Origin of the sequence: Halorhodospira sp. 9621, from assembly GCF_022228055.1 — a bacterium.
Taxonomy (GTDB): Bacteria; Pseudomonadota; Gammaproteobacteria; order Nitrococcales; family Halorhodospiraceae; genus Halorhodospira; species Halorhodospira halophila_A.
On record NZ_JAJNRD010000008.1, the window covers coordinates 1 to 55,871 of the forward strand.

Genomic DNA, 55,871 nt, shown 5'->3' on the forward strand with positions numbered 1-55,871 from the left:
GGGGGGGGGCCCGGGCCCCCCGCGCGCGGTAGCCGGGCTCCAGGTGGAAGGTGCCCCAGTCGAGGAACTGGCGGCGGACCCGGGGTCCATCGAGCAGCAGGCGCTGGTGCTCGGTGTTGATCAGCTGCACCGGTAGGCGGGCTGCCAGCGCCGACCGGGTGCTGGCGTCGGCGCCGTTGAGACGCAGCCGGGTATGGCCGGGGGAGCGGGCCACCCCCAGGCGATCCTGGCCGCGGCCGGCGATGACCCGCGCCTCGTCCGCCCCCCAGCGGATCAACCGATCGCTCTGCCGGGTGCGGAAGGAACGAACCCGCGAGAGGAAGTAGATTGCCTCGAGCAGGCTGGTCTTGCCCGCGCCGTTGGGCCCGATCACCACGTTGACGTGAGGGTGGGGCCGCAGCTGGGTCTCATCCAGATTGCGGAAGCCGTGGACCTCCAGGCGTTCCATTTAGCTCAGAGCCGCATCGGCATCACGACGTAGCGGGCGTTGTCCAGGCCCTCCCCGCGGATCAAGCCGCTGCTGCTGGCATCGGTCAGGGTGACCTGCACGCGTTCGGTGTCCAGGGCGCCGAGGGCGTCGAGGAGGTAGTTCGCGTTGAAACCGAGCTCCACGGCGTCACCGCCATAGTCGACGCTGACTTCCTCCTCGGCCTCTTCCTGTTCGGGATTGTGCGAACCGATGCGAAGGGTGTCGCCCTCCACCGCAAAGCGGATGCCCCGGTATTTCTCGTTGGAGAGGATGGCGACGCGGGTCAGGGCCTGACGCAGGTATTGGCGGTCGATCAGCACGTGCTTGTCGCCGTCCTGGGGGATCACCCGATTGTAGTCGGGGAAGACACCATCGATGAGCTTGGAGGTGAAGCGCACCGATTGGAGGGTGACGCGAACGTGGTTGGTGCCGAATTCCAGGGTGGCGGATTCATCAGCGTCATCGAGCAGGCGCAAGAGCTCCTGGACACCTTTGCGCGGCACGATGACCTGCCGAGGTTGGGAGACGCTCACCGGGCTGTCGCTCTCGGCCAGGGCGAGGCGGTGACCGTCGGTGGCCACCGCACGCGCGCCGCTGCCGGTGAGCTCGAGGAGCAGACCGTTGAGGTAGTAGCGGACGTCGTGCTGCGCCATGGAGAAATGGGTGCGCTCGATCAGTTTGCGCAGCTCCGTGCGTGGTATATCGACGGACTCGGTTTGGCCGATGGACTCTACCTCGGGGAATTCGTCGGCCGGCAGGGTGGCGAGGGAAAAACGGCTGCTGGCGGCACGAAGCGTAGCGCGATCCTGGTTCGTTTCGATGCTGATCGAGGCACCTTCCGGAAGATTACGGCAGATATCCAGCCATTTCCGCGCAGGAAGAGTAATGACACCCTCGTCTTGGGTGTGAGCCTCGAGGTAGGCGACGAGTTCCACCTCGAGGTCGGTGGCGGTCAGCTGGAGCTGTTCCGGGCGTGCTTCGACCCGGATATTGCCGAGAACGGGCAGGGTCTGGCGGCGCTCGACGACCCCGACGATGGACTGGAGAGCGGCGAGCAGGGGTTCGCGTTGGACCTCGAAGCGCATGTTCGTCCTCGTTGGCTGTAATGACTGCTTAGGAAAAGAGAAAGCTTGTTGTTGTTATTGGCCCCGCGTCAACCTGTGGAAAGCGTTGATAAGGCACTGTCTGGGAAGGAACAAAGAGTTCACAACAAGTACCGGTGCCAGTGGTGTGCCACGTGTGGAAAACCTGGGGAGGAAAATGAGGCGGGAAAGCCTCCACGGGTTTTCCACAGCTTGCCCCCGGTTAAGTGCTCAGGGTTCTCAACAGGTTGTCGTAGTCCTCGGCGAGGCGTGCATCGTCCTCGATCAGCGATTTGATGTTGCGGCAGGCGTGGAGGACGGTGCTGTGGTCGCGACCGCCGAAGGCGTCGCCGATCTCGGGCAGTGAGTGGGAAGTCAGTTCCTTAGCCAGGACCATGGCCATGTGGCGGGGCCGCGTGATGGACCGGCTGCGACGCTTGGAGAGCAGATCGCCGACGCGGATCTTGTAGTAGGCCGCCACGGTCTTCTGGATGTTGTCGATGGTTACTAGCTTGTCCTGGAGCGCGAGGAGGTCGCGCAGGGCTTCCTTGGCGAAGTCGACATCGATGGCGCGGCCGGTGAACTGCGCATTGGCGGTGATGCGGCGCAGGGCGCCCTCGAGCTCGCGGACGTTCGAGCGCAGGCGTTTGGCCACAAAGAAGGCGACTTCATCGGGGAGGTCGACGCCGTCGCGGATGGCCTTGCTTTTGAGAATGGCGACGCGGGTTTCGAGTTCGGGTGGCTCAATGGCCACCGTGAGCCCCCAGCCGAAACGGGACTTCAGACGCTCTTCGAGGCCGTTGACCTCCTTCGGGTAGCGATCGCAGGTCATGATCACCTGCTGCTCACTTTCGAGCAGGGCGTTGAAGGTGTGGAAGAACTCCTCCTGGGAGCGCTCCTTGCCTGCGAAAAACTGGATGTCGTCGATGAGCAGGGCATCCAGGTTGCGATAATGGCGCTTGAACTCGTTGATCGCATTGTGCTGGAGCGCCTTGACCATCTCGGCGACGAAGCGTTCCGAGTGCAGGTAGAGGACGCGGGCCTCGGGGCGGGCCGTGCGGATGGCGTTGCCGACGGCGTGCATCAGGTGGGTCTTGCCGAGACCGACCCCGCCGTAGAGGAAGAGGGGGTTGTAGGCGCCGCCCGGGTTGTCGGCGACCTGCATGCTGGCAGCACGGGCAAGCTGGTTCGACTTGCCCTCGACGAAGGAATCGAAGGTGAAGCCGGGGTTGAGATTGGAGTCGACGGGTCGCTGTCGCGGTTCGGAGCTGCGCTGCGTGGACGCCTGCGCCGTACCGCCGGTGCTGCCCTGGCGCTGTTCCGGCGTGGGCGGGGAGCCGATCTCAAGCTCCACGCGCAGCGCTTCACCGGGACGGATCTCGGCGAGGAGTTCGCCGATGCGCGCGGAGAAGTTGTCGCGCACCCAATCGAGGACGAAGCGGTTCGGCGCATAGAGGCGCAGGGCGTCGCCCTCGAGCTGCGCCTGCAGGGGTCGAATCCAGGTGTTGAGCTGCTGCTCGGGGATCTCGCGCTCTAGCTGCTGAAGGCACGCGCTCCAGACCGAGTCGTCCATCGTGACGGCTACCTCGTTGTTCCGGGTGGTGGGCCGGGAAGGCCGGGGGTTGTGGACGACACAGTCTAAATGGGGGTCCGGAGGTTATCCACAGGTTTCCCCGGTTTTCCACAGCAACGCGGTGCGTCGCTGTAGCAATTGACAGGCCCTTGATGGCGAAGTAGATTCGCGGCTCACTGGCCGGAGGACGGCCTCCCGATCCCTTTCTATGAACGAGTCGTGAACCATGAAACGCACGTATCAGCCGAGTAATATCAAGCGTAAGCGGACCCACGGGTTCCGCGCCCGCATGGCCACCCGGGGCGGTCGCCTCGTGCTCAAGCGCCGCCGCGCCAAGGGGCGCAAGCGTCTGACCCCGACGGCCTGATCCGGGTCCCTGCTTCCTCTTGTCGGTCGACGAGAGGTTCCCGCGGGCCGCACGGCTGCTCCAGCGTGCGGAGTTCGAGGGAGTGCTCCGAACCCCGGAGTGGCGGGCGTCGAACCGCTACTTCCGCATCAGCGCGCGGCAAAATGGGTGCGGGCGCCCGCGGCTGGGGCTGGCCGTGCCCAAACGGGTACTGCGCCGGGCCACACAACGGCACCGAGTCAAGCGGATCATCCGCGAAAGTTTCCGGGTCCGGCAGGCGGCTCTGCCGGACCGCGATTTTGTGGTTGGGGTGCGCGGTGCCGTCGCCGAGGCGGACAACGCGACCCTTTTCAGCGCGCTGGAGGAACTCTGGGCGCACGCGCGGGGGCGGCCATGCGATGGCTCCTGATCGGGGTGATCCGAACCTATCAGTATGTGGTGAGCCCGTTTCTGGGGCCGCGCTGCCGTTTCCTCCCGACCTGTTCTGAATACGCCGCAGAGGCGATCTCCCGTCACGGTCCGTGGCGCGGAGGTTGGCTGGCGGCGAAGCGTCTGGGCAAATGTCACCCGTGGCATCCGGGCGGGCTCGACCCCGTACCGGAGCGCACCGACCGTACGCGAGAGTAGATCCCCATGGAGAATCAACGCCTCATCCTCCTGATCGCCCTGGCCGGGATCAGCCTGCTGTTGTACTTCGCCTGGGAGCGGGAGCAGATGGAACCCGCGGAAACAGTGGTGGAGGAACAGGAGGTCGAAGTCGACGACGAGGCACCGGATGCACCGTCCCGGGCCGAGGAGCCCGACGCCGGGGACCCGATGGCGGAAGGGGTCGTGGATCCGGACGAGGAGGATGCCAAGCGGGTGCGGGTGAGGACCGATCTGGTTGAGGCGGAGATCAGCACCCGGGGCGGTGACATTCGGCAACTGGATCTGCTCAAGCACCAGAAGGCTTCGGACGACCCGACGCCGTACCGGCTGTTGCGCGATGAGGGTGAACCGTTGTTCGTCGCTCAGGCGGGGCTCGGCGGCGATGGACCTGTACCAGGCCGAGACGCGCGCTACGAGGTGGAACAGGAGGCGTTCGAGCTCGGCGAGGGCGAGGACACCGTCGAGGTTCCGTTGGTCTGGGAGCAAGACGGCGTCAAGGTGCGCAAGGTCTACACCTTCCGGCGGGACAGCTACCTGGTTGATGTCCGCCACGAGGTCGAGAACAACGCCGAGGCGGACTGGAGCGGGTTCCAGTTCATCCAGCTGCGTCGTCGGCCGGATCCGCCGGGCACCACGCCGTGGTACATCCACAGCTTCACCGGGGGATCGCTGTATACGCAGGAGGATCGCTTTAGCCGGATCTCCTTCAGCGACATGGAGGACTCGGACCTGTCGCGGGACGTGCGTGACGGGTGGGCGGCCATGCTCCAGCACTACTTCCTCGGGGTGATGATCCCGGAGCGTGGCGAGACGTACCGTTACTACACGCGGGCACTCCCGCAGGAGACGTACCTGCTCGGCATGTCTTCGCCGTGGCTGCAGCTCGAGTCGGGGGAAAGCGGTCAGAAGACGAACCGGCTGTTCATCGGCCCGAAGGAGCAGGACCGGCTTACGGCGGTGGGGTCGGCGCTGGAGGTCGACGACCTGCGTCTGACCGTGGATTACGGGTTCCTGACCATCCTCGCCAACCCGCTGTTCTGGGCGTTGGATCAGATCGAAAACCTGGTCAAGAACTGGGGCGTGGCGATCCTGATCCTGACGCTGTTGATTAAGATCGCCTTCTATAAGCTCTCTGCGATCAGCTATCGCTCGATGGCGAAGATGCGCAAGGTTCAGCCGAAGATGCAACAGATCCGGGAGCGTTACTCGGATGATCGGCAGCAGATGAACCAAGCGCTGATGGAGCTCTACAAGAAGGAGAAGATCAACCCGCTGGGCGGCTGCCTGCCGATCCTGGTGCAGATCCCGGTGTTTATCGCCCTGTACTGGGTCCTGGTCGAGAGTGTCGAGCTGCGGCACGCGCCGTTCATGCTCTGGATCCAGGATCTGTCCAGCCGCGATCCCTACTTCATCCTGCCGTTGCTGATGGGCGCGAGCATGCTGGTGCAGATGAAGCTGAACCCGCCGCCGATGGATCCGATCCAGAAGCGGGTGATGCAGGTCCTGCCCTTCGTGTTCACCGGCTTCTTCATGCTGTTCCCGGCGGGACTGGTACTCTACTGGCTGACCAACAACATCCTGTCGATCGCACAGCAATGGTACATACTGCGTCAGGTGGAGAAATCCGACACAGCGTAGACGACGGCCGGCAGGCCGACACGATCTGTGCGATGGCGACCCCGTCCGGGCAGGGCGGGGTCGCTGTCGTTCGGGTATCCGGTCGGCGGGCACTGGCGGTCGCGGAAGCGGTGGCCGGTCCGCTGCCGGCGGCGCGGGAGGCGGCACTGCGGCGCTTTCGGGATGCGGCCGGGGAAGTGCTCGATCAAGGGCTGGTTCTGGTTTTCAAGGCGCCGGCGTCGTATACCGGGGAGGACGTGGTGGAGCTGCAGGGCCACGGGAGCCCTGCGGCGGTGGGAGCGATCCTCGGGGCGCTCTGCGCGGCGGGAGCGCGTCCGGCTGGGCCCGGGGAGTTCTCGGAGCGCGCCTTCCTCAATGGTCGGCTGGATCTGACGCAGGCCGAGGCGGTGGCGTCTTTGATCGAGGCGGAGACGGACAGCGCTCGTCGGGCGGCGCTGCGCGCTCTTTCCGGCGCTTTCGGGCAGCGGGTGGATCGGCTCGGGGAGCGCATGCTCGAGCTGCGGGCGCATGTGGAAGCCTTCCTGGATTTCCCGGACGACGAGGACGTGCCGGCCGATCCGCCGGAGCTCGGCAGAGAGGTTCGGGGTTTGCTGGGGGAGCTTGAGGAGATTCGGCGGCGCGCATCGGCAGGGGTCCGACTCGGCGATGGAATGCGGGTGGTGCTCATTGGGCCGCCGAACGCGGGGAAATCGAGCTTGCTGAACGGACTGAGCGGGGAGGAGGCGGCGATTGTCTCGGGTCGCGCGGGCACCACGCGGGATGTGGTGCGGCAGCGGGCGGTGATCGGGGCGAGGCGGGCGGAGCTGCTGGATACGGCCGGATTACGGCGTGCCGAGGAGCAGGACGAAATCGAGGCTGAAGGCGCCCGGCGTGCACGGGCGGCTGCAGCGGAGGCGGATCTGCTTTTAGTGGTTGTGGAGGCCGGTGGGGCGCTCGACGGGGAGCTGCGAGAGCGGCTGGAGGCGCAGGCGCCCGGGCCGGCGGTTGTGGTCTGGAACAAGATCGACGAGACCGGGGAGGCACCCGGGTGGGAAGAGGGTGGCGCACTCGGTGGGCACGTGTCGGTGGCGCGGGTCAGTGCGCGGACCGGGGCTGGCATGGAGGCGTTTCGCGACGGTCTGGAGTCGCTGGTGGCCGGCGAGGCTGGGGACGACGCCTGGGCGGCGCGGCAGCGTCATTTGGATGCGCTGGATCGGGCCGCCGGAGAACTCGAAGAGGCGCTGGGGGCAGCGACGCGGGGCGGTGAGGAAGAGCTGGTCGCGGAGGCCTTGCGTCGGGCGCAGAGCTCGCTGGGCGAGATTACAGGCCGCGTCAGCCACGAAGCACTACTGGATCGGATCTTCTCTGGGTTCTGCATCGGCAAGTAGTTCCACGTGGAACACTCCGGTTTTGGGGAGGGGAGCCCAGTCGGGGGGTGTGCACTGTTCCACGTGGAACATCCCCCTTGAGGGTTCTGCCCCGGCGGCCCAAAATCCCCGCATGAACACCAACCGCTACGATGTCATCGTTATAGGCGGCGGCCATGCCGGCACCGAGGCCGCCGCTGCGGCCGCCCGTCTGGGGCGTTCGACCCTGCTGATCACGCACAATCTTGAGACTATTGGTGCGCTCTCCTGCAACCCCGCCATCGGCGGGATCGGTAAGGGGCACCTGGTGCGTGAGATTGATGCCCTTGGCGGCGTCATGGGGCGCCTTGCCGACGCCTCGGCTATCCACGCGCGCGTGCTGAACCAGCGCAAGGGCCCAGCGGTTCGTGCGACCCGCATCCAAGCGGACCGACCGACGTACGCCCGTGCCGCTCGACAGGCACTCGACGTCCTTCCCAGCCTCGCGCTCTTTCAGGATGCTGCCGACGAGCTGCTGATCGAGGGTGATCGCTGTTGCGGCGTACGGACCGAAAGCGGTGCCCGCTTCCATGCCCCAGCAGTGGTCATCACGGCCGGAACCTTCCTGGCCGGACGGATCCACATCGGGGCCTCCCGCCACAGCGCGGGGCGTGCCGGCGATCCGGCGGCCGATCAGTTGGCGGCATCGTTGCGCGATCTCGGTCTGCCGGTTCAGCGGCTGAAGACCGGCACCCCGCCGCGCATCGACCGCCGCAGCGTCGCGGTTGACCGTTTAGACGCCCAACACGGGGACAACCCGCGCCCACTGTTCTCGCCGTTCTGTCCGCCGGAGCGCCCGCTCCCCGAGGCGGCTTGCCTGATCAGCTGGACGACCCCCGAGACCCACCGCATCATCCGTGATGCGCTCGACGAGTCGCCGATGTACAGCGGTGCCATCCAGTCCTCTGGGCCGCGCTACTGTCCGTCCATCGAGGACAAGGTGGTACGTTTCGCCGATCGCGATCACCATCAGGTGTTCCTCGAGCCCGAGGGGCTCCACGCCACTGAGCTCTACCCCAATGGCGTCTCCACCGGGCTCCCATTTGCCGTTCAGGAGGCCCTGATCCGCAGCATGCCGGGCCTCGAGCAGGCACAAATCACCCGCCCCGGCTACGCCATCGAGTACGACTATCTCGACCCCCGCGGACTGACCCCTTGGCTGGAAAGTGCCACCGTCGGCGGGCTCTATCTGGCTGGGCAGATCAATGGCACCACCGGCTACGAGGAGGCCGCCGCCCAGGGACTGATCGCCGGACTCAACGCAGCCCGTGTACCCGCCGGCGAGGATCCTTGGTTCCCGACGCGGGATGAGGCTTATATCGGCGTGCTGATCGACGATCTGGTCACCACCGGCGTCACCGAGCCGTACCGAATGTTCACCAGCCGTGCCGAGCACCGACTGCGTCTGCGTGATGACAACGCCGAGGACCGCTTGACGCAGATCGGCCGCGGCCTGGGCTCGGTCGGAGAGGCGCAGTGGGCCGGCTTCGCGCGCTACCGGGATGCGCTGGAGAGCGAGCGCCAGCGCCTGCAGGCGACGCGTGTTCAGCCGGGGGGGCTCTCCGCTGCGCAGGAGGAGCGTCTGGGCGCACGTCTTCGGCGCGATCAGAGCCTCTACGACCTCCTGCGCCGCCCCGAACTCTCGTACGACGATGTCCGATTCATCGGCGCCCTGGAGACCGACCGGCCAACCGAGCGTGCCGTGCGGCAGCTGGAGATCGAGGCGCGCTACGACGGCTACGTGGAACGGCAGGACCTGGAAAACCAGCGCCACCAGCGCTATTCGAGCGTCCGTATCCCGGACGCCCTGGACTATGGGGCCATCGATGGCCTCTCGACCGAGGTGCGCGAGCGGCTGACCCGTATGCGCCCAACAACGGTGGGGCAGGCCGCACGCCTGCCCGGCGTGACCCCTGCTGCCATCTCGCTGCTGCTCATTCATCTGCGCCGCCGCGGGTGGCTGCGGGCTGTCAGTGAGGATGAAGATGCCGCGTAACCACCTGAATGCGCGCCTTGAGGAGCTCGATATCGACCTCGATGGCCCTGCCCGGCAGCGCCTCGAGGCGTACCTGTCCCTGCTCATGCGCTGGAATCGCGCGTACAATCTCACCGCTGCGCGGGATACCGGGACGCTCATCGATCGCCACCTGCTCGACAGCCTGGTGGTGCGGCACCATCTCCCGCCCGGCGCCCTGGCGGATGTCGGCAGTGGCGCAGGGTTCCCCGGTCTCGCTCTGGCCCTGGTGGAGCCCGAACGGCCGGTCACCCTGATCGACAGCAACGGCAAGAAGACGCGCTTCCTCCGCCAATGCGCCACCGAACTGGGTCTGAGCCACGTCCAGGTCCGTCAGGCGCGCATGGAATCGTTCGACCAGCGCACCTTTGCGGTTGTCACCGCACGTGCCGTTGCCCCACTGGTCAGACTGATCGAGGGAACACGGTGCCTGCTCGCGCCGGGCGGGGCGTTGCTCGCCCTCAAGGGCGAGCGCAACGAGGAAGAGTTGGCCGAGCTTCCCGGCGAGGTTGCCGCGGAGCTCGAGGTTCACGAGTTGCCGGCCATCGCCGGTCAGGGGCGCGCCCGACTCGTCATCCGCCGCGCGCCCGTTCAACCCTGACCCCGGCCTGGCCGGGAGCCGAAACGCAGGAGAGTGTCATGGGTCGGATCATCGCAATCACCAATCAGAAGGGCGGCGTCGGCAAGACCACCACCTGCGTCAACCTGGCCGCCTCGCTGGCCGCCAACCGCAAGCGCGTCCTGCTCATCGACCTGGATCCGCAGGGCAACGCCACCGTCGGCTCGGGGCTGGATCGCCGCGCGATTGCCCCGACCGCCTACGAGGTCTTGGCCGAGCAGGCGGCTGTCTCCGAGGCGATCCATGCCATCGAGGGCGCCGGCTTTGACGTCCTGCCCGCGAACGGAGACCTGACCGCCGCCGAGGTCGAGTTGCTGGAGGCGGACCGACGTGAACAGCGACTCAGTCGTCAGCTCCGCGCCGTCACCGAGGACTACGACTACATCCTCATCGACTGTCCGCCCTCGCTGAATATCCTCACCCTGAACGCCCTGGTGGCCGCTCACGGGGTTCTGATCCCGATCCAGTGCGAGTACTTCGCCCTCGAGGGATTGACTGCGCTGCTCGATACCGTCCGCGGAGTCCAGGCCAGCGCCAACCCGAGCCTCGCCATCGACGGGCTGCTGCGTACCATGTATGACGCCCGCAATAACCTGGCCAATCAGGTCGGTGAGCAGCTCGCCGCCCACTTCGAGGCGCAGCTCTATCGCACCATGATCCCGCGCAACGTGCGCCTCGCCGAAGCGCCCAGCCACGGATTACCGGCCCTTGCTTACGATCGCGCCTCGCGCGGCGCCCTGGCGTATATGGCCCTGGCCACCGAGATGGAACGCCGCCACCGCAGCGGCCAGGCGGCCACGGCCGCCTCCGCCTGATCGACTCACCGCACGCAACCCGAGGAGAGAGCAGACGTATGTCGAACAAGAAGCGTGGTCTCGGCCGCGGCCTGGATGCCCTGCTCGGTGCCGAGCCCGGTGCCGTCGCCGCCGGCCAGCCGGTGGATGGCGGCGAGCTTCATGACCTGCCCGTGGATCTGCTGGAGCGTGGCCCCCATCAGCCGCGGCGCCACTTTGACGATCAGGCCCTGCAGGAGCTGGCCGACTCCATCCGCGCCCAGGGCGTCGTCCAGCCGCTGGTGGTTCGCCCCACCGAGGCCGGCCGCTATCAGATCGTCGCAGGTGAGCGCCGCTGGCGGGCCGCTCAACGCGCCGGTATCGACCACGTGCCGGCGCTGGTCCGCGACATCCCCGACGAGGCCGCCATTGCCGTCGGTCTGATCGAGAACCTCCAGCGCGAAGACCTCAACCCGCTGGAGGCCGCCGGTGCCCTGCAGCGGCTGATCCACGAGTTCGGCCTCTCCCATCAGAAGACCGCCGAGGCGGTGGGGCGCTCCCGTACCGCGGTAACGAACCTGCTGCGGCTGCTCGAACTGAATGAGGATGTACAGCGATTGGTCAGCGAAGGCCGCCTCGAAGCCGGGCACGCCAAGGCCCTGGCCGGACTGACGGGCACCGCGCAGAGCGAGGCGGCCGCCCGCGTAGCCCGCGATCAGCTGACCGTGCGCCAGACGGAATCCCTGGTCCGCCGCTACCAGAAGGCCGCCGCGGCGCCCTCGGAGAGCGAACAGGAGCAGGGCGTTGATGCCCGGCGCCTCGACCCGGATGTCGAGCGACTGCGCGATACGCTCGCCGATCGGCTGGGGGCGCCGGTGGACATCCAGCACAGCCGCCGCCAGGGCAAGGGTCGGCTGGTCATCCGTTACAGCAGCCTCGAGGAACTCGACGGCATCCTCGGACGTATCCGTTGAGTAAGGGAGCCTGATTTGACCCCCCTGATGCCGCCGTTTAGACTCCGCCACTTATCGATGCCGTAGGGCGTAAAGCGTGGAAGTGAGCGAAGCCCTCAATCAGGATTACGAGCCACAGGGCATGTGGCGCAGCCGCCGCCCGGCGTTACGGGTGGTTATCGCCGTCCTGCTGACCCAAGCCGGCGTTGGCACCATAGCCACTGGCCTCTGGCTCCTGGACGGTGGTTGGTCGGCCATCGCCGCGGCCTGCGGTGCCGCGATCGCCATCGTCCCCTCGGCCTACTACGCGGCCCACGTCTTTTCCAAGGCGCCGGGGACGGCGCCCCGGCAAGTGCTCAGGGCTTTTTACATCGGAGAAGTCGTGAAGTTGATTCTCACGGCGGTGCTCTTTATTATCGCGCTCCGATGGTTAAGCGGGCACTTTCTGCCGCTGATAACAACGTACGCAGCCGCCCTAGGCACCTACTGGTTCTTCTTCTTGGGGGCCCTCCGTACCTAGCGCATCCGCGCGGTACCAAACCGGGGAGCAACGTTTGCCATGAGCGCCGACAGCGAGTTCGACGCGACGGACTACATCCAGCACCACCTCACCAACCTTCGCCTGGACCTGACCGAGGGTACGATCGACTCCGGGGCCACCGGCTTCTGGACGCTCCATATCGATACCCTGATCATGTCGTTCGGTCTCGGCGCGTTGTTCTGCTACGTCTTCTGGCTGGCCGCCCGCCAGGCCACGCCGGGCGTACCGGGTGGGCTGCAGAACTTCGTCGAAGCCATGATCGAGTTCATCGACAAGACGGTGAAGGAGACCTTCCACGCGAAGAGCAAGGTCATCGCGCCGCTGGCGCTGACCATCTTTTGCTGGGTCTTCCTCTCCAACCTGATGGACCTCGTGCCGATCGACATGGTGCCGAGCATCATGATGGCCGTGGGGGTGGACTACTGGAAGATCCTTCCCAGTGTCGACCTGAATTTCACCTTCGGCCTGTCCCTGAGCGTGCTGGCGCTGATCATCATCTACGGCGTGATGGGCCAGGGTGTCGGTGGCTGGCTCAAGAGCTGGGTCACCCATCCCCTGGGCCCGTGGCTGGCTCCGGCCAACCTGATCCTCAACGTCGTGGAGTTCATCGCTAAGCCGGTGTCGCTCTCCCTGCGACTGTTCGGCAACCTCTACGCCGCAGAGCTGGTCTTCATCCTGATCTCTCTGCTCCCGTGGTGGATCCAGTGGGCGCTCGGCACGCCCTGGGCGATCTTCCACATCCTGGTCGTGCCGCTGCAGGCCTTCATCTTCATGATGCTCACCGTGGTCTATCTGGCCATGGCGTATGAAGAACATTAAACTGCCCCACTTTCGATACTGAGAATCCGGGAGGAATCACATGGAACTCGCAGAGCTCATTGCTAACGTCCAGGGGCTGACCGCCCTGACCGTGGGCATCCTGATCGCCGGCGGCGCCATCGGCACCGGTATCGGCTTCGGCCTCCTCGGCGGCAAGTTCCTCGAGGGCGTCGCCCGTCAGCCCGAGATGGCCCCGATGCTGCAGGTTCGCATGTTCCTGGTCGCCGGCCTGCTCGACGCCGTCGCCATGATCGGCGTTGGTATCGCGCTGTTCTTCACCTTCGCCAACCCGTTCCTGGGTGCTGTCGAGGCCGCCGCCGGCGCGTAAACACACGCCGGCGCTTTTAAGCCGCCAGCTCGATCGGAGGTGAAACCGTGAACTTTGGTGCCACGTTCTGGGGGCCGATGATCAGCTTCGCGCTGTTCGTCTGGTTCACCATGAAATTCGTCTGGCCGCCGATCCAACAGGCGCTTGCCGACCGGCAGAAGCAGATTGCCGACGGCCTCGCCGCCGGTGAACGCGGCAAGGAGGAGCTGGAGAAGGCTCAGGCCGAGGTCGACGCCATGCTGCGGGACGCCCGCGAGCAGGCCAGCCAGATCATCAACCAGGCCAACAAGCGTCAGGCCGAGATGATCGAAGAGGCGCGGGCCGAGGCCCGCACCGAGGCCGACCGGATCCTGGCCTCCGCCCGTGAGGAGATCGATCAGGAGATCCAGCGGGCCCGCGAGGACCTGCGCAAGCAGGTCTCAACCATCGCCGTGCAGGCGAGCAGCCAGATCCTGAAGCGCGAGGTGGACGCCAAGGCGCACAAGGATCTGATCGACGATCTGGCGACGCAAATCTAGGGAGGCGCCATGGCCGAGCGCAGCACACTGGCCCGACCTTACGCGCGCGCCGTCTTCGAGCTTGCCGGTGACGACGCGACCGAGCGCGAGGCTTGGTCGCGTCGGCTTGCGGCGGTGGCCGAGGTGGTGCAGGTGCCCCAGCTCGCCTCGCTGCTCACCCACCCGCGGATCAGTGCCGAGGAACTCGCCGGCACAGTCTGCGAGGCGGCAGGCGACATCGGGCAGGCCGGGAAGAATTTCGTCCGGCTGCTGGCGAGCAACCGGCGCCTGCAGTACGCGCCGGAGGTCGCCCGGGTCTACGAGCAGCTGCGTGCCGAGGCCGAGGGCATCGTCGATGTCGAGGTGCTTTCGGCGACCCAGCTCGAGGACGCGCAGCAAGAACGCCTGGCCGAAGCGCTCCGCAAGCGCCTCGGCCGAGAGGTGCGGCTGCAGACGCGGATCGACGAGTCCCTCATCGGGGGGGCGATTATCCGCGCTGGCGACACCACCATAGACGGCTCGGTGAAGGGCAAACTGGCCCGCCTCTCGAGTGCACTGGTTCATTGACGAGGTAGGACGATGCAAGTCAATCCATCGGAGATCAGCGAGCTCATCAAGCGTCGCATTGAGAACTTCGACGCGGCGGCTGAGGCCCGCAACGAAGGCACCGTCGTCAGTGTCGGCGACGGCATCTGCCGCATCCACGGCCTCGCCGACGTCATGTTCGGCGAGATGCTGGAGTTCCCTGACGACACCTTCGGCATGGCCCTGAACCTCGAGCGGGACTCCGTCGGTGCCGTCCTCCTCGGTGACTATCAGCACATCAAGGAGGGGGCCACCGTCAAGTGCACGGGCCGCATCCTCGAGGTGCCGGTCGGTGAGGCTATGCTCGGCCGTGTGGTCGACGCCCTGGGCCGCCCCTGCGACGGCAAGGGCCCGATCAAGACCGAGGCCAGCGAGCCCATCGAGAAGGTCGCTCCCGGCGTTATCACCCGTGAGGGCGTCGATCAGCCGGTGCAAACCGGCCTCAAGGCGATCGACTCCATGGTCCCGATCGGCCGGGGTCAGCGTGAGCTGATCATCGGCGACCGCCAGACCGGCAAGACCGCGGTGGCCGTCGACGCGATCATCAACCAGAAGGACAGCGGCATTAAGTGCATCTACGTCGCGGTCGGGCAGAAGAACTCGACGGTGGCCAACGTGGTGCGCAAGCTCGAGGAGCATGGCGCGATGGACAACACCATCGTCGTCAACGCCGGCGCCTCCGAGTCGGCCGCCATGCAGTACATCGCCCCCTACGCCGGCTGCGCCATGGGCGAGTACTTCCGTGACCGCGGCGAAGATGCGCTGATCATCTACGACGACCTGACTAAGCAGGCCTGGGCCTACCGCCAGGTCTCCCTGCTGCTGCGCCGGCCGCCGGGTCGTGAGGCGTACCCGGGTGACGTCTTCTACCTCCACTCCCGGCTACTCGAGCGCGCCTCGCGCATCAACGCCGAGGAAGTCGAGCGTCGCACCAATGGCGAGGTCAAGGGCCAGACGGGGTCGCTGACCGCGCTGCCCATCATCGAGACCCAAGCCGGCGACGTGTCCGCCTTCGTGCCGACGAACGTGATCTCGATCACCGACGGGCAGATCTACCTCGAGACGGACCTCTTCAACTCGGGCGTGCGGCCCGCGGTGAACGCCGGTCTGTCGGTCTCCCGCGTGGGTGGCTCGGCGCAGACGAAGATCATCAAGAAGCTCGGCGGCGGTGTCCGCCTGGCGCTGGCCCAGTACCGCGAGCTGGCGGCGTTCTCCCAGTTCGCCTCCGATCTGGACGAGACCACGCGCCAGCAGCTCGAGCGCGGCAAGCGCACCATGGAGCTGATGAAGCAGGGGCAGTACGAGCCGCAGTCGGTCGGTGAGATGGCCTTCGTGCTCTTCGCCGCCAACGAGGGTTATGTCGACGACGTCGAGAACGACCAGGTGGTTCGTTTCGAGAAGGCGCTGCTCGACTACCTGCGTGCCGAGCACGCCGAGCTGCTCCAGCGCATCACGGAGACCGGCGATTACAACGACGAGATCCACGCCGAGATGCAGAAGGCGATGGACGCGTTCAAGAAAAATCGCACGTGGTGAGCACGCGCTGCCGGGGAGCTGCACGCTCCCCGGCCGGCCCCTTAACGACACATAGGTGACGGCATGGCCGGGGCGAAAGAAGTAAAGACCAAGATCAAGAGCGTTCAGAACACGCAGAAGATCACAAGCGCGATGGAGATGGTCGCCGCATCGAAGATGCGGCGTGCCCAGGAGCGTATGGAGGCGACGCGGCCGTACGCCGAAAAAATCCGGCAGGTCATCGGCCACCTCGGCCACGCCAATCCGGATTACCGCCATCCGTTTCTGGTCGAGCGCGACGAGGTCAAGCGCGTCGGCTACATCGTCGTCTCCACCGACCGCGGTCTGTGCGGGGGTCTGAACGTCAACCTGTTCAAGGCGGCGATCAACGACCTCAAGGGCTGGCAGGAGCAGGGCGTCGGCGCCCAGGTCGTGCCCATCGGCGCCAAGGGCATCGGCTTCTTCGAGCGCACCGGGGTCGAGATCCCCGCCGAGGTCCGCGACATCGGCGACCGCCCGAAGCTCGAGCAGATGATCGGGCCGATCAAGGTCCTGCTCGACGCCTACGTGGACGGCACCATCGACCGGGTGAACCTGGTGAGCAACCAGTTCGTGAACACCATGACCCAGCGGCCGCAGGTCCAGCGGCTGATCCCGGTCGAGCCGGTTCGCGAGGAGGAAATGCTCGAGAACTGGGACTACATCTATGAGCCGGACGCTGCCTCGCTGCTGGATGATGTGCTGCGCCGCTACGTCGAGTCCCAGGTCTATCAGGGCGTGGTCGAGAACATCGCCTGCGAGATGGCAGCGCGAATGATCGCGATGAAGAGCGCCTCCGACAACGCCGCGGAGATCATCGACGACCTGCAGATCACGTACAACAAGGCCCGCCAGGCGGCGATCACGCAGGAGCTGACCGAGATCGTCTCGGGCGCCGAGGCCGTTTCGGGCTAATACCGATTTCCAATATCAACGGCGGGCCTGCGCGGCCCGCGAGAAGCTATCTGAGGGGATCCGAATGAGCGCTGGAAAGATCGTTCAGGTGATTGGTGCAGTGGTCGACGTGGAATTTCCGCGTGACCAGGTGCCGCAGATCTACGACGCCCTCGTGGTCGACGAGCGGGGCCTGACCCTCGAGGTCCAGCAGCAGCTGGGCGACGGCGTCGTCCGCACGATCGCCATGGGGTCCTCCGACGGCCTGACGCGCTCGGAGAAAGTCTCGAACACCGGCGGCCCGATCTCGGTGCCGGTCGGCCAGGGGACCCTGGGGCGCATCATGGACGTCCTCGGCGAGCCGGTGGACGAGGCCGGCGACGTGAAGACCGAGGAGCGCTGGCCGATCCACCGCAACGCGCCGACCTACGAGGACCAGTCCGGCGGCCAGGAGCTGCTTGAGACCGGGATCAAGGTCATCGACCTGCTGTGCCCGTTCGCCAAGGGTGGCAAGGTCGGCCTGTTTGGCGGCGCCGGCGTCGGCAAGACGGTCAACATGATGGAGCTGATCCGCAACATCGCGGTGGAGCACTCCGGTTACTCCGTCTTTGCTGGTGTCGGCGAGCGCACCCGCGAGGGCAACGACTTCTACCACGAGATGAAGGACTCCAACGTCCTCGACAAGGTCTCGCTGGTCTACGGCCAGATGAACGAGCCGCCGGGTAACCGCCTGCGCGTCGCGCTGACCGGCCTGACCATGGCCGAGTACTTCCGCGACGAGGGGCGTGACGTGCTGATGTTCATCGACAACATCTACCGTTACACCTTGGCCGGCCAGGAGGTCTCCGCGCTGCTCGGCCGCATGCCGTCGGCAGTCGGCTACCAGCCGACGCTGGCCGAGGAGATGGGCAAGCTCCAGGAGCGCATCACCTCCACCAAGACCGGTTCCATCACATCGGTGCAGGCGGTCTATGTTCCGGCCGACGACCTCACCGACCCGGCGCCGGCGACGACCTTTGCTCACCTGGACGCGACCATCGTGCTCTCGCGCCAGATTGCCGAGCTCGGTATCTACCCGGCGGTCGATCCGCTGGACTCCACCTCGCGCCAGCTCGACCCGCTGGTCATCGGCCAGGAGCACTACGACGTCGCCCGCGGGGTCCAGGGTGTCCTGCAGCGTTACAAGGAGCTCAAGGACATCATCGCGATCCTGGGCATGGACGAGCTTTCCGAGGAGGACAAGCTCACCGTCTCCCGGGCGCGGAAGATCCAGCGCTTCCTGTCCCAGCCGTTCTTCGTGGCGGAAGTGTTTACCGGCATGTCCGGTAAGTACGTCCCGCTGAAGGACACCGTCGCGTCCTTCAAGGCGATCATCGACGGCGAGTACGACCACCTGCCCGAGCAGGCGTTCTACATGGTCGGTACCGTCGAAGAGGCCGCCGAGAAGGCCAAGAACCTGTAATCCGGGGGTGCCATGAGCACGCTCCAAGTCGACATCGTAAGTGCTGAAGAGCAGCTGTACGCCGGCCAGGCGAGCATGGTCATTGCGCCGGCGGCCGAGGGTGACGTGGGTATCGCCCCGCGTCACGCCCCGCTGCTGACCCGGCTGCGTCCGGGTGAGCTGCGCATCACCCCGGAGGGCGACGAAGAGGAATTCTTCTTCTACGCTTCCGGGGGCCTGCTCGAGGTCCAGCCGCACAAGGTGACGGTACTCGCCGATACCGCAGTGCGTGCCCGTGACATCGACGAGGCCGCGGCCCTGGAGGCCAAGCGGCGGGCCGAGGAGAAGCTCCGCGAGCAGAAGGACGAGGTGGATTACAGCTCCGTCCAGGCGGAGCTTGCCGAAGCCATGGCGCAGCTGAGAACCCTCGAGAGCCTGCGCAAGCGGGCCAAGCGCTGACGCGAACGGAGGAACCGACCATGCGGGCACCTGTTGCCGTGGTCATACTGGCTGCGGGCAAGGGGACCCGCATGCGTTCGGCCCAGCCTAAGGTGCTGCAGCCGCTGGCTGGGCGCTCCCTGCTCTCCCACGTGCTCGATACGGCCCTCGCCTTGGGGCCGGAGCAGGTGCACGTGGTCTATGGTCACGGCGGCCAGGAGGTCGCCGCGGCGCACGCCGACTATCCGGTGCACTGGGTCGAGCAGCCCGAGCAGCTTGGCACCGGCCACGCGGTCGCCTGCGCCCTACCGCAGATCCCCGATGATCATCGGGTCTTGGTCCTCTACGGCGATGTCCCGCTGGTTACCCCGGCCACCCTCGAGCCGCTGGTGGACGGCCACGGCTTGGAGCTGCTGGCCGCCCGGGTGCCCGATCCCACCGGCTACGGGCGCGTGATCCGCGATGCAGCCGGGGGCGTGGTGGCGATCGTCGAGGAGAAGGACGCCGACCCGGGGCAGCGGGGCGTAGATGAAATCAATACCGGGCTTATGGCGGCTCCGGCCGCCGACCTGCGCCGCTGGATGGCAGCCCTGTCGGCGGACAACGCCCAGGGGGAGTACTACCTGACCGATGCGGTGGCCGCTGCTGTCGCGGACGGCGTCCCGGTGCTCGCCCGGTTCACTGCGGACCCCGGCGAGGCCAGCGGCATCAACGACCTTGTCCAGCTCGCGGAAGTCGAGCAGGCGTACCAGCGCCGCGAGGCCCGGCGGCTGCTGCGCGGAGGCCTGCGTCTGGTGGCCCCCGAGCGTTTCACTCTGCGCGGTCAAGTGCGCTTCGGCACCGACTGCGCCATCGACCCCGACTGTACCCTGGAAGGCGAGGTGGCGCTCGGCGACAACGTGCACATCGCCCAGGGCACCGTGCTCCGGGACTGCGTTGTCGAGGACGGGGCGCACCTCGGACCCTATACTGTCATCGAGCAGGCCCGGATCGGCCCCGGGTGCCGGATCGGCCCCTTCGCCCATCTCCGTCCCGGGACCGTGCTCGAGGAGGGCGCCCGGGTGGGGAATTTCGTCGAGACCAAGGCGGCTCGTCTGGGTCCCGGGGCCAAGGCCAATCACCTCACCTACGTCGGCGATGCTGAGGTCGGGGCCCGGGCCAATCTCGGCGCGGGGACCATCACGTGCAACTACGACGGTGCCCGCAAACACCGCACGCGGATCGGCGACGACGCCTTCATCGGCTCGGGAAGCCAGCTGGTCGCCCCGGTCCAGGTGGGTGACCGGGCGACCATCGGTGCCGGAACAACGTTGACCAGCGACGCGCCGGCCGACGCCCTGACCGTCGCGCGCAGCCGCGCCCGGACCATCCCCGGCTGGCAGCATCCCGGCTTGACGGGCCGTCGCGGACCTCCCGATGATAGCGATGCCACGCCGGCGTCCGACGGTGCCAAGGAAGAGTAAGGAGCGAGCATGTTCGACCACACAGTCGTTGCGGTGCACTTCGAGTCCCCCTACCAGCCCCTGCTCGATGCCATCGGTGAGCTGCACAAGTTCGGGGCGAAGCAGTTTACGCTGGTCGATGTCCTGCGCATCGATGACCCGGACGATCTCAGCGAGAGCCATCGCGCCGAGGCCCGTCGGCGTCTGGCCCAGAAGCAGTCAGACCTCCAGGCGGCCGGCTACCAGGTCGACATCCAGCAGCCGATCGGCTTCCCCGCGCCGGAGCTCGCCAAGATCGGCCGCGGCTACGGCGCGCAGCTGATCCTGCTCGGCTCGCGCGGCGAGGGGCTGCTGCGCGAGTTCTATCACGGCTCCACGGTCCTCGAACTCGCCCGGCAGACCGCGCTGCCGGTGCTCATGGAGCGCATCGCCCCGGACCCGAATACCTTCGGCCACGGCGAGACGTTCCAGCGGCCCATGCTGGCCACCGACTTCTCCAAAAAGGCTGCCGCGGCCCAGGCCCTGGCCCTGGATATCGGCGAGCACACCGGTGCGCTCACCGTGCTGCACGTCACCGACGAGGACACCCGGACCGAGGGCCAGGAGCGCCTGCAGCACTTTGCCGAGCAGGCCGAGGCGCGGGGCATCGAGGTCACGACCCGGCTGGAGACCGGGACCCCGTCGCGGGTGATCCGCAACGTCGCCGAGAAGGAGCGCAGCAGCATGGTCGTGGTGGGCAAGCGCGGTGACGGCCCCGGGCGTGACCTCGCCCTGGGCAGCACGGCGCAGCAGGTCTGCCGCAATTGCCCCTGTTCGGTGCTGCTCGTGCCCAACGAGCAGGGCATCTGGATTCGCTGATATGTGCGGAATCGTCGGTGCCTGCGCGCAGCGAGACGTGGCCCCGGTCCTGCTGGAAGGCCTGAGGCGTCTGGAGTACCGGGGGTACGACTCCGCCGGAATGGCTGTTATCGATCCCGACGGCCGTCTGTCGCGGACCCGGGTCGCCGGGCGGGTCGATGACCTGGCCAGCGCACTCGAGCCCCGGCTGCCGGCCGGCGGCACCGGCATCGCCCACACGCGCTGGGCCACCCACGGTGTCCCCAACGACATCAACGCCCACCCGCACACCGCCGCCGGCGAGGTGGCCCTGGTCCACAACGGCATCATCGAGAATCACGAGCGGCTGCGCGAACAGCTGCTCGCCGCTGGTTACGAGTTTCAGTCGGAGACCGATACCGAGGTCGCGGTCACCCTTTTCGCCGATCGCCACACCCGCGGCGGCGTCGATCTGCTCGAGGCGGTACGGGGCGGGCTGCCGGAGCTCGAGGGCGCCTACGCCTTCGCTGTGGTCTCCGCCCGCGAGCCGGGACGGATGATCGCCTGCCGGCGCGGTAGCCCCCTGGTGATTGGTGTGGGTATCGGCGAGCACTTCGTCGCCTCGGACGTGGCGGCGCTGCTGCCGGTAACCCGTCAGTTCATCTTCCTCGAGGACGGCGATCTCGCCGACCTCTCGCGGGACGGTGTCACCATCTACGACGCCGAGGGGCGACCGGTCGAGCGACCGGTGCGCACCTCCGAGCTCAGTGCCGAGTCGGTGGAGCGGGGCGGCTACCGTCACTTCATGCTCAAGGAGATCCACGAGCAGCCGGCGGCGGTGGCCGAGACCCTGGAAGGCCGCCACGCGGACGGCCGCGTCCTCGAGGCGGCGTTCGGCCCCGGCGCCGAACAGCTCCTCGACCAGGCCGAGCGTCTGCAGATCGTCGCCTGCGGCACCTCGTACCACGCCGGGCTGATCGCCCGGTTCTGGGCCGAGACCTACGCTGGACTGCCCTGCGATGTCGAGGTGGCCAGCGAATTCCGATATCGGGCCCACGCCGTCCCGCCGGGCACGTTGGTGGTGGTGATCTCTCAGTCCGGCGAGACCGCCGACGTACTCGCCGCGCTGCGCGAGTCGCGCCGGCTGGGTTACGGCGGGGTGATGGCCATCTGCAACGTCCCCGAGAGCTCGCTGGTGCGCGAGGCCGACCTGACCCTGCTGACCCGGGCCGGGCCCGAGATCGGCGTCGCCTCGACCAAGGCCTTCACCACCCAGCTGACCGCCCTGTTGCTGCTGGTCGGCGCCTTTGCCCGCCGCCGCGGCCGCCCGCAGGCCGAGCAGGAGCTGGTCCGGGCCGCGGTGCAGCTGCCCGGCGCCCTGGAGCGCGCCGTGGCCATCGAGCCCCAGGTGGCCGAGCTGGCCGAGCAGTTCGTCGACCGTGCCCACGCCCTCTTCCTGGGCCGTGGCGCCCACTACCCGGTGGCGCTGGAGGGCTCGCTCAAGCTCAAGGAGATCTCCTATATCCACGCCGAGGCGTACCCCGCCGGCGAACTCAAGCACGGCCCCCTGGCCCTGGTCGACGACGGCATGCCCGTGGTGGCGGTCGCCCCTCGGGACGATCTGCTCGACAAACTGCACTCGAACCTCCAGGAGGTTCGCGCCCGTGGCGGGCGTCTGTTCGTCTTCGCCGACGACGCCGCCGCCCTGCGCTCCGCGCGTGGTTTCCACGTCCTCCCAGTGCCTGCCGGCCCAGAGGCCATCTCGCCGGTGATCCACACTGTCCCGCTGCAGTTGCTCGCCTACCACGTGGCGGTCCTGCGGGGCACCGACGTGGACAAGCCGCGCAACCTGGCCAAGTCGGTCACCGTCGAATGACAGGACCCGTTGTATGAACCTGCGCGACCTCCGCTATCTGGTCGCCGTGGCCGAGCACCGGCATTTTGGGCGAGCGGCGCGTGCCTGCTACGTCAGCCAGCCGACGCTCTCCACGCAGCTCAAGAAGCTCGAGGAGTACCTGGAAGTCCAGCTGGTCGAGCGCAATCGCCGGCGGGTGCTGCTCACGCCGCTGGGTGAGCGGCTGGCGGAGCGGGCCCGCGGGATCCTCAGCGCCGTCGACGACATGGTCGAGGTGGCCCGTGCCCAGGCCGAGCCGATGACCGGTGATGTCCGCCTGGGGGTGATCCCCACCGTCGGACCGTACCTGCTGCCCCACGTCATCCCGGATCTGGCGCAGACCTTTCCCCGCCTGCGCCTGCACCTGCGCGAGGACCTGACGCAGCGGCTGCTCGATCAGCTGCGTGCCGGCAGCCTCGACGGTGCCATCCTTGCATCGCCGATCGGCGGTGACGACCTGGTCTCGGCGCCACTGTGTCACGAGCCGTTCTACCTGGCCGTTCCCCGTGGCCACGCGCTGGACCATCCGGAACCGGTCCACACCAGCGATCTGCAGCAGACCGAGCTGATGCTCCTGGAGGAGGGGCACTGTCTGCGCGAACAGGCCCTGGAGCTGTGCCGGCGCAACGACGTCGGCGAGGCGGCGGCTTTCCGTGCCACCAGCCTCGAGACCCTGCGCCAGATGGTGGCCGCCGGGGTCGGGGTCACCCTGCTGCCGGCCCTGGCGGCAGGCGCCTCCCGTCACGGGCCGGACCGCGGCGCCATCAGCCTCCGGCCATTCGCTGAGCCTGTACCCAGCCGCGACCTGGCTCTCTACTGGCGGGCCGGGACCGCCCGAGAACCCACTTTCCGGGAGCTGGTCGAACGCATGTGCACCGCCCCTGTCCTTCAGGATCCTACCGAGACCCTGCCTGCTGCCTGATATGCCGATCGATGGCCTGACCACAGACCTCAATGACGCCCAGCGCGAGGCCGTCTGCCTGCCCCCGGGACGAGCCCTGGTGCTCGCCGGCGCCGGCAGCGGCAAGACACGCGTGCTCACCCGGCGCGCCGCCTACCTCGTGCAGGCCGAGGGCGCCTCGCCGTTCTCGATCCTGGCGGTCACGTTCACCAACAAGGCCGCCGGCGAGATGCGCGGCCGCATCGGCGAGCTGCTGGGTATCGCCACCGCCGGCATGTGGGTGGGCACCTTTCACGGCATCGCTCACCGGCTGCTGCGCCAGCACACCCAGCGTGCGGGGTTGCCCGAGGGCTTCCAGATCCTCGACGCCGACGATCAGCTACGGGTGGTCAAACGGGTCCTGCGCGCCCGCGGCACCGACGACTCCCGTTTTCCGCCCCGCCAGGTGCGGGGCTTTATCAGCGGCCGCAAGGAGGAGGGCGAGCGTCCCGCCGACGTGACCGAGTCCGCCGGCGACTATCAGCAAGAGCTGCTGGCGATCTATCACGACTACGAGCAAGCGTGCCGGCGGGGCGGGTTGGTGGACTTCTCCGAGCTGCTACTGCGCGCCTACGAACTGTTGCGCGACGACCCCGAACTGCTCGGTCACTACCAACGTCGTTTCGAGCATATCCTCGTCGATGAGTTCCAGGACACCAACGCCCTGCAATACCGGTGGCTGAAGCTGCTCGCCGGCGCCCGGGCCGAGCTGTTCGTCGTCGGCGATGACGACCAGTCCATCTACGGCTGGCGGGGCGCGCGGGTGGAAAACATCGAGCACTTCCGGCGCGAGATGGGGGATGTTCGGGTCGTGCGTCTGGAGCAGAACTACCGCTCCACCGGCACCATTCTGGACGCGGCCAACCGCCTGATCGAGCACAATGCCGGCCGGCTCGGCAAGCAGTTGTGGACCGACGGGGGCAGCGGCGAGCCTATCACCCTGTACGCCGCCTTCAACGAGATCGACGAGGCGCGTTGGGTGGTGGACCGGATCCGCCAGCTTATCGAAGAGGGCGGTCACGGCCACGCCGACTTCGCCATCCTCTACCGCTCCAACGCCCAGTCCCGCGCCCTGGAGCACGAGCTGCACGCCGCTCGTCTGCCGTTTCGCGTCTACGGTGGGTTGCGCTTTTTCGAGCGCGCTGAGGTCAAGGACGCCCTGGCCTATCTGCGTCTGGTGGCCAATCGCCACGATGACGCCAGCTTCGAGCGTGTGGTGAACACCCCACCCCGGGGCATCGGTGCCAAGACCGTCGACGCTGTCCGCTATGCCGCCCGGGAGGGCGATGTCTCGATGTGGCGCGCCGCCCGCGAGCTGGCGGGCGGGCGGGCCCTGGCGGCCCGGGCGCGCAACGCCCTGTCCGAGTTCCTGGCGTTCATCGATACCCTGGATCAGGAACTCGCCCACCGGCCGGTGCACGAGCAGGTGGAGCAGGCCATCACTCGCGCCGAGCTGCGCCGCTACCACGAACGCGACGAGGCCCGCCTGGAGAACCTCGACGAGCTGGTGACCGCGGCGCGCACCTTCGCCCAGCGCGATGACCAAGAGGAGGACCAGGACCCGCTGGCGGCCTTCCTGAGTCACGCCGCCCTGGAGGCGGGCGAGGGGCAGGCCGACGACTGGGAGCACTCCGTGCAGCTGATGACCCTGCACTCGGCCAAGGGGCTGGAGTTCCCCGTGGTCTTCCTGGTGGGCCTGGAGGAAGGGCTGTTCCCGCACCGCATGTCCGTCGAGGAGCCCGGCCGGCTTGAGGAGGAGCGCCGGCTGTGCTACGTGGGCATGACCCGGGCCCGCCAGCGGTTGATCCTGACCCACGCCGAGAAGCGTCGCCTGCACGGGGTTGACCAGTTGGCCCGGCCGTCGCGCTTTCTCACCGAGCTGCCCGGAGAGGGTCTGGAGGAGGTGCGCCCGCGCATGTCGGTGCGCCGGGGGCCGCCGTCGGCCACCGCCCCAAGCGGACCCTCGCTCCCGGGGGACGAACCGCCGGCGGGGTTGAGCTTGGGCAGCCGGGTGCGTCACCCGCGCTTTGGCGACGGCATCCTGCTCCAGTGCGAGGGCAGTGGCCCGAATGCCCGCCTGCAGGTCCGTTTCGACGAGGCCGGCACCAAGTGGTTGATCGCCGACCGGGCCGGCCTGGAGCCGGCTACCAGCTAAACAGCCGCCACAGCGGCGTGCGCGGTGGCTCGAGCGGGTCGTGCTCACCGCCGCTGCCGTCAAGTACGCCGTCTCCGGTGGTGTCGTAGAGCAGGTAAGGTGGGCCGACCGCCGGTTGGATGCGTACCGCGTAAATCTGCCCCGCGATGCCGTACTCCTCGATGACCGCCCAGTCGCGCTCGACGATGGTCACCGTCGGCTCGAGATCCGGTTCGTCGCGGATCAGCCCCTCGGGTGGGGGAGGCGGGGTCACCGTGATCCGTTCATCGGCCTCGAAGCCGCCGGCGGTGGTGGCCACCAGCATCCCCGCCAGGACCAGCCCCCCGGCACCCCGCGCACCCCGACTGCTGCTCATGGCCACCCTTCCTCTAGAGATCGAGCAGAATCTCCCGCTCCTCGCGGGAGGGCTGGAAGCCGCGGTCTTCGTAGTGGTCGAAGATGGCCGTGACCACCTCCTCCGGTGTATCCACGACCTTGAACAGGTGCATGTCCTCGGCGTCGATGGCCTCCTCGGCCACCAGCCGCTCCTGGAACCACTCCACCAGCTTCTCCCAGAAGGGGCTGTGCACCAGGATGATGGGGATGCGCGGTGTCTTCCCGGTCTGCACCAGGGTGAGGATCTCGGCCAGCTCGTCCAGCGTCCCGAACCCGCCGGGCAACACCACGTAGGCCGAGGCGTACTTGACGAACATCACCTTGCGCGAGAAGAAGTGCCGGAAGTGCAGGGCGATGTCTTGGTACGCATTGGCCTCCTGCTCTTTCGGTAGCTGGATGTTGAGCCCCACACTGGGCGACTTCCCGGCCTGGGCGCCCTTATTGGCCGCCTCCATGATGCCGCCGCCGCCGCCGCTGACCACCGAGAAGCCGGCGTCGGAGACCTCGCGGGCAACACGCTCGGCCAACTGGTAGTAGGGGTGGTCCGGGGCGACGCGGGCCGAGCCGAAGATGCTCACCGAGGGCTTGATCGACGAAAGGCGTTCGAAGCCCTCCACGAACTCGGCCATGATCTGGAAAATCTTCCAGGATTCACGGGTCAGCGTGGCGCCGTTGAGCGGGATGCGCTCCTGGTGCGCGAAGGGGTTCTTGGGGTCCATAAGGCTCCGTGGCTGGGCTGTTGATCGTCTCCGGGACTGCAACCTTTATCATAGCCGCGTAGCCCGCCAACAGTCACAGAGAGCGATTGCATGACACAACCGGACGACCGCCTGGTCCTGGTGGACGGTTCCTCCTACCTCTACCGTGCCTTCCACGCCCTGCCGGCGCTGAGCAACGCCGACGGTGAGCCCACCGGAGCGCTCTACGGCGTGGTCAACATGCTTCACAAGCTGCTCGCCGACGAGCCCCAGGCGCGCTTCGCGGTGGTCTTCGATGCCCCGGGCCGGACCTTCCGCGACGAGCTTTTCGAGCAGTACAAGGCCCACCGGCCGCCCATGCCCGACGAGCTGCGCGCCCAGCGCGAGCCGCTCAAGCAGATCATCGCCGCGCTCGGCGTGCCCGTGCTTGAGGTGGACGGGGTTGAGGCCGACGATGTCATCGGTACGCTGGCGGTGCGTGCCCCGGGGCCGGTGATCATCTCGACCACCGACAAGGACATGGCGCAGCTGGTGGACGAGCGTGTCTCCCTGCTCAACACCATGAGCGGCACCCGGCTGGATCCGGCGGGCGTGCGCGAGAAGTTCGGCGTGCCGCCGGAGGCGATCCGCGACTACCTCGCCCTGGTGGGCGATACCTCCGACAACATCCCCGGTGTCCCCAAGGTCGGACCGAAGACCGCGGCCAAGTGGCTCAATGCCTACGGCAGTCTGGAGGCGCTGCGCGAGCGCGCCGACGAGATCCGCGGCAAGGTCGGCGAGAGCCTGCGCGCCCATCTCGACGAACTGCCGCTCTCGGTGGACCTGGCCACCATCCGTTGCGACCTGGAGCTCGATGTCGCCCCCGAGGACCTTGTCCGTCGGACGCCGGATCGGGAAGCCCTCGCGGCGCTCTACCGGCGCTACGGCATGCGCCGCTTCCTCGCCGAAATCCAGGCCGGCGATGCTGCTGCCGCGGCCGATGGCACGGGCGCCAGCCTCCCTCCGGAGGCCCCGGAAACGGACTATCAGATCGTCCTCGACGACGACGGGTTCGACACCTGGGTCGAGCGCCTGCGCGCCGCCCCGGCGTTCTCCGTCGACCTGGAGACGGACAGCCTGAACTACATGGACGCGGCCATCGTCGGTGTCTCGGTGGCCGTCGAGCCGGGGCAGGCCGCCTACCTGCCGGTTGCCCATTGCGGCCCCGGTGCCCCCGAGCAGCTGGACCGCGACCGGGTGCTTGAGGTGCTGCGGCCCCTGCTTGAGGCCGAGCAGCCCGAGAAGATCGGTCAGAACCTCAAGTACGACATGAGCGTCCTGGCCCGCTACGGCATCGAGCTGCGCGGCGTGGCCTATGACAGCATGCTCGAATCCTACGTCCTGGATTCCACTGCCACCCGTCACGACATGGACTCGCTGGCCAGCAAGTACCTGGGTGTTGAAGTCACCAGCTACGAGGAGCTCTGCGGCAAGGGGGCCCGGCAGGTGCCGTTTGCCGAGATCGACGTCGAGCGTGCCGGCCACTACGCCGCCGAGGACGCCGACATCGCCCTGCGCCTGCACCGGCTGCTCCATCCCCGCCTGCAGGCGGAGCCGGGCCTGCTGCGGGTCTTCAATGAGCTGGAGATGCCCCTGCTGCCCGTGCTCTCGCGCATGGAGCGCCACGGGGTGCGCGTTGACCGCGGGCTGCTCGAGCGCCAAAGCGAGGAGCTGGCCGCGCGCATGGCGGAAGTGGAGCAGCACGCCCACGAAGAGGCCGGCGAGGCGTTCAACCTCGGCTCGCCCAAGCAGATCCAGGAGATCTTCTTCGAGCGCATGGGATTACCGGTAATCCAGCGGACCCCCAAGGGCCAGCCCTCCACCGCCGAGTCGGTGCTCGAGGAGCTCAGCGCCCGAGGCCACGAACTGCCGCGCCTGATCCTGGAGCACCGTGGGCTGTCCAAGCTCAAGTCCACCTACACCGACAAGCTCCCGCAGCTGATCCACCCGCAGACCGGCCGGGTGCACACCTCTTACCACCAGGCCGTGGCCGCCACCGGGCGGCTCTCCTCCTCGGACCCCAATCTGCAGAACATCCCCGTGCGCACGCCCGAGGGGCGGCGCATCCGCAAGGCCTTTGTGGCCAGCCCGGGGCACCGGCTGATCACCGCCGACTACTCCCAGGTGGAGTTGCGCATCATGGCCCACCTCTCCGCCGATACCGGGCTGCGGGGGGCCTTCGAGCAGGGCGAGGACATCCACCGGGCCACCGCTGCCGAGGTCTTCGCCACCGCCGAGGCCAGCGACGAGCAGCGCCGCGCCGCCAAGGCGATCAACTTCGGGCTGATCTACGGCATGTCCGCTTGGGGGCTGGGCCGTCAGCTGGGCATCCCCCGCGATGAGGCGCAGACCTACATCGACCGCTATTTCGAGCGTTACCCGGGGGTGCGCACCTTCATGGACCGCGCCCGTGAGCAGGCGCGCGAGCAGGGCTTCGTCGAGACCGTCTTCGGTCGCCGCCTGCACGTGCCCGAGATTCACAGCCGCAACCGCCAGCGCCGCGAGTACGCCGAGCGCACCGCTATCAACGCCCCCATGCAGGGCACCGCGGCGGATGTCATCAAGCGGGCCATGATCGATGTCGATGCCCTGCTCGCCGAACGCTTCCCCGAGGCCCGGCTGGTCATGCAGGTGCACGACGAGCTGGTGCTGGAGGTGCCGGCCGGGCAGGAGACGACCATCGGCGACGAGGTGCGCCGGCTGATGACGGCGGCCGATGGCGGCATGCTGTCCGTGCCCTTGGAAGTCGAGGTCGGTGTTGGCGATGATTGGGAGCAGGCGCATTGAGGGCCGACCGGCGCCGCTGCATCGGCCCAAGGACGGGTGGTTATTTAGAAATCTTTTAGTTAAGGTTCCGTTGATTCAAGCGCCCAATCGGCGCTGCCGGCACCGCGCGGCGGTGTCGGATACAGCTGTCAGGCAGGAGGTGCCGCAACGATGGAAGCCCTCGACCCGCTGCTCTTATCGCGGATGCAATTCGCCTTCGTGGTTTCGTTCCACGCCTTGTTCCCGGTGTTCACCATCGGCCTCGCGGCCTACATCGCCGTCCTCGAGGCCCTGTGGTATCGCACCGACAGCCCGGTCTACCGACGGCTGTCCGAGTTCTGGATCAAGATCTTCGCCGTGGTCTTCGGCATGGGCGTGGTCTCCGGCGTGGTCATGTCCTTCCAGTTCGGCACCAACTGGAGTGAGTTCTCCTTCGCCACCGCCAACTTCCTCGGGCCGATCCTCTCCTACGAGGTGCTCACCGCCTTCTTCCTCGAGGCCGTCTTCCTCGGCATCCTGCTCTTCGGCCGCGATCGGGTCCCGCGCGGGACGCACCTGTTTGCCGCTTGCATGGTGGCCATCGGCACGTTCATCTCCTCGTTCTGGATCCTCTCGGCCAACTCCTGGATGCAGACCCCGCAGGGCTTCGAGTTCCGGGATGGCATCGTCCACGTCACCTCGTGGGGCGAGGCGATCTTCAATCCCTCGCTGTGGCCGCGCTTCGGCCACGTGGCGCTCGCCTCGCTGCTGACCGGCGGCTTCGTGGTCGCCGGCGTCAGCGCCTATTTCCTGCTGCGCAACCGCGCCGTGGAGATGAACCGCAAGGCGTTGAGCATGACCCTGTGGCTGCTGCTGCTGGTCGCACCGGCGCAGATCTTCATGGGCGACATCCACGGGCTGAACTCCTTTGAGCACCAGCCGACCAAGGTCGCCGCCATGGAGGGGGCCTGGGAGACCCGCGAGGGGGCGCCGCTCTATCTCTTCGCCATCCCCGACTCCACCGCCGAGACCAACCACCTGGCGGTGGGGATCCCCAACCTGGCGAGCCTCATCCTCACTCACCAGTGGGATGGCGAGGTGCCCGGGCTCAAGGAGGTCAGCGCCGAGGAGCGCCCGCCGGTGGGGATCGTCTTCTGGTCGTTCCGCATCATGGTAGGCATCGGTGTGTTGATGCTGCTGGTCGCCCTGTGGGGCGCCTGGCTGCGCATGCGCGGGCGCCTGTTCGAGACCCGGGCGTTTCTCAACACCCTGCAGCTGATGATCCCGCTGCCCTTCGTGGCGGTGCTCACCGGCTGGTTCGTCACTGAGATCGGCCGGCAGCCGTGGCTGATCTACGGCCAGATGACCCTGGCCGAGGGCGTGACCCCGTCGCTGACCGGGTGGATGGCACTGGCCACGCTGATCGGCTACGTGCTGGTCTACGCGGTCATCTTCACCGCCGGGCTCTATTACGTGACGCGCATCGTGCGCACCGGTCCGGAAGGGGTGGGCTCCGTGGAGGAGCCGGCGCACGCCAAGCGGCCCTTCTCGGCAGCCGACGTGCCGTTCGACGACGACCCGGATTTCTCCACCAGCTCGCGGTGAGGTAGCACTATGGATCTGATCGACATCACCATCATCTGGATGGGGATCATCGGCCTCGGGGTGTTCATGTACATCCTGCTCGACGGCTTCGATCTGGGGGTGGGCATCCTCTACCCGTTCACCCCCAGCGAGCAGGTGCGGGATGACCTGATGAACACGGTGGCCCCGGTCTGGGACGGCAACGAGACCTGGCTGATCCTCGGCGGGGCCGGGTTGCTGGCCGCCTTCCCGGCGGTCTACGCCATCTATCTGCCGGCGCTCTACCTGGGTGTGTTCCTGATGCTCGCCGGCCTGATCTTCCGCGGCGTGGCCTTCGAGTTCCGCTTCAAGTCCTCGCGCACGCGCTGGTTCTGGAACGCTGCCTTCGCCGGTGGCTCGATCCTCGCCGCGGCGGCCCAGGGTTTCGTGGTCGGCACCTACATCCAGGGCTTCGAGGTGGAGGGCTTCACCTACGTCGGCGGGCCGTTCGACTGGTTCACGCCGTTCACGGTCTTCACTGCCGTCTCGCTGGTGATCGGCTACGCGCTGCTCGGTGCCGCGTGGGGGGTGCTCAAGACCGAGGGCGCCACCCAGCAGTGGCTCTACCGGGTCACGCCCTGGCTGATCGTACTGCTCGCGATCTGCCTGCTCGGCATCTCGATCTGGACGCCGCTGACCTCGGAGCGGATCCTGGAGCGCTGGCAGGAGGCGTGGACCGTCCTCTGGCCGCTGCCCCTGCTCGGTCTCCTGGCCCTGACGGCGTGCTGGTACGGGATTCGTCGTCGGCTTGAGATGCTGCCCTTCGTGGCCGGCCTGGGCCTGTTCGTCACCGTCTACCTGGGCCTGATCGCCAGCCAATGGCCGTACATGGTCCCGCCGGAGATCACCTTCCGCGATGCGGCCTCGGCCCCCGAGGCGCAGCTTTTCCTGCTGCTGGGGATCCTCTTCCTGCTGCCGATCATCGTCGGCTACACGGTTTGGACCTACTGGATCTTCCGCGGCAAGGTGCGGGCCGGCGGAGGCTATCACTGAGCCGTGACCGCACCGGCCGCTGACGGGGCAATCGACACCCGCCGGGCGGGCGCCTGGCTGCTGGAGCAGGCCCGCCAAGCCCGGGGCGCCATGGCCGCCACCGTCGGTGCCGGTCTGGCCGATGCGCTGCTGGTCGTGGCCCAGGCGGTGCTTATCGCCTGGGTCATCGACCGGGTGGTGATCCACGGCGCGCCCCTGGCCGAGCTTTGGGGGGCGCTGGGACTGCTCGCAGCGGTCTTCCTGGCCCGGGCCGGGGCCACCTGGGCGCGGGCCGCCGCCGGCGCCAGGGCGGCGTGGATCATCACCGCGGCGGTTCGCCGGCGCCTCTACCGCCACCTGGCCGCCCTCGGTCCGGCGCGCCTGCAGGGCCACCAGAGCGGGGCCGTGGCCAGCGCCCTGGTCGAACAGGTCGAGGCGCTGGAGGGCTACTACGCCCACTACCTGCCGCAGATGGTTCTGGCAGTGGCGGTCCCGGTGGTCCTGATCGCCATCGTCGCCGGCGTGGATCCGCTCGCCGGCCTGCTGCTGCTCATCGCCGCGCCGCTGGTCCCGCTGTTCATGGCCCTGGTGGGGATGGGGGCTGCGCGGCTTTCCCGGCGCCAGCAGCAGAGCCTGGCGCGTATCAGCGCTCACTTCCTCGACCGTCTTCGCGGCCTGGCCACGCTGCGCATCTTCCGCGCCACCGACGCCGCCGCCGAGGCGGTGGAGGCCGCCGCAGATGAGTACCGGCGGCGCAGCATGTCGGTCCTGCGCGTGGCCTTTCTCTCCTCGGCGGCGCTGGAGCTGATCGCGGCGATCTCCATCGCCCTGGTGGCCATCTACGTCGGTTTCTCCCTGCTCGGCTACCTGCACTTCGGCCCGGGCCCGGAGCTGGGGCTGTTCGCCGGGCTGTTCATCCTGCTCCTCGCCCCCGAGGTTTTCTTCCCGCTGCGCCGGCTGGCCCAGCACTACCACGACCGGGCCGCCGCCGTGGGGGCGGGGGCGGAGATCCTGCAGCTGCTCGATGAGCCGCTGCCGGCCACAGCGGCGAGCGCGGCCGGGCCGGCGACGGCGCCGGCGCGCCGCGATCCGGAAACCGGCCTGCCGGTCCCGCAGCCGCTGCCGGTCGCCTTCCAGCGGGTCACGGTGACCTTCCCGGGCGGGGAGGCCGCGGCCCTCGACCGGCTCGATTTGACCGTCTCCGCGGGCGAGCGAGTGGTCATCTCCGGACCCAGCGGGGCCGGCAAGTCGACCCTGCTGAACCTGGCCGCCGGTTTCCTCCAGCCCGATAGCGGCGTGGTGACCGTCGGTGAGACGGTTCCCGCGGCCGGGGCGGTGGCCTGGGTGGGCCAGCGGCCCTGGTTGTTCCACGGCAGTGTGCGCGAGAACCTGCAGCTGGCCGATCCGGAAGCGGACGACCGGCGGCTGTGGGCCGCGCTGCGTCACGCCGACCTCGAAGGCGTCATTGCCGCCCTCCCGGAGGGGCTCGACACGCCGCTGGGCGAGGACGCCTACGGGCTCTCCGGGGGCCAGGCCAGCCGGTTGGCCCTGGCCCGGGCGCTGCTCTCCGGGGCACCGTTGCTACTCCTCGACGAACCCACCGCCGGGCTCGACCCGGACAGCCGCGAGCGGGTGCTGGCGGCGGTCGCCCGCCTGGCCGATGGCCGGCGTACGGTGCTGATGGTGGCCCACGACCGCGATACCCACGACTGGGGCGACCGACACCTGGTCATCGAGGCTGGTCGCTGCGTGGAGGATCGCCGTGCGTGAACTCAAGCCCTTCCTGCGCGACCTGCGCCGGGAGCGCGGGCGGCTGGTCCTCGGGACGCTGCTGCTGATCGTAAGCCTCGCGGCTAGCATCGGCCTGATGGGCCTGTCCGGTTGGTTCATCACCGCCACCGCCGTGGCCGGCCTGACCGGCGCCTACCTGGACATCTACCGGCCGAGTGCCGGTATCCGCTTCTTTGCCCTGGCCCGCTCCATCTCCCGCTACTTCGAGCGCCTGGTCCACCACGACGCGGTGCTGCGCACCCTGGCGCGCCTGCGCGGCTGGCTGTTCCGCACCCTGGCGCCGCTACCCCTGGCCCGGGTCGGGCGCCTGCGCCGCAGCGACCTGCTCAACCGCATGACCGCGGACGTCGAGGCCCTGGACAACCTCTACCTGCGCATTGTCGGCCCGAGCCTGGCCGCAGTGGTCACCCTCGCCGCCACGGTTACCGTGCTGGTGCTCCTGGCCGGTCCGGCCGGGTTAGCGGTGGGCGCGGTACTGCTCGCCGGCGGTCTCGTCCTGCCGTTGTGGGCCTGGCGGCGCGGCTCGCCCCACGGTGAGGCGGTGGATCGGCACCTGCCGGCCCTGCGCGGGGCCGGGGTCGACGCGGTCCAGGGCCTGGCCGAGCTGCGCGCCTGCGGTGCGGTGGCACGCCACGAGCAGCGACTGATGGCCGCCGCCGATGGCCTGGCCGCCGCCCGGTCCCGGGCGGCGCGTCTGACCGGTGCCGGCGAGGGCGCGGTGGGGCTGCTGGCCCACGGCGCGCTCCTTGCCGCGCTGGTCGCCGGCATCCCTCTCTATCACGCCGGGACCATCAGTGGTCCGCTGCTGGCGCTGGTGGCGCTGGCCGCGCTCGCGGCTGGAGAAGCGCTCACCACGCTGCCCGGAGCGTGGCAGCACCTGGGGCGGACGCGGGCTGCGGCACGGCGCCTGCTCGAGCACGCCGATGCCGCCCCCGACACGGCGGCGCCGCCGCCAGAGGGTCCGCCGCGCCAGGCCCTGGGGCTGGCGCTGGAGGGGGTTACGTTCCGCCACGAAGCGCACCTGCCGCCGGTCCTGCGGGACTGCTCGCTGGCGCTGGCACCCGGAGAGACCGTGGTGATCCACGGCCCGTCCGGTTGCGGCAAGTCGACGCTGCTCGATCTGGCGGCGGGCCTGACCCGTCCCGAGAGCGGCACGGTCACCCTCGGCGGGGTCCCGGTTGCGCAGCTGCCTGAGGCGGAGCGTTTCGCCCGCATCACCTACCTGACCCAACGCACCGAGCTGTTCGCCGACAGCGTTGCGGGCAACCTGCGCATCGCCGATCCGCACGCCGACGAGGCGCGCATGTGGCGGGCGCTGCACACCGCGGGCCTCGAGGAACGGGTGCGCGCCGCGCCGCGGGGGCTGGACGAGTGGATTGGCGAGGGCGGCGGGCGGCTCTCCGGCGGCGAGGCGCGGCGGCTGGCTCTGGCCCGTTTGGTGCTGGTAGACGCCCCGGTGGTCCTGCTCGACGAACCCTTCCGCGGCCTCGACGATGCCACCGCGACCCAGGTCGCCCGGCGTCTGGCCCCGTGGCTGGCCGAGCGGACGGCGCTGATTATCAGCCACGACCCGGAGAGCGTGCCGGCCCACGACCGGCGCGTGCCATTTCTCGAACTGGTCACACCCGGCGGTGAATAATCCGCTCCGTCGGCTTGGCATTCTGCCCGGCGCGGCGGGATAATACCGGGCTTTTCCTGACCCGAGCGGAGACCCTCCATGAAGCGACACGTGGCCAGTCTCCTGGCGCAGGCCCTGGAGGCCATGCGCGAGGCCGGCGAGCTGCCGGCGGACCTCGAGCTGCCCGAGGTGCAGGTGGAGCGCGCCCGCGACCGCGCCCACGGTGATTATGCCGCCAACACCGCCATGGTGCTGGCCAAGGCCGCGCGGCAGAAGCCGCGGGATCTGGCCGAGACCATCCGCAGCCGCCTGCCGGCCTCTCCGTCGATCGCCGGCGTGGAGGTTGCCGGCCCCGGCTTCCTGAATTTCACGCTCACGGCCGCAGCGCGCCAGGAGAGCGTCCGCGAGGTCCTGCGCCAGGGGGCCGGGTACGGCCGCACCGACGTGGGGGCGGGGCACCGGGTGCACATCGAGTTCGTCTCGGCCAACCCAACCGGCCCGCTGCACGTCGGCCACGGGCGCGGTGCCGCCTTCGGCGACGCCCTGGCCAGCGTCCTCGAGGCTGCTGGCTACGACGTCCACCGCGAGTACTACGTTAACGACGCCGGCCGACAGATGGACATCCTGGCCGCCTCGCTGTGGCTGCGCTACCTGGAGGCCGCCGGCGAGCCCGTACCCTTCCCGGCCAAGGGCTACCAGGGGGCGTACATCGTCGCCCACGCCGGCGAGCTGCTCGAGACCGACGGTCGCGCGCACGTTCGCGGCGCCGACGAGCTGACCGCCGGGTTGCCGGCGGAGGCCGATGACCCGGAGGGCTACCTGGACGCCCTGGTCGCCCGGGCCCGCGAGCTGCTCGGCGAGACGGCGTATCGGCGGGTTCTCGACTTCGCCCTGGAGGCCATCCTCGGGGATATCCGTGCCGATCTGGACGCCTTCGGGGTGCACTACCACCGCTACTTCTCCGAGCGCGAGCTGGTCGAGCAGGGCCGCATCGAGCAGGCCCTGGAGCGGCTCGACGCCGCCGGCTACACCTACCTCGCCGACGGCGCCCTGTGGTTCCAGGCCTCGGCGTTTGGCGACGACAAGGACCGGGTCCTGCGCCGGGACAACGGCCTGACCACCTACTTCGCCGCCGATGTCGCCTACCACCTGGATAAGATCGAGCGCGGTTTCGATACCCTGGTCAACGTCTGGGGGGCCGATCACCACGGCTACGTGCCCCGCGTCCAGGCCGCCCTGAAGGCCCTGGGGGTGGATGCCGAGCGCCTCGACGTGCGCCTGGTGCAGTTCGCCATCCTCTATCGCGGCGGCGAGAAGCTGCCCATGTCCACCCGCTCGGGGGAGTTCGTCACCCTGCGCGAGCTGCGTGATGAGGTGGGCAAGGATGCGGCGCGCTTCTTCTACGTCATGCGCCGCTCGGAGCAGCACATGGACTTCGACCTGGATCTGGCCAAGTCGGAGTCGGCGGACAACCCGGTCTACTACTGCCAGTACGCCCATGCACGCATCTGCAGCGTCTTCCGCCAGCTTGAGGAGCGCGGTCTGGCCTGCCGCGTCGCGCCCGAGCAGGCCGATCTGGAGCGGCTTGAAGTCGAACACGAAGCCATCCTCCTCGATCTCCTCGGGCGCTACCCGGAGGTGATCGAGTCGGCGGCCCTCTCCCGCGAGCCGCACCAAGTGGCGCAGTACCTGCGGGAGCTCGCCGCCGCCTTCCACACCTACTACAACGCGGTGCCGTTCATCATCGACGACGAAGCGCTGCGCGATGCACGCCTGACCCTGGTGAAGGCCACTCGGCAGATCCTGGCCAACGGACTGGGGCTGCTTGGCGTCGACGCCCCGCAGAGCATGTAGCGACGGATTATGGCCCAGCGGAGTACGAAGTCCCGGAGCCCCTCGCGCAGCAAGTCGCGCGCCTCCGCCCGCAGCCGCGGCGGTGGGGCCCAGGCGCGGCGGACCGAGCGGCGCGCCGTGCCCGGCTTCGTTTGGCTGCTGCTCGGGGGAGTGCTTGGGGCGGTCGCGCTGCTGTTCGTGCAGTACCAGCAGGGTCGGGAGGACGCCGCCCCGGTGGACCCGGCTGCCGAGGTCGAGCCCGAGCCGGAGGAGGCGCCCACGGCGGACGAGGACGAGCGCAGCTACGACTTCTACGAGCTGCTGATGCAGGACGAGGTCACCGTCCCCGAGGAGGACCTGGGCCGGGCCGACGAACGTCGCACCGAAGATGAAGAGGAGGAGGCGATCTCCCGGGCCGCGACCTTCGAGGAGGGGCGCAGCTACCTCCTGCAGGCCGGCTCCTTCCGGCGCCACGACGACGCCGAGAGCATGCGTGCCACCCTGGCCCTGGTGGGCCTGCCGGCGCAGATCCACACCGTTGAGCTGGATGAAGGCGAGGAGTGGCATCGGGTCCGGGTCGGCCCGTTCGACGACAGCGACCGGCTTGAAGAGGCGCGCACGCGCATGGAGGACAACGACATCCAGCCGCTGATGCTGCGGCAGGATGGTTAGTTTTCAGGGTTCAGAGTCCAGATTTCAGGGTTGAGCGGTCTGATGCCGGGGCTCTCGGCGGCGGGTCGGGCGCCCCGTTCTTTTTCCGGAGGAGGGATTTCATGATTGTGTTGCGCAGCATCCTGTTGCTCGCCACCGTTGCGTGCCTGGGCTTTCTCGGCTACACGCTCTACACCGCCGATGTGCTCGCCGACCCGGCCGCGGTGGTCACGGAGCTGGAGGCCCTGATCCTCAGCCCCTGGGTGCAGGTGGTGCTGGCCGCCTACTACCTGGGCGTGCTGTGCTTCCTCGCGGCCATCGTGGTCATCGAGAAGCGGGCGGTTCCGCGCATCGCCTGGGCCGTGGTTGGCCTCCTGCTGACCTATCCGGCGCTGGTCTTCTGGCTGCTGCTGCGCGGCCTGCCGGAGATGGGCGAGCGCAGCAGCCGTCGCCTGCGCACGCTCGGCTGAACGCCGGGGTTGTGGCCCCCGGGGGTAAGCCGCCCGGGGGCCGGCGCTCAGTCGGTGCCCAGGTCGCCCCTGCGCAGCCGATAGAGCGCCGAGATGTCCTCGTCCCCGTGCCCCTGCTCGATCAGGCGGTCGTAGTCGGCCAGGGTCCGCTCGATCAGATCCAGCTCGATGCCCTGGGCGGCCAGCACGTCGCGGACGATGCCCAGATCCTTGCGGTGCAGGGCCAGCCGGAAACCCGGCGGGAAACGGTCCTCGACCATGTTCGGCCCGCGCTGCAGCAGCTGCCAGTTGCTGGCCGCCCCGGCGCCGAGCACCTCGATCACCTGCTGCAGATCGAGCCCCTGTCCCTTGCCGTAGGCCAGGGCCGAGGCCACCCCCTGCATGATGCCGGCGACCATGATCTGATTCACCGCCTTGGTCGCCTGCCCGGCCCCGACCGGTCCCATGGCGTGGGCGGCGCTGCAGATCGGCTCGAGCACCGGGTGGATGCGCTCGAGCACCGCCGTGTCGCCGCCGACCATCATCACCATGGTTCCCTGGCGGGCGCCCTCCGGCCCGCCGGAGACCGGGGCGTCGAGGAACGCCGCACCGCTCGGAGCGATGCGCTCGGCGGCGAGTCGTGCCGTATCCGGTGCCACGGTGGAGGTGTCGACCACTACCTTGCCCGGTTCCAGGGCGTCCACCAAAGCGTCCAGGACCTCCAGCAGGTCGGCGTCGGCGTCGACGCTGATAAAGGTCACGTCCGCCGCGGTGGCCACCGTGGCCGGCTCGTCGGCCAGGGCCACGCCGTGCTCGCCGGCGAAGGCCTCGGCCTTCTCGCGGGTACGGTTCCACACCGCCGCCAGCTGTCCGCTTCGGGCCAGATTGGCCGCCAAGCCGCTGCCCATCGCGCCCAGACCGATGACCCCTGCCTTCATGCCGTTGCCTCCTTGTCCGTGCCCCTGCGCCGCGGCGCTCAGGGGCCTTCCAGATAGGTACCGCCGAGCAGCCCGGCCTCCAGATCGGCCAGGCAGGCGCGGCGGGCCGCGTCATCCAGGTCAGCGGCGGCGATGCGGCGCCGGTAGGCGCCGCTGAGCTCGCGCTCATCAAAGCCCACCGAGCGCAGCACGCCGCCGATGCTGTCGCCGCGGCTGGCCGTCACGAACCGGTGGCCATGCTCGTCCACCTCCACGTTCACGGAGTCGGTGGCGCCGAAGAGGTTGTGCCGGTCGCCGAGGATCTCCTGGTAGGCGCCGACCAGGAAGATGCCCAGCCAGAGGGGCTCGCCGGGCTCCGGCTCGGGCAGCGGGAGGGTGCCCTCGACCCCATCGCCATCCACGTAGAGCGAGACCGTGCCGTCGGAGTCGCAGGTCAGATCCTGGACCACACCGCGCCGGCTGGTTGGCCGGTCCAGCCCGGACAGCGGCACGATGGGAAAGATCTGGTCGATGGCCCAGACGTCGGGGATCGACTGGAATACCGAGAAATTGGCGAACAGCTTGTCGGCGAGCCCCTCGTTGAGGGCGTCGAGCACCTCCCGCTGATGCGGGCGGCCCGGGTTGAGTCGGCCGCGCAGGCGCATGCCGATGGCCTGGTAGCAGCGCTCGGCGTACGCTCGCTGGGGCAGGTCGAGGACGCCGTGGAGGTAGAGCCCCCGTGCTTCCTGCAGGTAGTGGCAGGCGTCGTGGTACGCCTCGGTGGCCGGCCGCTGGGCGTGTTCCTCCAGGGTGCGGTAGAGCTCGCGCAGCACCTTGGGGGCGTCCGCCGGGGGTGGCTCCGGGGGGTCGGCCTCGCGGCTGTCGGTATCGATTACCGGCGTGACCAGCACCGCGTGGTGGGCGGTCATGGCGCGGCCGCTCTCGGTGATCAGGGTCGGGTGGGGCAGCCCGGCCTCGTCGCAGGCCGCTTTGAGGGCGGCCACCACGTTGTGGGCGTACTCGGTGATGCTGTAGTTCATCGAGCAGAACGCGCGCGAGCGGGTGCCCTCGTAGTCCACCCCCAGGCCGCCGCCGACATCCACCTTGTTTACCGGTGCCCCCAGGCGGCGCAACTCGGTGTAGAAGCGCGCCCCCTCGGAGAGGCCGGCGCGGATGTCGTGGACATTGGCGATCTGTGAGCCCAGGTGAAAGTGGAGCAACTCCAGGTGCTCAAGGAGCGCGGCCTCGTGCAGCTCCTCCACCACGGCCAGGGCGTCGGCGGCGGTCAGGCCGAACTTGGAGCGCTCGCCGCCGGTGTTCTGCCACTTGCCGGCCCCCATGGAGGCCAAGCGCACGCGCAGACCGAGCCGCGGCGCGACGCCGAGCCGGCGCGCCTCGCGGATGATCAGCCGCGCCTCGGAGCGCTTCTCCAAGACCAGGTGGACCTGCAGGCCCAGCTGCAGTCCGCGCAGCGCCAGGCGGACGTACTCCGGATCCTTGTAGCCGTTGCAGATCACCGTGCCTCCGGCGGGCGCCAGTGCCAGTACCGCCATCAGCTCCGGTTTACTGCCGGCCTCCAGCCCGACGCGCTCGCCGTCGCCAACGATCTCCTCGATCACCGAGCGTTGCTGATTGACCTTGACCGGGTAGACGGGCCGGTACGCGCCCCGGTAGCCGGCCTCGGCCATCGCCTCGCCAAAGGCGGCGCAGAGGGCGTCAACGCGGTCGCGCAGGATCGCCGGGAAGCGGATCAGCACCGGCGGCGATACGCCCTGATCAGGCAGGTCGGCGACGATCCGGCGCAGATCAACGGCCGGACCACGCCCGCGGTGGGGGCGGACCTGCAGCCGCCCCGCCGCCGAGATGTCGAAGTACCCCTCGCTCCAGCGCGGGACGTTGTAGACCTCGCGGCCGGGTCGGTTGCTCCAGTCGTCGCTCATCGGCCCGTCTGCGGCTGTGGCGGAGAGACTGCGGCGCAACGCGCCACACTGCCCCGGGATGGTAACATTCGCGCATCCGCAGCGAGCGGAGCCGAACTACAACCCCACTGGCGGAGGCGCGATGCGCGAGGGATGGTTTACTGAAGCGGTCGAGGACGAGGGCGTGGCCTTCTCCCTGGCCATCGATGACAGGGTCCACGAGGAGCAGAGCGAGTATCAGCACATCGAGGTCTACCGGACCCGGCGTTGGGGGCGGCTGCTGGTCCTCGACGGCTGCGTCATGCTCACCGAGCGCGACGAGTTCCTGTACCACGAGATGATGGCCCACCCGGCGCTCTTCGCCCACCGCGAGCCGCGGCGCGTGGCCATTGTCGGCGGCGGTGACTGCGGCATCCTGCGCGAGGTGCTGCGCCACCCCGGGGTCGAGCACGCCCTGCAGGTGGAGCTCGACGAGCGGGTGACCCGGGTCGCCGAGACCCACTTCCCGGACCTGTGCGTCGCCAACGACGACGAGCGCGCCGAGTTGCGCTTCACCGACGGCCTGCGCTGGATCCGCGAGGCCGAGCCCGAGTCGTTGGATGTGGTCATCGTCGACAGCACCGATCCGGTCGGTCCGGCGGCGGGCCTGTTCACGCGGGAGTTCCTCAGCGACGTGCGCAGCGCCCTGGGGCCCGGGGGGATCGTGGTGCAGCAGAGCGAGTCACCGCTGCTCCACCGCGATTCGGTCATCGCCCCGTTGCACCGCGCCGCCGGCGAGGCCGGCTTCGACGGCGTGCACACGCTGACCTTCCCGGTGCCCAGTTACCCCTCGGGCTGGTGGTCCGCCACGCTGATGGTCAACGGCGGTGACCCGCGCAACTTCCGCGAGGCCGACTCGGAGGAGAAGCCCTTCGAGACTCGCTACTACAATGCCGACATCCACCGGGCCGCCCTGGCGGTGCCGGAACTGCTCAAGTAGGCCCGCCGCCCCTGCGGTAGGCGCCCGGCGGCGGGCGCCTACCGCAGGCGGTCCAGGCGCAAGCGTTCGCGCTCGTCGAACAGCCGCCGGGCGGCGAACCAGACTGCTGCCAGGGTGCCGAAGCCGGTCCCGACGGTGATCAGGAACATGATCAGGATCTGGTACTTCACCGCCTCCATCGGTGGTGCCCCGGCCAGGATCTGACCGGTCATCATGCCGGGCAGGCTGACGATCCCCGCCGCCGCCATGGCGTTGATCATCGGGATCATCCCCGAGCGCATGGCGTCGCGGCGGATCTGTTCCACTGCCACGCCCCACGGCTCCCCGAGCGCGAGCCGGGCCTCGATGACGTCGCGCTGCTGCCAGGCGCCGTCGGTCAGCCGGTCCACCGACAGGGCGATGCCGTTCATGGTGTTGCCCAGCAGCATGCCCAGCAGCGGGATAGCGTACTGCGGCTGATACCAGGGCTGCGGCTGCACCAGGGCGATCAGCGCCAGCACCGCCACGCTGAACGAAGACAGGAACATCGCCGCCGTGCCCAGGCCGAAACCCCAGAAACCGGCGAAGCGCCGCTTCTGCCGGGCCATCACCTCATAGCCGGCGACCAGCAGCATGACCACGCCCATCAGCGCCACCCAGTAGAGCGTGGCGTGGGCGAAGAGCGTCTCCAGGACCAGGCCGACGAGCAGTAGCTGAATCACCGTGCGTGCTGCGGCGATCAGCAGTGAGCGCTCCACCCCCAGGCGCCCGGCCCACGAGAACCCGGCCAGGGCCACCACCAGGACGCCGGCGATGACCAGATCCAGCGGTTCGAGGCGGATCAGTTCCTGGGTCACGGCGCCCCCTCCTCGGCGATCCCGTCGCGGATGGTAAAGCGGTGGGCGTCCAGGCGGCGGACCTGCTCCGGGTCGTGGGTGACCCAGACGATGGCCAGCCCGCGCCGGCGCTGCTCATCGATCACCCGCTCCACGGCCTCGGTGGTGGCCGTATCCAGGTTGGCGGTGGGCTCATCGAGGAGCAGCACCCGTGGCTGCAGGGCCACCGCCCGGGCCAGGCCCAGGCGGCTGCGCTCGCCGGTGGACAGCCGCCGCACCGACCACTGCGCCACGTCGGCATCGAAGCCGAGTTCGGCCAGGGTATCGCTCTCCACGGCGGCCAGGTGCTCGCCCACGGTCTCGGCCCACCAGGCGCAGTCGGCGGCCAGGTAGATGACCCGGCGACGCCACTGATGCCCGGTGTAGGCCTCCCGCGGGCTGCCGTCCAGGTGCACCGCGCCGTCATTGGGGTCGAGGTCGGCGATGGCGCGCAGCAGCCGGCTCTTGCCCGAGCCGGAGGGGCCGGCGAGGGCGGCGCAGCCCCCGGCCGGCACCGCCAGCCGTGGCCAGGCCGCCACCGCGCAGCGCAGATCGCGGACCGTCAGGCGTGGCTCGGCAGCCAAGCCGACGCCCTAGAGCGGCAGGCTGGCGCCGATGCCAAAGGAGACATCGGGGCTGGCGTCGTAGAGCCCCAGACCGACGTAGGGGCGCAGGTGGAGCTGCTCGACCTGCAGCCCGGCGCCGACAATCAGGTCCATATGGTTGGAACCGGTGGGGTTCTCGTCGCCGCGCAGCTCGAAGTTGAGGTTGGTGCCGGTATCCAGGGGGTGGGCGTAGCCAATGCCCCAGCTGGCGTAGGTGCCGCCGACGTCCTCATCCTGGATGGTGTAGCCCAACTCGCCGTAGACCAGCCCCGGACCCAGGTCGCGCTGCATGGGCAGGTTCACGTAGAAGTCCAGGCCGTCGTTGGGGTAGGGGGCCACGTCGTCGGCCCCGCCGGCGCGGGCGCCGAGTTCCAGGGCGAAGTGCCGGTTGAGCTGGAGCTTGGCGAAGCCGGTAATCCCCTCCAGGCCGGAATCGTCCGGGGCGCCGTCGTCGTCGTCGGAGTTGCTGACGAAGCTGAAGTAGGCGCCGTACTCGAAGTCGTCGGTGAGCCCGTAGCGGAAGCCCAGCGGGCCCAGGCGCAGGTTGTCGTAGTCGCCGGTGCCGGTGTCGGCGTTCTGGGCAGTTCCGCCGGAAGCCTCGCGCCCGAACTCATAGGCCGCGTGGCCGAAGAGCTCGGTGTTGTCGGTGCCGATTACCGGGACGCTGGAGAGGGTGATCGGCCGGTGGTCGGCGGCGCTGGCGACCGAGGCGCCGGCCACGGCGGCGACGGCGCAGGTCCACGGGATCCACTTGGAATGCATGGTTTTCTCCTCGGAACGGGGACTTGGATGCTGGCACGCAGCGCACAGGATAGCGGTTCCGTCTACCCCCGTAGCAAAGAAAAGCGGGCGCCGAAGCGCCCGCAAGGTCTCCCGTTCGGGAGAGGAGGAGAGGATCGGTTGCCCTATTTGCGACCGGCGGTGAAGTCCGGGTAGGCCTCCATCCCGCACTCGGTCACGTCCATGCCCTTCTGCTCGTCTTCCTCTTTGGCACGGATGCCCAGGGTGAAGCGCAGGATCAGCCAGACCACCAGGCTGGCCAGGAAGACGAAGGTGAAGATGGACAGGATCCCGGCGATCTGGGCGCCGAAGGTGGCGTCCGGGTTGGAGAGCAGCACCGCCAGGATGCCCCAGATGCCGGCCGTGCCGTGGGCCGAGATCGCGCCCACCGGGTCGTCGATCTTCAGCTTGTCGAGGGCGACGATGGAGAAGACCACCAGGACGCCGCCGACCCCGCCGATGATCGCGGCGAGCAGGGGCGAGGGAGTGTCCGGCCCGGCGGTGATCGAGACCAGACCGGCGATGGCGCCGTTGAGGGCCATGGTCAGGTCGGCCTTGCCAAACAGGGCGCGGGCCAGGAGCAGGGCGGCGACGACACCGCCGGCGGCGGCCAGGTTGGTGTTCATGAAGATCGTCGCCACCGCGTTGGCCGCACCCGCCGACGAGACCGACAGCTCCGAGCCGCCGTTGAACCCGAACCAGCCAAGCCAGAGGATGAAGGTGCCCAGGGTAGCCAGGGGCAGGTTGGCGCCGGGGATGGCCCGCACCTCGCCGCGGGGGCCGTACTTGCCCTTGCGCGCACCCAGGACCAGGACACCGGCCAGGGCTGCCGAGGCACCCGCCATGTGGACGATGGCCGAGCCGGCGAAGTCCGAGAAGCCCATCTGGTCGAGGAAGCCGCCGCCCCAGCTCCACAGCCCCTGGATCGGGTAGATGAAGCCAGTGAGCACCACGGCGAAGATCAGGAAGGACCAGAGCTTCATCCGCTCGGCCACGGCACCCGAGACGATGGACATGGCCGTGGCCACGAAGACCACCTGGAAGAAGAAGTCCGAGAAGTAGGACTCCGTCGCCTCGCCGCTGCGCGCCATCTCGGCGGTGACCGGCTCGCTGGCAGGCAGCAGGAAGCTGAAGGTGGGCAGCAGACTGCCCGAACTCTCGTACATCAGGTTCCAGCCGATGAGCATGTACATGATCACGGCGATGGAGTAGAGCCCGATGTTCTTGGTCAGGATCTCCGTGGTGTTCTTGGCGCGCACCATCCCGGCCTCGAGCATGGTGAACCCGGCGGCCATCCACATGACCAGTGCGCCCGAGAGCAGGAAGTAGAAAGTATCGAGGGCGTAGGCAAGTTCGACTACGTCTTCCATGGTTCAGGTCCTCTGCGTTGAGTGGGGGCGGGCCGGTTACAGCGCGTCCGTGCCGGTATCGCCGGTGCGGATGCGGATGGCCTGCTCGACGTCGAAGACGAAGATCTTGCCGTCGCCGATCTTGCCGCTGTTCGCGGCCTGGCGGATGGCGTCACAGGCGCGGTCCACTAGACTGTCGTCGATGGCGATTTCCAGCTTCATCTTGGGCAGGAAGTCGACCACGTACTCGGCACCGCGGTAGAGCTCGGTGTGTCCCTTCTGACGCCCGAAGCCCTTCACCTCGGTGACCGTGATACCTTGGACCCCGATGGCGGAGAGCGCTTCGCGGACGTCATCGAGCTTGAAAGGCTTGATGATTGCCGTTACCAATTTCATGAGCGTCGTCCTCGTTGTACGCGTTGTACGGAGCCGCAGCGGCGAGTGGATGCGGCTGCGGTCATCAGGGGTGTTGCAGGAGGCGTGCCAGGGCCCCGGGGCGACGGCGAAACCGCGCCACACCGGGGGGAACAGACCGGCGGCCCGGTGACCCCTGCACCAGTCGGGGGCGAGAACGGCGCCGCTGCACGGTTTCGGTGCGTGACCACAGGGTTGGAAAGGCGATGATCGATCAGAAAACCATCGACGAACTGGCGCAGAAGCTCACGGCAAGCCTGCCGGCCGGCGTGCGCGAGTTCCACGACGAGGTGGAGAAGAACGTCCGCGCCTCGCTGCAGGCCGGCTTCTCGCGGCTGGATCTGGTGACCCGCGAGGAGTTCGACGCCCAGGCCAAGGTTCTGGCACGGACCCGGGCCCAGCTCGAGGAACTCAACCGCCGCGTTGCCGAGCTGGAGAAGGCCCAGGGCGGCGGCCCGGGCGGTCCTGCCGGCGGCAGCGACGGCTAACCGGCGGGGCGGTATGCCCCGCTGACCGTCGCGTGTGCCCCACGAACCAGGGAGGGTTCCATGGCACTGGCTGTAACCCGGGCGCGGGCGGCGCTCGGCGTGTCGGCCCCCGAGGTCCGGGTGGAGGTCCACCTGGCGCCGGGGCTGCCTGCGTTCTCACTTGTCGGCCTGCCGCGGGCCGAGGTGCGCGAGGCCCGGGACCGGGTCCGCAGCGCCATCATCAACAGCGGCCTGACGTTTCCGGTCGGCCGCGTCACCGTCAATCTCGCCCCCGCGGACCTGCCCAAGGGCGGGGGCCGGTTCGATCTGGCCATCGCTATCGGCGTCCTGGCCGCCTCGGGGCAGGTCCACGGCGACCTCGATTCGCTGGAGTTCATCGGCGAGCTGGCCCTCGGCGGCGAGCTCCGTGAGGTGGGTGCGACCCTGCCGGCGGCCCGCGCCGCCCGCGACGCCGGCCGGCGGCTGATCATCCCCGCCGGCGACGGCGCCGAGGCCGCCCTGGTCCATCCGCAGGGGGCAATAGCCGCGCAGCGGCTGCTGGCGGTCCTCGACCACCTGGACGGCCGTGATCCACTGCCCCCGGTGGGGCCGGCAGCGGCGGCCGAGCAGCGGCCCCGGGGCCCGGATCTGGCCGAGGTCCGCGGTCAGGCCGGACCGCGCCGGGCGCTGGAGGTGGCCGCCGCCGGCGGCCACAACCTGCTGCTCAGCGGGCCGCCGGGCACCGGCAAGAGCATGCTCGCCGAGCGGTTGCCGGGTTTGCTGCCGCCGCTGCCGGAGGCCGAGGCGCTGGAGGCGGCGGCGGTGCGCTCGGTCAGCGGCGCGGGGGTGGATCCGGCCACCTGGCGGGTGCCGGCCTTTCGCGCTCCGCACCACACCGTCTCCGCCGCCGCCCTGATCGGTGGCGGGCAGCCGCCGCGTCCCGGCGAGGTCTCCCTGGCTCACCGCGGTGTGCTCTTCCTCGACGAATTCCCGGAGCTGCCGCGCAACGCCCTGGAGGCGCTGCGCGAGCCCCTACAGGCCCGCCAGGTGAGCATCGCCCGCAGCAACGCCCGGGTGACCTACCCGGCGGCGTTCCAGCTGGTCGCGGCGATGAACCCCTGCCCCTGCGGCTACCACGGCGATCCGCGCGGGGTGTGTCGCTGTACGCCGGAACAGGTGGCGCGTTATCGCGACCGGATGACCGGCCCCCTGCTGGATCGCTTCGACATCGCCGTGGAGGTGCCGCGGCTCAGTGCCCGGGAACTGACCGCCGCGCCGGCGGCCGAGCCGAGCGGTGTGGTGGCCGAACGGGTGGCTCGGGCCCGTGAGCGGCGGCGGCAGCGCTCCGGGGTGATCGCCGCCGAACTGGCCGGAGAGGCCCTCGAATCGGCCTGCGCACTGGTGCCAGAGGCCGAGGCGACGCTGGAGCGGGCCACCGAGGTTATCGGCCTGTCGCCGCGCGGGCACCACCGCCTGCTGCGGGTGGCGCGGACGCTGGCCGATCTCGACGAGGTCGACCCCATCGAGGGGCGCCACGTGGCCGAGGCGGTCGGGCTGCGGCGGGGGCTGGAGGAGCGTGGCGGGGCGGGGTAACCCGACCGGAGGCGCCGGCCGGCGCCCCCGGGTGCAGGGGGGTGCGGCTAGAAGGAGCGGGACACGGTGAAGGCCACCTGGGTCTCGTCGTCGTCTTCATCCGCCGCGTCGGAGCTGTTGTAGGTGCCCACCAGGCTGAGATCGAGCGTGCCGTACTCGTAACCGACGCCCAGGGCGGCATCGGCGCCGTCCAGGTTGGTGTCGGAGTCGATCACCAGGTAGCCGAGGTGGGCCATGGCGTAGAAGCCGGCGGCCAGCGGCGTCATCCAGTTGGTCTCCAGATAGACGGAGCTCTCGTCTTCGTCAAAATAATCGTCGGAGACGTGGACGTAGAAGTCCGCCTCCACCTCGCCGAAGGCAGTGCCGGCGCCGGCGTAGGCTTCTACCGTGTTGGAGTCGGAGTCGTCCGGATAGGTGTAGAAGGTCAGCCCCACATCACCCCAGATATCCGGGGTCAGGTCGAAGCCGAAGCCGCCGTAGAAATCCAGCTCCAGTGGGCCCCTGGCGTCCTGTGGCTGCAGGCTCGACGCCCAGGTGCCGACGTACGCCCCGGAGGCGTGGTCCAGGTCGAAGCCACCCTGGACGGCCGGCTCCTCGTCGCTCTCGGAGAAGCCGCGAAAGAGGTAGTTGGAGGTGATCGCCACGTTGGAGGAGAGGCTCCAGCCGGCGCCGATCTCCTCGGCCTGGGCGTTGGCGGAGAGGCCGAGGAGCAGGCCGCCGGCGGTGACTAGCGGGAAAGGCTTTTTCATGGTCGGGCACCTTATGCTGTATCCGTGGGTCAGGGGCGGCCACCGCCACGGGCGGCGCGCAGGGTGCTCATGCAGGGGGTGTGCCAGGTCGGGCCGTGCTAGGTGGAACAAGGAGTTAAGCGGGAGGTCGGGTGCCGCGCCCGCGCGCGGCGGCGTGCCTGCACCAGGAGCGGACGGCGCGCGCACCGAAGGGGTGCGCGCGTTGTGCGTGGTTGCAGCCGGGCCCGACCGGCAGGAAGAATAGCCTCTTTTCGAAACGGACGACGCGAGGGGGTAGGAATGCACCAGGTGTTGCTGTCGACGCACGCGCTGGCCGCCGTGGTCAGTCTCGGTCTGTTTATCGCCCGGGGGATCCTGATGTTCCGTGGCTCTGCAGCGCTCGAGAACAAGGTCCTGCGGGTGGCGCCGCAGGTCGCCGACACCGTGCTGCTGCTGACGGCAGTGGTGCTGATGGTGATGATCGCCCAGTACCCCTTCGTCGACGGCTGGCTCACCGTCAAGCTGCTCGGACTGATCGCCTACATCGTCCTCGGGGTGATCGCCCTGCGCCGAGGCCGCACCCGGCAGATCCGCATGGCGGCGTTCATCGGCGGCATCGCCGTCTTCGGCTACCTCTACCTCTACAGCATCACCCGCGAGCCGCTGCTGATCGTCGGCCTGGGCTGATCCGGATGGCCCCGGGCGCTGCTATAGTGTCCGGGGCAGCGAACGGAGCCGGATCATGCGTCTAACCCGACACAGCGACTACGCCCTGCGGGTCCTGCTCGCCCTTGGGGCGGCACAGGGCGAGCTGGTCACCATTGGCGCGATCGCGGAGCGCTTTGACATCTCGCGCAACCACCTGATGAAGGTGGTCAACCGGCTGGCTGCCCACGGCTTCGTGGAGACCGTCCGCGGCAAGCGTGGGGGGATCCGGTTGGCCCGCCCGCCGGAGGCGATCGCCCTGGGTGAGCTGCTGCGGCGCACCGAGGAGGACTTCACCCTGGTGGAGTGCTTCCGGGACGAGGATCAGCGCTGCCGGATCGAGGGCAACTGCGCCGTGCGCGCCGTACTCGACGAGGCGCTGCACGCCTTCCTGGCGGTGCTGGATCGCTACACCCTGGCCGATCTGCTGCACAACCGCGGCGCCCTGGCCGTGGACCTCGATCTGATCGACCGCCGTGCGGCGGAGACCGGCTGAACGCAGCCCGGGGCTGTCGGGTCAAAGACAGGGAAGGGATTGGAGCGGGTGATGGGAATCGAACCCACATCGCCAGCGTGGGAAGCTGGAGCTCTACCATTGAGCTACACCCGCTGCGGACCGGTGAAATCATAGCGCTGCACGGCGCCGAGGACAACCGGTGCCGCAGTGCCGCAACCGCGTTAGACTATCCGCGATGAGTACAGCAACCAGCATACAGATCCAGGTCAACGGCGAGGGCATGACCCTCCCCGCCGGCGCCAGCTGCGCCGATGTTCTGCAGCGGCTCGGCATCAGCGAGCAGCAGCGTCTGGCGGTGGAGGTTAACGAGACCATCGTCCCCCGCAGCCAGCTCGGTGATCACCAGCTGGCTGATGGCGACCGCATGGAGGTCATCCAGGCCATCGGCGGCGGCTGACCCGGTTCCCCTCAAAGCACGGAGTTCAAGACAAAGATGGCGGATCGCGATCCCCTGGTCATCGCCGGGCGCGAGTATCACTCGCGCCTGCTGGTCGGTACCGGCAAGTACCGCGACATGGAGCAGGCCCGTGCGGCCATCGAGGCAAGTGGCGCCGAGATCGTCACCATCGCCCTGCGCCGCAGCAACATCGGCCAGAACCCGGACGAGCCCAACCTGCTCGAGGCCGTGCCGCCGGATCGCTACACCATCCTGCCCAACACCGCCGGCTGCTATACGGTGAAGGACGCGGTGCGCACCTGCCGCCTGGCCCGCGAGCTGCTCGACGGTCACAACCTGGTCAAGCTGGAGGTGATCGGCGACGAGCGCACCCTCTACCCGGACGTCCCCGGAACCCTCGAGGCCGCCGAGCAGCTGGTGGCCGAGGGCTTCGAGGTCATGGCCTACACCAGCGACGACCCGATCACCGCCAAGCGGCTCGAGGAGATCGGCTGCGTCGCCGTGATGCCCCTGGCCGCGCCGATCGGCTCCGGGCTCGGCATCCAGAACCGCTACAACATCCTGGAGATCGTCGACCGCCTGGAGGTTCCGGTCCTGGTGGACGCCGGCGTGGGCACCGCCTCCGACGTGGCCGTCGCCATGGAGCTCGGCTGTGACGCCGTGCTGCTCAACACCGCCATCGCCGGCGCGCGGGATCCGGTGCTCATGGCCTCGGCCATGCGCAAGGGCGTGGAGGCCGGCCGCGAGGCCTACCGCGCCGGCCGTATCCCGAAACGGCGTTACGCTGCCGCGTCGTCGCCTGAGGAAGGGGCCTTCTTCGAGTGAGCCAGCTGCGACTGACCCGCACCTTCGTCCGTCGCGAGGGGCGCCTGACGCAGGGGCAGCAGCGCGCGCTGGAGCAGCTGTGGCCGGGCTTCGGCATCGATGTGCCGGAGCAGGGCGTTCTCGACCTCGACGGGCTCTTCGGCCGCACGGCGCCACGCGTCCTGGATATCGGCTTCGGCGACGGCGAGGCCCTGGTGGAGATGGCTGCCGCCGATCCCGGGCGCGACTATCTGGGCGTCGAGGTCCACCGCCCGGGGGTGGGCCACTGCCTGCTTTGCGCCGAGCAAGCGCAAGTGGAGAACCTGCGCGTGGCCACCGTGGACGCCGTGGAGCTGGTCCGCCACCACCTCCCGCCGCGGAGTCTGGCGGCGGTGCACATCTTCTTCCCCGACCCTTGGCCGAAGAAGCGCCACCACAAGCGGCGGATCGTCCAGCCGGCTTTCCTCGATCTGCTGGCCGAGCGGCTGGTACCCGGCGGTACCCTGCATCTGGCCACTGACTGGGCCGACTACGCCGAGTGGATGCTCGATACCGTCGAGCCCGACGAGCGCTTCGAGAACATCTGCGGCCCGCGGGCTTTCATCCCGCCCCCGCCGCCTCGCCCGCAGACCAAGTTCGAGCGGCGCGGTCTGCGCAAGGGGCACCAGGTCCACGACCTGATCTATCGCCTCCGGCCCGCCGACGCCGGATAGGCGGGGGCGGGCGGCGGATTACCCGCGGGAGGGGGCCGGGTCGTCGCTGAGTCCGCTCTGGCGTAGCAGCGGTTCGATGCTCGGCGGCCGGCCGCGGAAGCCCTGGAACAGCTCCCGGGCCGGGGCCGCACCGCCCATCTCCAGGATGTTCTCGGCCAGCGACTGGCCCACGCTGCGCTCGAGCAGCCCCTCCTCGCGAAAGCGCTCGAAGGCGTCCGCGGAGAGCACCTCCGCCCACTTGTAGCTGTAGTAGCCGGCGGCGTACCCGCCGGCGAAGATGTGCGCGAAGCTGTGCGGGAAGCGCTGCCAGGCCGGCGGGTGGACCACCGCCACGCGCCGGCGGACATCCTCAAGGGTGCTCAGGATGCCGGCCGCCTCCGGGGCGTCCCGGCGCTGGTGGAGTTCCAGATCGAACAGTGAGAACTCCAGTTGGCGGAGCATCTGCAGCCCGGCCTGGAAGTCGCGGGAGGCCCGCAGCCGTTCGAACAGTGGCTGCGGGAGTGGCTCGCCGGTCTGGTGGTGAGCGGCCAGCAGATCCAGCCCCTCGCGTTCCCAGCACCAATTCTCCAGCAGCTGGCTGGGCAGCTCGACCGCATCCCACTCGACCCCGTGGATCCCCGCCACCGGGCGCCAGTCTTGGCGGGTGAGCAGGTGGTGCAGGGTGTGGCCGAACTCGTGGAACAGGGTGACCACCTCGTCGTGGGTCAGCAGCGCTGGCTCACCCTCGGCGGTGGGCATGAAGTTGCAGGTCAGGAAGGCCACCGGGGGCTGAACGCCGTCGCCGCGGCGGCGCCGGCTGCAGCACTCGCCCATCCAGGCGCCGCTGCGCTTGCCCGTGCGTGCGTAGAGGTCGGCGTAGAGGCCGCCGCGCGCGGCCCCGTCGGCATCGAGCAGCTCGTAATAGCGGACATCCGGGTGCCAGCTCTCGACGTCGTTGCGGAGCCGGAAGCGGACCCCGAACAACCGCTCGGCGATCGTGAACAGCCCCTCGACCACGTGCTCGGCCGGGAAGTACGGGCGCAGCGTCTCGTCGGAGAGCTGGAAGCGCTCCTCGCGAAGCCGCTCGCTGTAGTAGGGGACGTCCCAGACCTCCAGGTGATCGATCCCGTCGCGCTCGTAGGCGAAGCGCTGCAGCTCGTCGAACTCGTCCTGGGCGCGTGGGCGGGCGCGCTCGGCCAGATCGGTGAGGAAGCGGTGCACCTCCTCGGGGGAGTCGGCCATGCGCCGTGCCAGGGTCTGGTGGGCGTAGCTGGGGTAGCCAAGCAGATCGGCCTGCTCGGCGCGCAGGCGCAGGATCTCCTCCATCACCGGGGTGTTGTCGTAGTGCCCGGCGTGGGGGCCGGCGTCGGAGGCCCGTGTGGCGTGGGCGGTGTAGACCTCGCGGCGCAGTTCGCGGTCCTCGGCGTGCTGTAGCACGGCCAGCACGCTGGGCATCTGCAGGGTCAGGCGGTAGCCACTGACGCCGGCCTCGGTCGCCGCCTGGCGGGCCATGGAGCGGGCCGAGCCGGGCAATCCGGCCAGTGCCGCCTCGTCCACGTCCAGGTGCCAGGCCTGGGTGGCGTCGAGCACGTTCTCTTGAAAGCGGGCACCGAGCTCGGCCAGGCGCTGTGCGTTGGCCCGGAACCGGCTGCGTGCCGGCTCTTCGAGCCCCACACCGGCGAGTTCCAGATCGCGCAGGGTGTCGGCGATCACCTTGCGCTGCGCTGGATCCAGGCCCAGCGCAGCGGCGCGTTCCGAGAGATCGTGGATCGCCCGGTAGAGCCGCGGATCCTGGCCCTGCTCGGCGTAGTGCGCGCTGAGTGCCGGGAGGGCGGCGTTGTAGGCCTGGCGCAGCTCCGGCGAATCGGCCACGGCGTGCAGGTGGGCGACCGGTGCCCAGACCCGGGCCAGCCGGTCGTCGGCCTCCTCCAGGGGCAGCATCAGGCCCTCCCAAGTGTAGGGCGGGCCGGCTGCTAGGGCCGTCTCGAGGGCCTCGCGGCTGCCCTCGATGAGGGTCTCCACAGCGGGTTCGACATGCTCGGCGCGGATGCGTGGAAACGGCGGCAGCAAGTGATCGTCAAGCAGCGGGTTTTGCGACATATCACCACCTCAGCAGCGGACGCGTTACACTCTAGCACGCGTGCGGCGAACGATCCCTGCACCGGATCCGGGGGAGCGGGGGGTTCGCCCGATGCCGGTTTTCGAGGAGGGTCCATGACGGACGAGCACGATCTGATCGTCATCGGTGGCGGCAGCGGTGGCATGGCCACGGCGCGTCGCGCTGCGGCTCACGGGGCCCGCGTGGCCATGGTCGAGCGCGACCGGCTCGGAGGCACCTGCGTCAATGTCGGCTGCGTGCCCAAGAAGGTCATGTGGTACGCCAGCGAGACGGCCGCCGCGCTCGAGCGCGCCGCCGACTTCGGCTTCAGCCTGGGGCAGCCCCCCGGCTTCGACTGGGCGGCCCTGTGCCGGGCCCGCGACGCCTATGTCGAGCGGCTCAACGGGATCTACGCCACCAACGTCGAGCGCGCCGGGATCGATCTCCACCGGGGCACGGGGCAGCTGCGTGACGCCCACACCGTCGAGGTGGATGGCCGGGCCCTGCACGGGCGCTACATCCTCCTCGCCCCGGGCGGGCGGCCGAGTCGCCCGCAGATCCCCGGTGCCGAGCACGGCATCGACTCGGACGGTTTCTTCCAGCTCCGCGAGCAGCCCCGGCGCGCCGTCGTGGTGGGGGCCGGCTACATCGCCGTGGAGCTGGCCGGCGTGCTGCACCACCTGGGCACCGAGACCACGCTGACCGTGCGCCGCGATGGCCCGCTGCGCGGCTTCGACCCGCTGCTGCGCGAGGCCCTGGCCGAGAGCCTGGAGGTGGACGGCTTCGACCTGCGCACCCACTTCGTCCCCGCCGCCTGCGAGCGCCAGGCGGACGGCAGGCACACCCTGGTGGCCGAGGACGGCCGGCGCATCGAGGGCGTCGATACCGTCATCTGGGCCATCGGCCGCGACGCCGCCACCGGCGGCCTGGGTCTTGAGCGTGCCGGTATCACCCCACGGGCCGACGGCACCATCCCGGTGGACGACTACCAGCGCACCGAGGTGGATTCGGTGCTGGCCGTGGGTGATGTCACCGGCAACGATTTCCCGCTCACCCCGGTGGCCATCGCCGCCGGGCGGCGCCTGGCCGATCGGCTCTTTGCCGGCCGGAGCGATAGCCGCCTGGATTACCGGGATATCCCGTCGGTGGTCTTCACCCACCCGCCGCTGGGTACCGTGGGCATGACCGAGCCGGAGGCCGAGGCCGCCTACGGCGCCGACCAGGTCACCTGCCACCAGACCCGCTTCTTCCCCATGAACTACGCCCTGGCCCCCCAGGAGGTGAAGCGGCGCACGGCCATGAAGCTGGTGACCGTCGGTGCCGAGCAGCGGGTGGTCGGTGTGCACCTCTTCGGCGAGGGCGCCGACGAGATGCTCCAGGGCTTCGCCGTGGCGGTGCGCATGGGGGCGACCAAG

General features: G+C 68.9%; 54 protein-coding genes and 1 tRNA gene (1 of these 55 running past the window's edge). 40 read left to right on the forward strand and 15 right to left on the reverse strand.

Annotation, left to right across the window (positions count from 1 at the left end; all coding sequences use genetic code 11):
• The 3 genes from LRF89_RS05665 to dnaA form a co-directional block, all read right to left on the reverse strand.
• On the reverse strand, positions 1–448 hold a 448-nt coding region (locus LRF89_RS05665; protein ID WP_238636711.1), incomplete at its 3' end, for an AAA family ATPase.
• A gap of 5 nt (positions 449–453) precedes the next feature.
• The gene (dnaN, locus tag LRF89_RS05670) at positions 454–1,554 is read right to left on the reverse strand and encodes a DNA polymerase III subunit beta (RefSeq protein ID WP_201170215.1); all 1,101 of its coding nucleotides are present in this window, start codon (positions 1,552–1,554) and stop codon (positions 454–456) included.
• Positions 1,555–1,774: 220 nt separating this feature from the next.
• On the reverse strand, positions 1,775–3,124 hold the full coding sequence (gene dnaA / locus LRF89_RS05675) for a chromosomal replication initiator protein DnaA (RefSeq protein ID WP_201170217.1): 1,350 nt from the start codon (positions 3,122–3,124) through the stop codon (positions 1,775–1,777).
• Positions 3,125–3,350: 226 nt separating this feature from the next.
• On the opposite strand from dnaA, the gene rpmH reads away from it, so the two are divergent.
• The 23 genes from rpmH (at position 3,351) to uvrD (ending at position 25,844) form a co-directional block, all read left to right on the forward strand.
• Positions 3,351–3,491, forward strand: a complete 141-nt coding sequence (rpmH, locus tag LRF89_RS05680; RefSeq protein WP_011814026.1) for a 50S ribosomal protein L34 — start codon at positions 3,351–3,353, stop codon at positions 3,489–3,491.
• A 19-nt stretch (positions 3,492–3,510) separates the two neighbouring features.
• Positions 3,511–3,879 (forward strand): ribonuclease P protein component, encoded by a 369-nt coding sequence (rnpA, locus tag LRF89_RS05685; RefSeq protein WP_201170220.1) that lies wholly within the window; start codon positions 3,511–3,513, stop codon positions 3,877–3,879.
• The gene (yidD, locus tag LRF89_RS05690) at positions 3,864–4,097 is read left to right on the forward strand and encodes a membrane protein insertion efficiency factor YidD (protein WP_238633370.1); all 234 of its coding nucleotides are present in this window, start codon (positions 3,864–3,866) and stop codon (positions 4,095–4,097) included. The genes rnpA and yidD overlap by 16 nt, the downstream gene beginning before the upstream one ends.
• A gap of 6 nt (positions 4,098–4,103) precedes the next feature.
• Entirely contained in the window at positions 4,104–5,756 is a 1,653-nt protein-coding gene (gene yidC, locus LRF89_RS05695; RefSeq protein WP_238636712.1) for a membrane protein insertase YidC, read from the forward strand.
• Positions 5,714–7,123, forward strand: coding sequence for a tRNA uridine-5-carboxymethylaminomethyl(34) synthesis GTPase MnmE (mnmE, locus tag LRF89_RS05700; protein WP_201170229.1), 1,410 nt, complete (start codon positions 5,714–5,716; stop codon positions 7,121–7,123). Before yidC ends, mnmE begins: the two co-directional genes overlap by 43 nt.
• 112 nt (positions 7,124–7,235) lie before the next feature.
• Positions 7,236–9,137, forward strand: coding sequence for a tRNA uridine-5-carboxymethylaminomethyl(34) synthesis enzyme MnmG (mnmG, locus tag LRF89_RS05705; RefSeq protein ID WP_201170232.1), 1,902 nt, complete (start codon positions 7,236–7,238; stop codon positions 9,135–9,137).
• Entirely contained in the window at positions 9,127–9,756 is a 630-nt protein-coding gene (gene rsmG, locus LRF89_RS05710; protein ID WP_238636713.1) for a 16S rRNA (guanine(527)-N(7))-methyltransferase RsmG, read from the forward strand. Before mnmG ends, rsmG begins: the two co-directional genes overlap by 11 nt.
• A gap of 38 nt (positions 9,757–9,794) precedes the next feature.
• On the forward strand, positions 9,795–10,589 hold the full coding sequence (locus tag LRF89_RS05715; RefSeq protein WP_201170236.1) for a ParA family protein: 795 nt from the start codon (positions 9,795–9,797) through the stop codon (positions 10,587–10,589).
• A 38-nt stretch (positions 10,590–10,627) separates the two neighbouring features.
• Positions 10,628–11,521, forward strand: coding sequence for a ParB/RepB/Spo0J family partition protein (locus LRF89_RS05720; protein WP_238636714.1), 894 nt, complete (start codon positions 10,628–10,630; stop codon positions 11,519–11,521).
• A gap of 76 nt (positions 11,522–11,597) precedes the next feature.
• Positions 11,598–12,020 carry an ATP synthase subunit I gene (locus tag LRF89_RS05725; RefSeq protein ID WP_201170242.1) on the forward strand — a complete coding sequence of 141 codons (423 nt, stop codon included), beginning with the start codon at positions 11,598–11,600 and terminating at the stop codon, positions 12,018–12,020.
• 39 nt (positions 12,021–12,059) lie between these two features.
• Complete coding sequence (gene atpB / locus LRF89_RS05730; protein WP_201170245.1) at positions 12,060–12,860, forward strand: F0F1 ATP synthase subunit A; 801 nt, start codon at positions 12,060–12,062, stop codon at positions 12,858–12,860.
• Between the two features lie 40 nt (positions 12,861–12,900).
• A complete protein-coding gene (gene atpE, locus LRF89_RS05735) occupies positions 12,901–13,188 on the forward strand; it encodes a F0F1 ATP synthase subunit C (protein WP_011815220.1) in 288 nt (95 codons plus the stop codon).
• A 47-nt stretch (positions 13,189–13,235) separates the two neighbouring features.
• Positions 13,236–13,706 carry a F0F1 ATP synthase subunit B gene (locus LRF89_RS05740; protein WP_201170247.1) on the forward strand — a complete coding sequence of 157 codons (471 nt, stop codon included), beginning with the start codon at positions 13,236–13,238 and terminating at the stop codon, positions 13,704–13,706.
• A gap of 9 nt (positions 13,707–13,715) precedes the next feature.
• Complete coding sequence (locus LRF89_RS05745; protein ID WP_201170249.1) at positions 13,716–14,252, forward strand: F0F1 ATP synthase subunit delta; 537 nt, start codon at positions 13,716–13,718, stop codon at positions 14,250–14,252.
• Positions 14,253–14,264: 12 nt separating this feature from the next.
• The gene (gene atpA / locus LRF89_RS05750) at positions 14,265–15,806 is read left to right on the forward strand and encodes a F0F1 ATP synthase subunit alpha (protein WP_201170251.1); all 1,542 of its coding nucleotides are present in this window, start codon (positions 14,265–14,267) and stop codon (positions 15,804–15,806) included.
• 63 nt (positions 15,807–15,869) lie between these two features.
• Complete coding sequence (gene atpG, locus LRF89_RS05755; RefSeq protein WP_011815216.1) at positions 15,870–16,739, forward strand: F0F1 ATP synthase subunit gamma; 870 nt, start codon at positions 15,870–15,872, stop codon at positions 16,737–16,739.
• A gap of 64 nt (positions 16,740–16,803) precedes the next feature.
• Positions 16,804–18,180, forward strand: coding sequence for a F0F1 ATP synthase subunit beta (gene atpD / locus LRF89_RS05760; protein WP_201170253.1), 1,377 nt, complete (start codon positions 16,804–16,806; stop codon positions 18,178–18,180).
• A gap of 12 nt (positions 18,181–18,192) precedes the next feature.
• The gene (locus LRF89_RS05765; RefSeq protein ID WP_011815214.1) at positions 18,193–18,618 is read left to right on the forward strand and encodes a F0F1 ATP synthase subunit epsilon; all 426 of its coding nucleotides are present in this window, start codon (positions 18,193–18,195) and stop codon (positions 18,616–18,618) included.
• A 20-nt stretch (positions 18,619–18,638) separates the two neighbouring features.
• On the forward strand, positions 18,639–20,060 hold the full coding sequence (gene glmU / locus LRF89_RS05770; protein WP_238636715.1) for a bifunctional UDP-N-acetylglucosamine diphosphorylase/glucosamine-1-phosphate N-acetyltransferase GlmU: 1,422 nt from the start codon (positions 18,639–18,641) through the stop codon (positions 20,058–20,060).
• Between the two features lie 9 nt (positions 20,061–20,069).
• Positions 20,070–20,897 carry a universal stress protein gene (locus LRF89_RS05775; RefSeq protein ID WP_201242127.1) on the forward strand — a complete coding sequence of 276 codons (828 nt, stop codon included), beginning with the start codon at positions 20,070–20,072 and terminating at the stop codon, positions 20,895–20,897.
• 1 nt (position 20,898) lies between these two features.
• Positions 20,899–22,731 carry a glutamine--fructose-6-phosphate transaminase (isomerizing) gene (gene glmS / locus LRF89_RS05780; RefSeq protein ID WP_201170260.1) on the forward strand — a complete coding sequence of 611 codons (1,833 nt, stop codon included), beginning with the start codon at positions 20,899–20,901 and terminating at the stop codon, positions 22,729–22,731.
• A 13-nt stretch (positions 22,732–22,744) separates the two neighbouring features.
• Entirely contained in the window at positions 22,745–23,671 is a 927-nt protein-coding gene (locus LRF89_RS05785) for a LysR substrate-binding domain-containing protein (protein WP_201170264.1), read from the forward strand.
• A gap of 1 nt (position 23,672) precedes the next feature.
• Entirely contained in the window at positions 23,673–25,844 is a 2,172-nt protein-coding gene (gene uvrD / locus LRF89_RS05790; RefSeq protein WP_238636716.1) for a DNA helicase II, read from the forward strand.
• Here uvrD and LRF89_RS05795 read toward each other — a convergent pair.
• Together LRF89_RS05795 and LRF89_RS05800 are read right to left on the reverse strand one after the other, a co-directional pair.
• Positions 25,834–26,199, reverse strand: a complete 366-nt coding sequence (locus LRF89_RS05795; RefSeq protein ID WP_238636717.1) for a DUF2782 domain-containing protein — start codon at positions 26,197–26,199, stop codon at positions 25,834–25,836. The two genes, uvrD and LRF89_RS05795, sit on opposite strands and share 11 nt — an antisense overlap.
• A gap of 13 nt (positions 26,200–26,212) precedes the next feature.
• Positions 26,213–26,938: a TIGR00730 family Rossman fold protein gene (locus tag LRF89_RS05800; RefSeq protein WP_201170269.1), complete on the reverse strand. Its 726-nt coding sequence runs from the start codon at positions 26,936–26,938 to the stop codon at positions 26,213–26,215.
• Between the two features lie 90 nt (positions 26,939–27,028).
• Here LRF89_RS05800 and polA point away from each other — a divergent pair, with 90 nt between their 5' ends.
• The 8 genes from polA (at position 27,029) to LRF89_RS05840 (ending at position 38,659) form a co-directional block, all read left to right on the forward strand.
• Complete coding sequence (gene polA, locus LRF89_RS05805) at positions 27,029–29,743, forward strand: DNA polymerase I (protein WP_238636718.1); 2,715 nt, start codon at positions 27,029–27,031, stop codon at positions 29,741–29,743.
• Between the two features lie 150 nt (positions 29,744–29,893).
• Positions 29,894–31,306, forward strand: coding sequence for a cytochrome ubiquinol oxidase subunit I (locus tag LRF89_RS05810; protein ID WP_238636719.1), 1,413 nt, complete (start codon positions 29,894–29,896; stop codon positions 31,304–31,306).
• A 9-nt stretch (positions 31,307–31,315) separates the two neighbouring features.
• A complete protein-coding gene (locus tag LRF89_RS05815; protein WP_238635049.1) occupies positions 31,316–32,317 on the forward strand; it encodes a cytochrome d ubiquinol oxidase subunit II in 1,002 nt (333 codons plus the stop codon).
• A gap of 3 nt (positions 32,318–32,320) precedes the next feature.
• Positions 32,321–34,066, forward strand: a complete 1,746-nt coding sequence (gene cydD / locus LRF89_RS05820) for a thiol reductant ABC exporter subunit CydD (RefSeq protein WP_238635048.1) — start codon at positions 32,321–32,323, stop codon at positions 34,064–34,066.
• Positions 34,059–35,726, forward strand: a complete 1,668-nt coding sequence (cydC, locus tag LRF89_RS05825) for a thiol reductant ABC exporter subunit CydC (RefSeq protein WP_201170277.1) — start codon at positions 34,059–34,061, stop codon at positions 35,724–35,726. Before cydD ends, cydC begins: the two co-directional genes overlap by 8 nt.
• Positions 35,727–35,804: 78 nt before the next feature.
• Complete coding sequence (argS, locus tag LRF89_RS05830; RefSeq protein ID WP_238635047.1) at positions 35,805–37,559, forward strand: arginine--tRNA ligase; 1,755 nt, start codon at positions 35,805–35,807, stop codon at positions 37,557–37,559.
• A 9-nt stretch (positions 37,560–37,568) separates the two neighbouring features.
• A complete protein-coding gene (locus LRF89_RS05835) occupies positions 37,569–38,210 on the forward strand; it encodes an SPOR domain-containing protein (protein ID WP_201242119.1) in 642 nt (213 codons plus the stop codon).
• A 101-nt stretch (positions 38,211–38,311) separates the two neighbouring features.
• Positions 38,312–38,659, forward strand: coding sequence for a hypothetical protein (locus tag LRF89_RS05840; RefSeq protein WP_201170283.1), 348 nt, complete (start codon positions 38,312–38,314; stop codon positions 38,657–38,659).
• A gap of 47 nt (positions 38,660–38,706) precedes the next feature.
• Here LRF89_RS05840 and LRF89_RS05845 read toward each other — a convergent pair whose 3' ends face one another.
• Together LRF89_RS05845 and speA are read right to left on the reverse strand one after the other, a co-directional pair.
• On the reverse strand, positions 38,707–39,576 hold the full coding sequence (locus LRF89_RS05845; protein ID WP_201170285.1) for an NAD(P)-dependent oxidoreductase: 870 nt from the start codon (positions 39,574–39,576) through the stop codon (positions 38,707–38,709).
• A 38-nt stretch (positions 39,577–39,614) separates the two neighbouring features.
• Positions 39,615–41,495 carry a biosynthetic arginine decarboxylase gene (gene speA / locus LRF89_RS05850; protein ID WP_238633389.1) on the reverse strand — a complete coding sequence of 627 codons (1,881 nt, stop codon included), beginning with the start codon at positions 41,493–41,495 and terminating at the stop codon, positions 39,615–39,617.
• A 121-nt stretch (positions 41,496–41,616) separates the two neighbouring features.
• Between speA and speE the strand changes: the two genes are divergently transcribed.
• Positions 41,617–42,453, forward strand: a complete 837-nt coding sequence (gene speE / locus LRF89_RS05855) for a polyamine aminopropyltransferase (RefSeq protein ID WP_238633390.1) — start codon at positions 41,617–41,619, stop codon at positions 42,451–42,453.
• A 38-nt stretch (positions 42,454–42,491) separates the two neighbouring features.
• On the opposite strand, the gene LRF89_RS05860 is transcribed toward speE, so the two are convergent.
• The 5 genes from LRF89_RS05860 to LRF89_RS05880 form a co-directional block, all read right to left on the reverse strand.
• Positions 42,492–43,289, reverse strand: a complete 798-nt coding sequence (locus LRF89_RS05860) for an ABC transporter permease (RefSeq protein ID WP_201170290.1) — start codon at positions 43,287–43,289, stop codon at positions 42,492–42,494.
• The gene (locus LRF89_RS05865; protein WP_238636720.1) at positions 43,286–43,891 is read right to left on the reverse strand and encodes an ABC transporter ATP-binding protein; all 606 of its coding nucleotides are present in this window, start codon (positions 43,889–43,891) and stop codon (positions 43,286–43,288) included. The genes LRF89_RS05860 and LRF89_RS05865 overlap by 4 nt, the downstream gene beginning before the upstream one ends.
• A gap of 9 nt (positions 43,892–43,900) precedes the next feature.
• On the reverse strand, positions 43,901–44,674 hold the full coding sequence (locus LRF89_RS05870) for a hypothetical protein (protein ID WP_238636721.1): 774 nt from the start codon (positions 44,672–44,674) through the stop codon (positions 43,901–43,903).
• A 143-nt stretch (positions 44,675–44,817) separates the two neighbouring features.
• Positions 44,818–46,062, reverse strand: coding sequence for an ammonium transporter (locus LRF89_RS05875; RefSeq protein WP_201170296.1), 1,245 nt, complete (start codon positions 46,060–46,062; stop codon positions 44,818–44,820).
• A gap of 36 nt (positions 46,063–46,098) precedes the next feature.
• Positions 46,099–46,437 (reverse strand): P-II family nitrogen regulator, encoded by a 339-nt coding sequence (locus LRF89_RS05880; protein WP_201170298.1) that lies wholly within the window; start codon positions 46,435–46,437, stop codon positions 46,099–46,101.
• 224 nt (positions 46,438–46,661) lie between these two features.
• Between LRF89_RS05880 and ubiK the strand changes: the two genes are divergently transcribed.
• The gene (gene ubiK / locus LRF89_RS05885) at positions 46,662–46,943 is read left to right on the forward strand and encodes a ubiquinone biosynthesis accessory factor UbiK (RefSeq protein WP_201170300.1); all 282 of its coding nucleotides are present in this window, start codon (positions 46,662–46,664) and stop codon (positions 46,941–46,943) included.
• A gap of 60 nt (positions 46,944–47,003) precedes the next feature.
• Positions 47,004–48,515, forward strand: coding sequence for a YifB family Mg chelatase-like AAA ATPase (locus LRF89_RS05890; protein WP_238636722.1), 1,512 nt, complete (start codon positions 47,004–47,006; stop codon positions 48,513–48,515).
• 47 nt (positions 48,516–48,562) lie between these two features.
• Here LRF89_RS05890 and LRF89_RS05895 read toward each other — a convergent pair whose 3' ends face one another.
• Positions 48,563–49,264 (reverse strand): TorF family putative porin, encoded by a 702-nt coding sequence (locus LRF89_RS05895; protein ID WP_238636723.1) that lies wholly within the window; start codon positions 49,262–49,264, stop codon positions 48,563–48,565.
• 279 nt (positions 49,265–49,543) lie between these two features.
• Here LRF89_RS05895 and LRF89_RS05900 point away from each other — a divergent pair, with 279 nt between their 5' ends.
• Positions 49,544–49,930, forward strand: coding sequence for a SirB2 family protein (locus tag LRF89_RS05900; RefSeq protein ID WP_201173568.1), 387 nt, complete (start codon positions 49,544–49,546; stop codon positions 49,928–49,930).
• A 55-nt stretch (positions 49,931–49,985) separates the two neighbouring features.
• A complete protein-coding gene (locus LRF89_RS05905) occupies positions 49,986–50,444 on the forward strand; it encodes an RrF2 family transcriptional regulator (RefSeq protein ID WP_201173565.1) in 459 nt (152 codons plus the stop codon).
• Between the two features lie 40 nt (positions 50,445–50,484).
• Here LRF89_RS05905 and LRF89_RS05910 read toward each other — a convergent pair.
• A tRNA-Gly gene (locus tag LRF89_RS05910) sits at positions 50,485–50,558 on the reverse strand.
• Positions 50,559–50,658: 100 nt separating this feature from the next.
• Between LRF89_RS05910 and thiS the strand changes: the two genes are divergently transcribed.
• From thiS to trmB, 3 genes are read left to right on the forward strand one after another with little or no spacing between them, the layout of a single operon-like run.
• Positions 50,659–50,862: a sulfur carrier protein ThiS gene (gene thiS, locus LRF89_RS05915; protein ID WP_238633424.1), complete on the forward strand. Its 204-nt coding sequence runs from the start codon at positions 50,659–50,661 to the stop codon at positions 50,860–50,862.
• A 36-nt stretch (positions 50,863–50,898) separates the two neighbouring features.
• Positions 50,899–51,687, forward strand: a complete 789-nt coding sequence (locus LRF89_RS05920; RefSeq protein WP_238636724.1) for a thiazole synthase — start codon at positions 50,899–50,901, stop codon at positions 51,685–51,687.
• A complete protein-coding gene (gene trmB, locus LRF89_RS05925) occupies positions 51,684–52,379 on the forward strand; it encodes a tRNA (guanosine(46)-N7)-methyltransferase TrmB (RefSeq protein WP_238636725.1) in 696 nt (231 codons plus the stop codon). The genes LRF89_RS05920 and trmB overlap by 4 nt, the downstream gene beginning before the upstream one ends.
• Positions 52,380–52,397: 18 nt before the next feature.
• Here the strand turns inward: trmB and LRF89_RS05930 are convergent, their stop codons facing one another.
• Complete coding sequence (locus tag LRF89_RS05930; RefSeq protein ID WP_238636726.1) at positions 52,398–54,458, reverse strand: M3 family metallopeptidase; 2,061 nt, start codon at positions 54,456–54,458, stop codon at positions 52,398–52,400.
• A 114-nt stretch (positions 54,459–54,572) separates the two neighbouring features.
• Here LRF89_RS05930 and gorA point away from each other — a divergent pair, with 114 nt between their 5' ends.
• Positions 54,573–55,871: the 5' portion of a glutathione-disulfide reductase gene (gene gorA, locus LRF89_RS05935; protein ID WP_238636727.1), read on the forward strand. It continues 63 nt past the right edge of the window; the window shows 1,299 of its 1,362 coding nt (coding positions 1–1,299); it begins with the start codon at positions 54,573–54,575; the stop codon falls past the right edge of the window.

Excerpts from the sequence above, each read along its gene's own strand:
- LRF89_RS05765 (WP_011815214.1), top strand. The coding sequence starts at position 18,193 with ATGAGCACGCTCCAAGTCGACATCGTAAGTGCTGAAGAGCAGCTGTAC.
- speE (WP_238633390.1), top strand. The coding sequence starts at position 41,617 with ATGCGCGAGGGATGGTTTACTGAAGCGGTCGAGGACGAGGGCGTGGCC.
- glmS (WP_201170260.1), top strand. The coding sequence starts at position 20,899 with ATGTGCGGAATCGTCGGTGCCTGCGCGCAGCGAGACGTGGCCCCGGTC.
- rpmH (WP_011814026.1), top strand. The coding sequence starts at position 3,351 with ATGAAACGCACGTATCAGCCGAGTAATATCAAGCGTAAGCGGACCCAC.
- LRF89_RS05745 (WP_201170249.1), top strand. The coding sequence starts at position 13,716 with ATGGCCGAGCGCAGCACACTGGCCCGACCTTACGCGCGCGCCGTCTTC.
- ubiK (WP_201170300.1), top strand. The coding sequence starts at position 46,662 with ATGATCGATCAGAAAACCATCGACGAACTGGCGCAGAAGCTCACGGCA.
- LRF89_RS05810 (WP_238636719.1), top strand. The coding sequence starts at position 29,894 with ATGGAAGCCCTCGACCCGCTGCTCTTATCGCGGATGCAATTCGCCTTC.
- LRF89_RS05845 (WP_201170285.1), bottom strand. The coding sequence starts at position 39,576 with ATGAAGGCAGGGGTCATCGGTCTGGGCGCGATGGGCAGCGGCTTGGCG.
- LRF89_RS05900 (WP_201173568.1), top strand. The coding sequence starts at position 49,544 with ATGCACCAGGTGTTGCTGTCGACGCACGCGCTGGCCGCCGTGGTCAGT.
- LRF89_RS05920 (WP_238636724.1), top strand. The coding sequence starts at position 50,899 with ATGGCGGATCGCGATCCCCTGGTCATCGCCGGGCGCGAGTATCACTCG.
- LRF89_RS05800 (WP_201170269.1), bottom strand. The coding sequence starts at position 26,938 with ATGGACCCCAAGAACCCCTTCGCGCACCAGGAGCGCATCCCGCTCAAC.
- atpD (WP_201170253.1), top strand. The coding sequence starts at position 16,804 with ATGAGCGCTGGAAAGATCGTTCAGGTGATTGGTGCAGTGGTCGACGTG.
- dnaA (WP_201170217.1), bottom strand. The coding sequence starts at position 3,124 with ATGGACGACTCGGTCTGGAGCGCGTGCCTTCAGCAGCTAGAGCGCGAG.
- LRF89_RS05890 (WP_238636722.1), top strand. The coding sequence starts at position 47,004 with ATGGCACTGGCTGTAACCCGGGCGCGGGCGGCGCTCGGCGTGTCGGCC.
- LRF89_RS05795 (WP_238636717.1), bottom strand. The coding sequence starts at position 26,199 with ATGAGCAGCAGTCGGGGTGCGCGGGGTGCCGGGGGGCTGGTCCTGGCG.
- LRF89_RS05875 (WP_201170296.1), bottom strand. The coding sequence starts at position 46,062 with ATGGAAGACGTAGTCGAACTTGCCTACGCCCTCGATACTTTCTACTTC.
- LRF89_RS05785 (WP_201170264.1), top strand. The coding sequence starts at position 22,745 with ATGAACCTGCGCGACCTCCGCTATCTGGTCGCCGTGGCCGAGCACCGG.
- LRF89_RS05930 (WP_238636726.1), bottom strand. The coding sequence starts at position 54,458 with ATGTCGCAAAACCCGCTGCTTGACGATCACTTGCTGCCGCCGTTTCCA.
- yidC (WP_238636712.1), top strand. The coding sequence starts at position 4,104 with ATGGAGAATCAACGCCTCATCCTCCTGATCGCCCTGGCCGGGATCAGC.
- LRF89_RS05895 (WP_238636723.1), bottom strand. The coding sequence starts at position 49,264 with ATGAAAAAGCCTTTCCCGCTAGTCACCGCCGGCGGCCTGCTCCTCGGC.
- atpB (WP_201170245.1), top strand. The coding sequence starts at position 12,060 with ATGAGCGCCGACAGCGAGTTCGACGCGACGGACTACATCCAGCACCAC.
- LRF89_RS05775 (WP_201242127.1), top strand. The coding sequence starts at position 20,070 with ATGTTCGACCACACAGTCGTTGCGGTGCACTTCGAGTCCCCCTACCAG.
- atpA (WP_201170251.1), top strand. The coding sequence starts at position 14,265 with ATGCAAGTCAATCCATCGGAGATCAGCGAGCTCATCAAGCGTCGCATT.
- LRF89_RS05815 (WP_238635049.1), top strand. The coding sequence starts at position 31,316 with ATGGATCTGATCGACATCACCATCATCTGGATGGGGATCATCGGCCTC.
- glmU (WP_238636715.1), top strand. The coding sequence starts at position 18,639 with ATGCGGGCACCTGTTGCCGTGGTCATACTGGCTGCGGGCAAGGGGACC.
- atpE (WP_011815220.1), top strand. The coding sequence starts at position 12,901 with ATGGAACTCGCAGAGCTCATTGCTAACGTCCAGGGGCTGACCGCCCTG.
- LRF89_RS05835 (WP_201242119.1), top strand. The coding sequence starts at position 37,569 with ATGGCCCAGCGGAGTACGAAGTCCCGGAGCCCCTCGCGCAGCAAGTCG.
- LRF89_RS05905 (WP_201173565.1), top strand. The coding sequence starts at position 49,986 with ATGCGTCTAACCCGACACAGCGACTACGCCCTGCGGGTCCTGCTCGCC.
- LRF89_RS05840 (WP_201170283.1), top strand. The coding sequence starts at position 38,312 with ATGATTGTGTTGCGCAGCATCCTGTTGCTCGCCACCGTTGCGTGCCTG.
- LRF89_RS05720 (WP_238636714.1), top strand. The coding sequence starts at position 10,628 with ATGTCGAACAAGAAGCGTGGTCTCGGCCGCGGCCTGGATGCCCTGCTC.
- LRF89_RS05870 (WP_238636721.1), bottom strand. The coding sequence starts at position 44,674 with ATGCATTCCAAGTGGATCCCGTGGACCTGCGCCGTCGCCGCCGTGGCC.
- mnmE (WP_201170229.1), top strand. The coding sequence starts at position 5,714 with ATGGTACATACTGCGTCAGGTGGAGAAATCCGACACAGCGTAGACGAC.
- rsmG (WP_238636713.1), top strand. The coding sequence starts at position 9,127 with ATGCCGCGTAACCACCTGAATGCGCGCCTTGAGGAGCTCGATATCGAC.
- yidD (WP_238633370.1), top strand. The coding sequence starts at position 3,864 with ATGCGATGGCTCCTGATCGGGGTGATCCGAACCTATCAGTATGTGGTG.
- LRF89_RS05715 (WP_201170236.1), top strand. The coding sequence starts at position 9,795 with ATGGGTCGGATCATCGCAATCACCAATCAGAAGGGCGGCGTCGGCAAG.
- speA (WP_238633389.1), bottom strand. The coding sequence starts at position 41,495 with ATGAGCGACGACTGGAGCAACCGACCCGGCCGCGAGGTCTACAACGTC.
- LRF89_RS05880 (WP_201170298.1), bottom strand. The coding sequence starts at position 46,437 with ATGAAATTGGTAACGGCAATCATCAAGCCTTTCAAGCTCGATGACGTC.
- polA (WP_238636718.1), top strand. The coding sequence starts at position 27,029 with ATGACACAACCGGACGACCGCCTGGTCCTGGTGGACGGTTCCTCCTAC.
- mnmG (WP_201170232.1), top strand. The coding sequence starts at position 7,236 with ATGAACACCAACCGCTACGATGTCATCGTTATAGGCGGCGGCCATGCC.
- atpG (WP_011815216.1), top strand. The coding sequence starts at position 15,870 with ATGGCCGGGGCGAAAGAAGTAAAGACCAAGATCAAGAGCGTTCAGAAC.
- dnaN (WP_201170215.1), bottom strand. The coding sequence starts at position 1,554 with ATGCGCTTCGAGGTCCAACGCGAACCCCTGCTCGCCGCTCTCCAGTCC.
- argS (WP_238635047.1), top strand. The coding sequence starts at position 35,805 with ATGAAGCGACACGTGGCCAGTCTCCTGGCGCAGGCCCTGGAGGCCATG.
- uvrD (WP_238636716.1), top strand. The coding sequence starts at position 23,673 with ATGCCGATCGATGGCCTGACCACAGACCTCAATGACGCCCAGCGCGAG.